This is a genomic window from Pseudomonas sp. (assembly GCF_028293835.1).
Taxonomy (GTDB): domain Bacteria; phylum Pseudomonadota; class Gammaproteobacteria; order Pseudomonadales; family Pseudomonadaceae; genus Aquipseudomonas.
The window spans coordinates 1-42,248 of record NZ_JAQGNX010000163.1 but is presented as its reverse complement, the minus strand read 5'-3'; the positions used below and the strand labels follow the sequence as shown (position 1 = coordinate 42,248).

Below are 42,248 nucleotides of genomic sequence, written 5' to 3'. Positions count from 1 at the left end.
CAGGTCGCCACTTTGTCGAAGAGCAAACCTATGATCTGGTGATCCTCGACGTCATGTTGCCGGGCCTGAACGGCTGGCAACTGCTGCAACTGATCCGTAAGCGGGGCACCACGCCGGTATTGTTCCTAACGGCGCGCGATGCCATTGAAGACCGACTGCGCGGGTTGGAATTGGGCGCAGACGACTACCTGCTCAAGCCGTTCACGTTCGAAGAGTTACTCGTCCGTGTGCGTACGTTATTGCGACGCGGACCGACGGGCACCGCTGACAGTTACGCGATTGCCGATTTGGAAATCGATGTGCAACGCCAACGCATCAGCCGTGGTGGACAGCGTATCTCGTTAAGCGATCAAGAATTCGAATTGCTGCAATTGCTCGTTAGCCGCCAGGGCGACGTCATTTCTCGGTCACTGATCGCCTCGCAAGTGTTCAACAACGACAGCCAGAAAGTTGAAATCGCCATCCACCGCCTGCGCTCGAAAATCGACGAGCGTTATGTGCCGAAGCTGATTCATACCGTGGGCGCCGTGGGGTATCAGTTGGCGGTGCTCAGCGAGTAACCAACAACTCCGACGGTTTCACAGATAAGCTTGGGAATGATCTAAAACCTCCCACCGGAACCCCGGCATGACGCTGGATTTGGGTGGTTCCGATCTCCCAGGCTTTACGGAATATGCGTTTTACCTGCCCAACCTCTCCCGGAACTGGCTTGGCGTCTGTCCAGTCCAGCGTTTAAACGCGCGGCTGAAGCTGCTGGTGTCGCCGAATCCCAATAGATAAGCGATCTCGCTCAGTGAGGTCTTCGGGTCGCGCATGTGCTGGATGGCAAGATTCTGTCGGCACTGGTTCAGCAGTAAGTCATAACGAAAACCCTCGTCGGCCAAATGCCGCTGCAGGCTGCGCAAGCTTAGGTGCAGATTTTGCGCGATGTACTCGGCGGACGGTTCGCCGTCCGGTAATTGCGCCTCTATCGCCGCCCGTACACGACGTTCCCAGGTCATGGGTTTGAGCTGTTCCAGGGTGCGCTTGAGCACCGTTTCGTTGTGCTCGGCAAGCTCCGGGTTACCGTCTTCCAGCCGACTGTCGAAGTCACTGCAAGCAAACGCCAGCAGGTTCTCTTTAGCGCAAAACACAATCGGCGCCCGAAACACGTCATGCCACGGCTGCGGATCGGCCGGCGTAGGCCGTTGTAGATAAACCGCCAGCGGCGCGTAATCACGGCCCAGACGGTTACGGCAGGTGCGCACATAGATCGCGGCGAAGGCATCAATGGCCTCGGCCGCAGGCGCCGGATTGCCTTCGACCGCACTAAAACGAAACTCATAACGTTCCTGGGTTTTGCGCAGGTCCATCGCCAGCACATCGCTGACCACCTCGTGATAACGCACGATGCGCTCGAACACCTCTTGCAGTGTGCCGCTGGCCACCAGGGCGTAGCCCAGCGCATGAAATGTGGTCGGGCTTACAAACCGCGACACTCGCAAACCGATCGCCGGGTCACCGCTGGCTTGGACCGCCAGTTGCCACAGTCGGGTGGTCGCGGTCACCGGATAACGGGCATTTGGGTCGTCCATCAACAGCGGATCAAGTCCAGCGGTTTGACACAAGGCGATGCTGTCCAGGCCTAAGGCGTCGAGTTGCTTGCGCAGGGCACGTGTCCAACTGGCGAGGGTGGTGGGTTCAGTCATGGCGATTGGCGCGTGTGGTTAACAGGTTGGCGTATGCGGTCAGGCGGAGTCGCGCGCATGGGTGCACTGTGTCATCCATCGTTAACCCCTTGTTATCAACGCTAGCTCAATAAACAGAGGATGGAAGCATGCACGGCACTTCTGCAAGTCCCGACAGGCTGAATGCACAACAGCGATCAGCCCATATTCGCGCCACAGTGATGGCACGGGGTGACGAACTGCGTCGACGCTACCCGATCCTTAAGCATCAGAACGCCATCGGCGTCGGTATTTTAACCGTCGCGTTGGGCGGCATGCTGGCCAGTGCGGCGTTGTACATGGGTGGGTACATGGCCTGGTGGGTGTGCCTGCTGCTGAATGCCTTTTTCGCCTCGCTGACACACGAGTTGGAGCATGACCTGATCCACAGCATGTATTTCCGCAAGCAGCGTATCCCGCACAACCTGATGCTGGCGCTGGTATGGATGGCGCGCCCCAGTACCATTAATCCCTGGATTCGGCGGCACCTGCACCTCAATCATCACAAGGTTTCCGGCACCGAAACCGACATGGAAGAGCGCGCCATCACCAATGGCGAGCCCTGGGGTTTTGCCCGGCTGTTAATGGTCGGCGATAACGTGATGTCGGCGCTGATCCGCATGCTGCGAGCAAAAACGTGGTCACATAAAATGTCGATCCTCAAACGTACGCTGCGAGTCTACGCGCCATTGGCGTTGCTCAATTGGGGTTCGTGGTACGTGTTTCTTGGCTTCCATGGGGCCAATGGAATTGCCAGCCTCCTGGGCGCCCCCATCGACTGGTCAGCCAACACCCTGGCGACGATGCACGTGATTGATATTGCGGTGGTAGTGCTGGTGGGTCCCAACGTGCTGCGGACTTTTTGCTTGCACTTCGTCAGTTCCAACATGCATTACTACGGCGACGTGGAGCTAGGCAACGTGATGCAGCAATGCCAAGTGCTAAATCAGAAATGGATGTGGCCGTTGCAGGCGTTCTGTTTCAATTTTGGTAGCACCCACGGCATTCACCATTTCGTAGTCAAGGAACCGTTCTACCTCCGCCAGATGACCGCTCCGGTCGCGCACAAAGTCATGGCTGAAATGGGTGTGCGCTTCAATGATTTCGGTACGTTTAGCCGGGCGAATCGGTTTGTTCGCACCAGCGAAGGGGTCAGTGTCGTGTATCAGGCCCGCTGATTGATTCCCTCAAACAACGCATAACTTAATGGATTACGAAATATAAATTGTAGGAGCGCGCTTGCCCGCGATGGAACGCGAAGCGGTCCCGAGATGCTGAACTCGGTATTCGCTGGAAGATTGATTTTGCGATTTTACGACCGCTTCGCAGCCGATCGCGGGCAAGCGCGCTCTTACATTGACCGTATCTGCTGCGCGACAGCGCGTCCCCGAAGGGGACAACCAGCTGCCTGCGCAGCAACAGTGGTTCAACAAAAAGTCCATTCAACGCTGATTCTCCAGCAGCCAAGACCGCCTGAAAGGCCCATTTCATAACGGTTTATGGGTTGGTACAGCTCTTGCTATCTCCTGTTATCCAGACAATTGCGTGCTTTGATGCCGAGGTCCGCTTCTTCTGGATTCGTTTACTACCAGGAGCTTATCAATGGCCAACGTCCAGACCGCAGCCAATGCCCTAGAGGCGCTGTGGCATCAAGCGCCTAGCGGCGAATTGATTGACCTCGGCCGGGAATTTCGCGTGCCGTTGGGGCAGTCGCGCTTGCAAAGCACGCCCAAGGGTATCTTGAGCCGTCGCGAAGCGATCCTTCTGGGCGTGTTAGCGCTGGTGCTGCACGGCGCAGTGATTTACGGGCTCAACCAGAACCCGCCTGCGCCGTTGCCCGTTGTGCCGCCGGAGGTCCCGCCGATGACCATCGAGTTTTCGCCGCCGACTCCGCCGGTGGTGGAAACGCCTCCGCCGCCCACGCCCCAGCCGGTGGTCGAACCGCCGCCTCCAGTAGAGGACGAATTGGCCGTCAAGCCACCGCCCCCTCCTAAACCGCCCAAGCCCAAACCGATTGTCAAACCAGTGCTTAAACCCGTTGCGAAACCGGTTGAACAGCCGCCTGCGCCTGCACAACCGGTTGCTGCGCCTGCACCTCCAGCGCCGCCCGCGCCCAAACCATTAACGCCGCCATCGGCAGGTGCCGGTTACCTGCACAACCCGGCGCCGGAATACCCATCGCTGGCAATGCGTCGTGGTTGGCAAGGCACAGTGTTGTTGCGGGTTCACGTATTGGCCAGTGGTAAGCCAGGTGAGATCCAGATTCAGAAGTCCAGCGGCCATGAGCAGCTCGACCAGTCAGCAACCGACGCCGTCAAACGTTGGAGCTTCGTCCCGGCCAAGCAGGGCGATGTCGCACAAGACGGCTGGGTCAGCGTCCCTATCGATTTCAACATTAAATAATCACCGACCGCTAGCAGACCTTAATGCCTAAGCAAGAGAGCCTACGCCATGAACTTACTGACATCTCCCTTTGATTCCATCGAACACGCGGTCATCTGGCTGCTGGTACTTTTCTCCGTAGCCACGTGGGGGTTGGCATTGCTCAAGGGCTCACAGTTCACCCGGCTCAAGGCCCAGGATCGAAAGTTTCATAAGCAGTTTTGGGCAGCATCGAGCCTGGACGCAGCGGCTGGGTTGGCCGCTAGCGAACCCGGTGCCGCAGCGCGAGTCGCGCAAGCCGGTTACGCCGCGATTCAGGTGGGGGAGGCGCCGCACGCTGCTGATCTGAGTCAGTCCATCAATCATCAGGACCGCCTTGAGCGCGCCCTGCGCCAGCAAATCGTGCGCGAGCGCCGCTCCCTGGAAACCGGCCTGGCAGTCCTCGCGAGTATCGGCAGCACGTCGCCATTCATTGGTCTGTTCGGCACCGTCTGGGGAATCATGTCCGCCCTTAAAGGCATCAGTGCAGCGGGCTCTGCAAGCCTTGAAACCGTGGCCGGTCCCATCGGTGCGGCACTGGTCGCAACCGGTGTCGGGATCGCCGTCGCGGTGCCCGCAGTGCTGGTTTACAACTACTTTCTGCGTCGCCTGAAACTGACCGCCGCCGACCTCGACGACTTCGCCCACGACTTCTACAGCCTGGCGCAGAAGAGTTCGTTCCGCGTGCTGATCCACCCAACGCTTAACAAAGCGTCGCCGGGTGTTCCTGCGAACAAAGTGAAGGAGGCGTCCTGATATGGCCTTCTCTACCCAAGATTCCGATGAGGTGCTGAGCGAAATCAACGTCACGCCGCTGGTGGACGTGATGTTAGTCCTGCTGGTGGTGTTCATCGTCACTGCGCCGTTGCTAACCAACTCGATCCCCATCAACCTGCCGAAGACCGAAGCGGTAGCGCCTGCAGAAAAGAAAGACCCGCTTGTGGTGAGCATCGACGGGAAGGGCAAGCTGTTCATCAACAAGGATGAAATCCAGCCAGATCTGCTGAAAAGCAGCCTGGAAAGCGCCAAAGCCAAAGACCCCGACGTGCGTGTGCAACTGCAAGCCGACGATGGCGTGAATTATGGCGAAGTGGCGCGGGCCATGGCCTCCATTGAAAAGGCCGGGATTACCAAATTATCAGTGATAACCGCCAAGTAGTTTTTCTGTAACAGAGATTGGCTAGGATTGTTTTGAAAGTTTTGTGGGTCGCCCCTTAGGCAGGGGGCGGCCCTCTTTTTTGTTTGTTCTCATTGTATAAGTCCGGATAGCTTCAAGATCGTAAGCGGAAGGTGTAAAACGGTACTCAGCCATGCCTGTTCAACATTCCTGCTTGAATTCCTCGGTGTCGAGTGGGCGAGGCTCCCCGCTAGATTCACCCTCCGTCAGCGCAACGCGAATATCCTCAAGTTCGGCGCTACGCTCTTGGTCCCGTCGGCTTATCTGAAACTCTAAATTTCCACGTCCCATAAGTTTATATATTCCTTTCAGACCTTAACAAATAGCTTCTTATTCCTTAACGAATATATGCGACGTCCCTATACTTTGCCCTGAACGCAAACGTGCAGGAGACGCACCCCATGCGCAACGAGTCGATCCGCTTTCTGATAGTGCCGGGCTGGCAAGGGTCTTCAGATGACCATTGGCAGACGCATTGGCAGAACAGCTTGCCCAATAGCTCACGTGTGGAACAGGCCGATTGGCTCAAGCCGCGCCGTGAAGACTGGGTAGGTGAATTGCAGCGTGCAATTGCCGCTGACAGCACGCCGGTGATTCTCATTGCTCACAGCTTGGGCTGTATTACCGTTGCGCATTGGGCCGAGCTGGCTCCCAGGCAATCGCTGCACCAAGTGCTGGGTGCGTTGTTGGTGGCGCCTGCTGACGTTGAGCGGCCAAATTGCCCACCGGCCTTACGTAACTTCGCACCAATTCCTACGCATTTGCTGCCGTTTCCTACGCAAGTGGTCAGTTCGGACAACGATTCGGCGGTGGGCACTCAGCGCGCGCTGGAGCTGGCATTGGGTTGGGGCGCAGAAGTGGGGATTGTGAGCGGTGCCGGGCACATCAATGTGAAGTCCGGACATCAGCGTTGGGAACAAGGGTTCGCCTATTTGTATCGTCTGCAAAGCCGCATCGAACAGCACACGCTTCGCCGCGCTTGAGCCAAACTTTCTTGTCGGGCCATTTGGTCCTGCTGTCTATTTTTTAACGCTTGAGCCGTCGCAAGGGCTCAGGCGGGAGTATGCCATGAGCCCTCACGAAACCTTTGGCCAGCCGTTGCTGACATTCCCCGATGCAGAAAAAAGCCCGCTCAGTATTCGCGCTAAAGCGCTGGTATTTGTCGACCCGCGCTCGCGCCAACTGCGCGAGGAACTGGAGCACCTGGCGCCCCGGGCCTTGCCGGTGTTGATTCGCGGCGAGACCGGCAGCGGCAAAGAATTGCTGGCCCGGCATATTCATCGCGCCAGTGACCGGGCTGGACTATTTGTATCGGTTAACTGCGGCGGGATCAGCCCGACCTATGCCGATGCCGAATTGTTCGGTTACACCGCCAGCGCCCATACCGGTTTGGCTGGCAGCCGGGCCGGGTGGTTTGGCTCGGCCAATGGCGGCACCTTATACCTGGACGAAATTGGTGATTTGCCGTTGCCCATTCAGACCAAACTCTTGGCTGCGCTGGAAAATCATGAAGTGACCCGCGTTGGTGCGCAGCAACCGAGCCCGGTAGACGTGCGTCTGGTGGCGGCCACCAGCATTGATTTGACGCAGGCAGTGGCGGCGGGAAAATTCAACGAACGGCTTTTCCATTACCTGAGCGAAGGCAGCCTGGAGTTGCCTGCACTACGCGAAAGGGTGGGGGATATTTTGTCGTTGGCCGAATACTTCTTAGGCATCTACAGCCAGCGATTAAGTCTGCCGGTGCCGTTGATCAGCGAGGCCGCCCAGCGCGTGCTTGAGCGGCACAGCTGGCCAGGCAATACCCGGGAGCTGGAAAATGTCATTCACTTTGCATTGCTGGTAAGCAGCGGCGATGAAATTCTTCCCGAACACCTCAACCTGCCTGACGTTGTCGACCCCCTCGCGCAGATAGCCCGTCAGACCGAGCAATTGCTTAGCCGCGCCGAGCCAGGGCAACTTGCTGAATTGCAACGACTTGTCGTGCAACTAACCCAGCGTCTCGCGCAAACGCCGGGCTAGACGCCTTTAATCGGTCCGGATAATGGCGCATTGCCGGCTTAAGCACTAAAAAGCATAACTAACGCTGTAAAAATTATTGTCATGGAATAACAAATATCGGTAATGTCCGCTCCACGCCGCCGATCCGCAGAAGCTGCAAGATAGGCGGCAAATTACTTCTACGCCGTCACCTGTGATGACCGCGATTTTTGCTAAGGACTTTGCATGAAAAAGACGTTGTTATTGACCGCTCTGGCGGCTGCACTTTCGATTGGCCTGGCTCACGCCGGCGAAAAACTGGTTGTCGGCGCTACGGCGGTTCCCCATGCCGAGATCCTTGAACTGATCAAGCCTGAGCTGGCGAAAGAAGGCGTGGACCTGGAAATCAAAGTCTTCAGCGACTACGTACAGCCAAACGTACAGGTTTTCGAAAAGCGTCTGGACGCTAACTATTTCCAAACCAAACCGTACCTGGACGGCTTCAACACCGGTAAAAAAGCCAACCTGGTGACCGTCATTGGTGTTCACGTTGAACCCTTTGGCGGCTACTCGAAAAAATACAAAAGCCTGGCTGACCTGCCAGACGGCGCCACCGTTGCTATCCCTAACGAAGGCAGCAACGCAGGCCGTGCTCTGCTGCTGTTGCAGAAGGGTGGGCTGATCACTCTGAAGGATCCAACCAACGCGCTGTCAACACCGAAAGACATTGCCTCCAACCCTAAGCATCTGAAATTTCGCGAGCTGGAATCGGCATTGCTGCCACGCGCTCTGGACCAGGTTGATCTGGACTTGATCAATACTAACTACGCTCTGGAAGCCAAGCTCAGCCCGAAAAAAGATGCTTTGATTCTCGAAGGCGCTGATTCGCCTTACGTGAATTTCCTTGTCGCTCGCCCTGACAACCAGAACAGCGCAGCCATTCAGAAATTGGCTAAAGCGTTGACCAGCCCTGAAGTCAAAGCGTTCATCGCCAAGAAATATGACGGCGCGGTATTGCCAGCGTTCTGATACAAATTCAAGCGTCACTGATTTTTACGCCGACGGCTTTCATAGCGTCGGCGTTTTTGTTTTTGCCTGCCGGGAACTCTGTAAGAGACAACCTGTTGGCGAGGCAATGTGTCAGACAAGCCGTATAAGGGCTCTCGCCAACAAGTTGGCTCCTACAGGAATCGAGGATTAGCAGGCAAAGAATCCCGTGAAAAATGCCATTGGATTGGGGCCGCTAGCGTTTCCAGTGCTATCCATATGCACTAACGGTATTTAAACTAAATTTCTTATACCTATAAAGTCCCGATTCTAAATTGCTTAGTCACTTGGAGTCGGAGTTCTCATGCCAGTAGCCTCCCCAGCTTCTTCCGCTGTAAACGTAGCCAGCCAAGTCTTCGACGTTCGCCCCTTCGAAGGGAAAGTCGGAGCCGAAATCATCGGTCTGGATTTGTCCAAGCCGCTTAATGACACTGACTTCGCCCGCGTGCATCAAGCGCATCTGGATTACCACGTTGTGGTTTTCCGCAATCAGCAGATCACGCCGCAGCATCAGATCGATTTCAGCCGACGCTTTGGCGTTCTGCAAATCCATGTGCTCAAGCAGTTTCTGTTGGCCAATCATCCGGAAATCCTGATCGTCTCGAACATCGTCGAGAACGGCCAGCCGGTGGGCCTGGGGGATGCGGGCAAGTATTGGCATTCGGACCTTTCGTACAAAGAACTGCCAAGCCTCGGCTCGATGCTCCATGCGCAAGAGCTGCCCAGCGAAGGCGGCGACACGCTGTTCGCCAATCTGCATCTGGCCTGGGATACATTGCCGCAAGCTCTGCGTGATGCAGTCGAAGGCCGCTCTGCAGTGCATTCCTACACCGCACGCTACAGCGAAGGCAAAAACGCTGCTAGCTGGCGTCCGACGTTGACCGCCGAACAGCTTGCGCAAGTCGCCGAAGTGACCCACCCGATAGTGCGCACGCACCCGGAATCCGGTCGTAAAGCACTGTTCGTCAGCGAAGGCTTCACCACGCGCATCGTTGGCCTGCCGGACGACGAAAGCCGTGAGCTGTTGGATCAGCTGTACGCCCACAGCGTGCGTCCTGAGCATATTTACCGCCACCAATGGCAGCCGCATGACCTGGTGTTCTGGGACAACCGTTCATTGATCCATCTCGCCGCTGGTTGCCCGCCAGAGCTGCGCCGCAAGCTGTTGCGCACCACCATTCAAGGTGATGCGCCGTTCTGATCGGAGGAGCCGTTCCATGAATGCTGTTTTGCAAAGCCACACGGCTAGCGAAAGCTCAATCGTGCCGCAGGTCGATCAGCCCGCCGCTGAAGCCCTGTTGCAAGTCCAAGGCGTAAGCCTGGAATACCGCACCCCTGAACGGGTGGTGCGGGCGACCCATCAAGTGAGTTTTGAAATCGATCCGGCGGACCGCTTCGTCCTGCTCGGCCCATCGGGTTGCGGTAAGTCGACGTTGCTTAAAGCCGTGGCTGGATTTATCCAGCCCAGCGAGGGGCAGATCCGCTTGGCGGGTGCGCAGGTCACAGAACCCGGTCCAGACCGGATTGTGGTGTTTCAGGAATTCGACCAGTTGCCACCCTGGAAAACGGTGATCCAGAACGTCATGTTCCCCTTGCTGGCTTCACGCACGTTGAAGCGCCGTGAGGCAGAAGAACGGGCACGTTACTACCTTGAAAAAGTGGGCCTCAGTGCCTTCGCCGACGCCTACCCGCACACCTTGTCCGGCGGCATGAAAGCGCGGGTGGCGATTGCCCGTGCGCTGGCCATGCAACCGAAAATCCTGCTGATGGACGAGCCCTTTGCCGCGCTCGATGCGTTGACCCGCCGCAAAATGCAGGAAGAGCTGTTGGAACTGTGGGAGGAGGTGCGCTTCACCTTGTTATTCGTGACTCACTCCATCGAAGAAGCTTTGGTGGTGGGCAACCGGATTCTGTTGCTATCACCGCACCCAGGCCGGGTTCGCGCTGAAATCAACAGCCACCAATACGACCTCAACAGCCTCGGCGGGGTGGATTTCCAGCGCACTACCCAGCGCATCCATCGCTTGCTGTTCGATGAAGGTGAGGCCGAGCCGGCCGAACGCGAACTCAGTTTCAAAGATGTCCGCATCGCGTATTGAATCAACCCTCGGTATTAGCAGGGCAGCAACCCCAAGAGAATTCGACACATGACCATTCGACCGGAATACGAAGTCACGCTGGAGCCTTTTACCCAAGAGGACCTGGCGCGTGACATCCCGTTGGCGCAACGCATCTGGCAACAGAGCTGGGTACGTAAAACCGTGATCCTGCTGGCCCTCGCGCTGATATGGGAGTTGGCCGCGCGTTACCAAAACAATGACCTGCTGCTGCCCAGCGTATTGCAAACCGCCAGCGCTTTTTACGATGGCATTGCCAGTGGCGAGCTGCTGAGCAAGGTATGGATATCCTTGGCGGTCCTGATCAAAGGCTACGTAATCGGCATCGTCCTGGCGTTCGCGCTGACCACCCTGGCAGTGTCGACCCAGCTGGGGCGAGATCTTCTAAGCACTCTCACCGCCATGTTCAATCCTTTGCCAGCGATTGCACTCCTGCCGCTGTCATTGCTGTGGTTCGGCCTGGGTCAGGGCAGTCTGATTTTCGTGCTGGTGCATTCGGTGTTATGGGCGTTAGCGCTGAACACCTACTCGGGCTTTCTCGGGGTCTCGGAAACCCAGCGCATGGCCGGGCGCAACTACGGCCTGAAGGGCTTGCGCTTCGTTTGGTACATCCTGATACCCGCTGCGCTGCCGTCGATTCTGTCCGGGCTGAAAATCGGTTGGGCCTTCGCCTGGCGCACCTTGATCGCCGCCGAACTGGTATTCGGCGCGCAGTCCGGCAAAGGCGGCTTGGGCTGGTACATCTACCAGAACCGCAACGAGCTCTACACAGACAAAGTGTTCGCCGGCTTGATCGCGGTGATCCTGATCGGCCTGCTGGTGGAAAACCTGCTGTTCAACAACATTGAGCGGCTAACGGTTAAACGCTGGGGCATGCAGCGTTGATGCTGGCTTTTTAAGACTATCGATATTCCAAAATCCTATTTATTTATAGTGTTTAGGTAACTGTAAGCTATATGCAACGCCGGACCACCGGCCTGTCGTATTCATTATTTTTGGTGAGAATTTCATGGCCACATCGTTCAAGCGTCCGGCGCTTACTACACTCGCAGCAGCGTTGGGTTTGGCCGGAGCACTGCTCGGTAGCGGCGCCCAGGCTGAGGGAAAAATCAGCATTGCCCAGCAGTTTGGCATCGGCTATTTGATCCTCGACGTGGTGCGTGATCAGCATCTGATCGAGAAACACGGCAAAGAACAGGGCCTGGACATCGCGGTGGATTGGAACAGCATTTCTGGCGCCACCGCCATGAACGAAGCCTTGCTCGCTGGCGCCCTCGACGTAGTATCTGCTGGCGTGCCGCCGATGCTCACCGTGTGGGACCGCACCAAAGGCAAACAGAACGTCAAGGCCATCGCCTCGCTCGGTTCGATGCCCAACTATTTGCTCAGCAATAACCCTGACGTGAAGACCCTGAAAGACTTCACTGACAAAGACCGCATCGCTGTGCCGGCTGCGGGCGTGGGCTTCCAGTCACGCACGTTGCAGATCGAAACCGCCAAAGTGTTCGGCGACGCCGAGTTCAAGAAATTCGACAATATCTCCGTCAGCCTGCCGCACCCAGACGCAACTGCCGCGCTGATTGCCGGTGGTTCCGAGCTAAACGCACACTTCTCCAGCCCGCCGTTTCAGTACCAGGAACTGGAGAATCCCAAGGTCCACAAAGTGCTCAGTTCTTACGACGTGCTTGGCGGACAGGCCACGTTCAACGTGCTCTACACCACTCAGAAATTCCACGACCAGAACCCAAAAACCTATAAAGCCTTTTACGATGCGCTGGCTGAAGCCGAACACATCATCAAGGCCAACAAACCTGCCGCCGCTGAGACCTACATCCGTGTAGAACAGTCGAAACTGCCGCTGGCCCTCGTCGAAAAGATTGTCTCCGATCCAGAGATCGACTTCACCATTACCCCGCAGCGCACCTACATCTATGCCAGCAAACTGCAGGAACTGGGCGTGTTGAAGAACAAGGCTGACAGCTGGAAAGACTACTTCTTCGAAGAAGCGCATGGCACGCCGGGTAGCTGAGTTTTCATCGTCTGATACCCCGCTTCGCCAATACATCTTTAACAGGCTGTCCCATGACCCTGGACTACCCCTTTATCCTCAGCACCCTGCCGTCTTTTTTGAAGGCGGTCGGGGTGACGTTACAGGTGGGTTTGATCGCCATTTGCACGTCGCTGCTGGTGGCGTTGATCAACTCCACAATCCTGGTGTTTCGTACACCGTACCTGCATCGATTGGTGGCGCTGTACGTCGAGTTGGCGCGCAACACGCCGTTGTTGATTCAACTGTTTTTCATCTACTTCGCTTTACCCACGCTGGGGATAAAAGTTTCTGGATTCTGCGCCGCGATTATCACCATGACCTTTTTGGGTGGCGCGTATTTGACCGAAGTCTTGCGTGCTGGCGTTGATGCGGTACCCCCGGCGCAGCTGGAGTCCGGGCGTTCCATTGGGCTTTCGCAATGGCAATTACTGCGTTACGTGATTTTGCCCCAGGCGGGCATCCTCAGCCTGCCTGCGCTGTTTGCCAATTTTATTTTTTTGCTCAAAGAGACCACGGTGGTTTCTGCAGTTGCGGTTCCGGAAATTCTTTACACCACCAAAAGCTACATCGCGCTGTATTACAAAACCTACGAAATGCTCACCGTGTTGACGCTGATTTGCGTGCTGTTGTTCTTGCCGTTGTCATTGCTGCTCAGCTACCTGGAACGGAGGCTTCAACATGGCCAGTTCGGGTCTTGAATTGCTGTGGGTATCGTTGCCGCAACTGGGCAAAGGTGCCGCGCAAACACTGTCCATTTCGCTGCTGAGCATTTTAATCAGCACGGTGGGCGGGGTGTTGTATGGCGTCTTGCGCACGTTGAACGCTTATTGGCTCAACATGATTTTGCGGGTTTATCTGGAATTGTTTCGAGCGATTCCAGTGTTGGTCTGGCTGTATCTGTTGTTCTTCGGCTTGCCGATTTTCTTCGGTCTCAGTATCCCGAGCTTTTGGTGCGGCGTGTTGGTGTTGTCGTTATGGGGCAGCACCGAAGTCGGTGAAGTCGTCCGCGGCGCCTTGCATTCTCTGCCACGGGGGCAGCGGGAGGCGGGTTTATCCATCGGTCTTTCCGACCCGCAGCTGTACGGCTATGTACTGATTCCGCAAGCGCTGAAGCGGATGACGCCGCCGACCATCAACATCTACACCCGCATCATCAAGACCAGCTCGTTAGTGGTGCTGATTGGCGTCGTCGACGTGATCAAGGTCGGACAACAAATTATCGAGCGCACCTACGAATCGGTGTTGATTTACGGCGCGTTGTTTTTGTTTTTCTTCTTCATTTGCTACCCGCTTTCTGCCGCCTCCCGCGTGCTGGAGCGACGCTGGACGCAAGCATGAGCGCACTGATCGAGTTCAAAGGCTTCAATAAGTTTTTCGGCAGCCAGCAAGTCCTGAAAGAAATCGACCTGACGGTTGAGAGCGGAGAAGTGATCGTTATTCTTGGTCCCAGCGGTTGCGGCAAAAGCACTTTGCTGCGCTGCCTGAATGGCCTGGAAGTGGCACACAGCGGGAGCTTGCGTTTTAACGGACGCGAGCTGCTGGAGCCTAAAACCGACTGGCGCCAAGTGCGGCAAGACGTCGGCATGGTGTTCCAGAGCTATCACCTTTTTCCGCACATGACCGTCCTCGAAAACGTCTTGCTCGGTCCGCTGAAAGTACAAAAGCGCAAACGCAATGAAGCGTTGGCGCAAGCCGAAGCGTTGCTTGAACGGGTGGGTCTTTCGGACAAGCGCGATGCTTTTCCACGGCAATTGTCGGGCGGCCAGCAACAGCGTATCGCTATCGTCCGTTCGCTGTGTATGAACCCCCAAGTCATGTTGTTCGATGAGGTAACCGCTGCCCTCGATCCGGAGATGGTCAAGGAAGTGCTGGAAGTGATCCTCGACCTGGCGCGCGGCGGTATGACCATGCTGATCGTTACCCACGAGATGGCCTTTGCACGCGCGGTAGCTGACCGCGTCGTGTTCATGGAGGCCGGAAGCATCCTCGAACAGAACACCCCGGAGTCATTTTTCACGAACCCGCAAAGCGCACGGGCGCAGCAGTTTCTGGAGAAATTCTCCTATGTAGAAACCATGCCCAAGAAATCGAAAATCAAGGAGCTGTCATGAGCGCTGTTCACTTAACATCTGCCAAATCACTGCTGTTAGTTCCGCTGCTCGGCCTAGGCCTGCTGGCCGGTTGCGGCAACAATGACGCACCCGCCAAGCCAGCTGCAACCGCCAGTACCGCCGCTGCGCCAGCCCCAGGCTATCTGGCCAAAATCAAGGCCCGCGACAAATTGATCGTGGGCGTATTTACCGATAAACCACCGTTTGGTTTTGTCGATGAAAAAGGCCGGTACGTAGGTTTTGATACCGACATAGCCCGTCAATTCGCCAAAGACTTGTTGGGCGATGAAAATAAAGTCGAGTTCGTCGCGGTTGAACCGGCGAGCCGTATCCCCTTTTTGCAAAGCGACAAAGTCGACCTGATTCTCGCCAACATGACGGTCACGCCAGAGCGTAAAGAAGCGGTAGAGTTCACTAACCCGAACCTCAAGGTTGCGGTCCAGGCCTTGGTACCACAAGGCAGCACCGTGGTTAAACTTGATGACCTGGCTGGTAAAACCACCATCGTCACCACCGGCACCACGGCTGATATTTGGCTGACCAAAACCCACCCGGACTGGAAGCTGTTGAAGTTCGAGAAGAACTCCGAATCGCTGCAAGCGTTGTCCACAGGTCGCGGCGACGCTTACGCTCAGGACAATCTGGTGCTGTTCAGCTGGTCTAAACAAAACCCTGGTTACCGCGTTCTGCCAGAAAAACTCGGCGGTGAAGCACCGATTGCGCCAGCGGTGAAAAAGGGCAACATCGAACTGCGTGACTGGATCAACACTGAATTGGCGAAGCTGGGTGAAGATAAATACCTGCTCAAGCTGTACGACCAATACGTGCGCAAACAGCTGAGTGACGACACCAAGCCTGAAGATGTCATCGTTGAAGGCGGTAAGTGGCAGGGTTAAGACTCATACATCGACAATCTGTAGGAGGTTCCGCCACGTCTCCGACGCCGCGCTGTCGCGCAGCAAACACAAAACCTACAAATTATTTTTAGGTCAATAAGTTATGCGTTGTCTGATAATAGTTAACTTGTTGGCGAGAAGCTTGATGACATATCAATATCAGGCCTACCGCTTCGCCAACAAGTTGGCTCCTACAGACGACCTGCAGCCAGGTCGGACCGACTAGCAACTTATTCCAATATCCCTTGAGTTTAATCAGTGCAGGAACCCTGATCTACGCTCACAGTCGCATACCTCGGGTTTAGATGCGTTTTCTGCGCGAGCCTCACAGGTATCCACCACGGCATTTGCAAAGGAGTCTGCATGCCTGTTCATCAATCATTTTTTGCTGCCGTTAGTCTGGGCTTGGTGTTCGGGTTGCTGGTGGGTTGCGGTGACAAACCGGCTGAAGAACCCCAGCGCCCTCGCGTTTATGTGCAGCAGGTGAAAACCGCCGACTTCGCCGCCGCCGTGTCGCTGACCGGCGATGTACAGGCGCGGGTGCAGACTCAGCTGTCTTTTCGCGTCGGCGGCAAAATTATTCAGCGCATGGTCGATGTCGGTGATCGGGTGTCGGCCAAGCAAGTGCTGGCCAAGCTTGACCCCAAGGACCTACAGACCAGCGTCGATTCGGCGGTCGCTGCGGTGGCGGCTGAACAGGCGCGCGTGACCCAAACCAGCGCGGCGTTTGTTCGCCAGGAAAAACTCCTGCCCAAAGGCTATACCAGTCGCAGCGAATACGATTCAGCCCAGGCGGCGTTGCGAAGCAGCCAAAGCGCATTGAAGGCTGCTCAGGCGCAACTGGCCAACGCCCGTGAGCAGTTGGGGTACACCGCATTGGTGGCGGATGCGCCGGGAATTATCACCGCGCGCCAGGCAGAGGTCGGGCAAGTGGTACAGGCCACTGTGCCAATTTTTGGCCTGGCACGGGATGGCGACCGAGACGCCGTGTTCAACGTTTACGAATCACTGTTCGTCAACCCGCCCACCAATCAGGCGGTACAAGTGACTTTGCTCGATAACCCCCAAATCGTCGCCACCGGCAAAGTGCGCGAAGTGACCCCGGCGGTCTCCGCGCAGACGGGCACGTTACAAGTCAAAATAACCCTTAGCCAGCTACCCGCGGGTATGGAGCTGGGCTCGGTGGTCAGTGTCGCCTTGAGCATACCCGCCAAAGCCAGCGTCCAGCTGCCATGGGCGGCATTGACCAAAGGCCTCGGTGACCAATTGGGTCAGCCCGCGGTCTGGGTGATCGACGATCAAGGCAAAGCCAATTTGCATGCGGTCCATGTCGGGCGTTATCTCACCGGCAGCGTGGTGATCAGCGATGGGTTGAACGCGGGTGAACAGGTGGTGGTTGCCGGTGGCCAGTTGTTGCATCCGGACATGCTGGTTGAAATCGCTGAGACACCGCAGCCGACAGTAACGGCGAAGGTACAGCCATGAAGCGTTTGTCATTGATGTTGCTAGGCAGTGTGATGATAAGCGCCTGCAGCAAACCCGAGCCGCCGCCGGAACCCGTACGGCCGGTACTGTTCATCGAGGTTCAACCCGAGTCCGTGGAAAACCTTGGACGCTTTGCTGGCAATATCCAGGCGCGCTACGAAAGCACCTTGGGCTTTCGCGTGCCGGGCAGAATTGCCCAGCGCAGCGTCGACGTTGGCAGTGAGGTTGAGAAGGGCCAACTGTTGGCGACCCTGGATCCTACCGATCAGCAAAACAACCTGCGCGCTCGCCAAGGCGATCTGGCACGAATCGAAGCGCAATGGATCAACACCCAGGCCAACGCTCGCCGTCAGCAAGAATTGTTTGATCGAGGCGTCGGTGCCCAGGCACAACTGGATGTCGCCCAGACGGATTTGCGCACCACCCGGGCCTCGCTGGAGCAAGCGCGTGCGGCCATGAGCCAGGCTCAGGATCAGCTTAATTACAGTGAGCTGCGCACCGACCACGCCGCAGTCGTGACGGACTGGAAAGTCGAGGCCGGGCAAGTGGTGAGCGCTGGTCAGGAAGTGGTCACACTGGCTCGCCCCGACATCAAGGAAGCGGTAATCGACCTGCCTGCGTCGCTGGCCGATGAGCTGCACGAAGGTGTTGAATTCAAGGTCGCCGGGCAGCTCAATCCCGACATCAACACCACAGCGACTCTGCGGGAAATAGAACCCCAGGCCGAACGCTCGACACGCACCCGCCGTGCGCGTCTGACGCTGGCCGAGACGCCTGCCGCGTTTCGTCTGGGTACGGCGATCAGCGTCACCCTGACCACCGCCATCGAAACACGCACGCAACTGCCGGCCACCGCCGTGCAAAACGTCGACGGCAAAACTCAGGTTTGGATCGTCGACATGCAAAATCAGACGGTGGCCCCGCGAGAGGTCAATGTCGTTAGCCAAGGGAACGATAACGTGCTGCTGGTGGCGGGTGTGAAGGCTGGCGAACGGGTGGTCAGTGCCGGCGTAAACAGCCTCAAGCCAGGTCAGAAAGTCAAAGTCGATAAGGACGCGCCACGATGAAAGGGAAGTTCAACCTGTCCGATTGGGCCATCAAACACCAGTCGTTCGTCTGGTATTTGATGTTCGTTGCGCTGTTGATGGGGGTATTTTCATACCTGAACCTGGGCCGCGAGGAAGACCCTTCGTTCACCATCAAAACCATGGTGATCCAGACCCGTTGGCCCGGCGCCACCGTGGATGAAACCCTGGAACAAGTCACCGACCGTATCGAGAAAAAGCTCGAGGAACTGGACTCCCTTGACTACGTGAAAAGCTACACCCGACCCGGCGAATCCACTGTGTTCGTGTACCTGCGTGACACCACCAACGCCAAAGCCATTCCGGAAATCTGGTATCAGGTCCGCAAGAAAATCAACGACATTCGTGGCAGCTTTCCCCAGGGCATCCAGGGTCCGGCGTTCAACGATGAGTTCGGTGATGTTTACGGATCGATCTATGCATTTACTGCAGACGGCCTGTCCATGCGCCAACTGCGTGACTACGTAGAGCAGGTGCGGGCAGGTATTCGTGCCGTACCGGGTCTGGGCAAAGTCGAGATGATCGGCCAGCAGGACGAAGTGCTGTACTTGAACTTTTCCACGCGCAAACTGGCTGCGCTGGGGCTGGATCAGCGGCAAGTGGTGCAAAGCCTGCAATCGCAAAATACCGTCACGCCAGCGGGGGTAATCGAGGCCGGGCCGGAGCGGATTACCGTACGCACATCGGGTCAATTCGCCTCGGAGAAAGACCTTGAGGCGGTCAACCTACGCCTCAACGACCGCTTCTACCGGCTAAGCGATATCGCTGACATCAGCCGCGGCTACACCGACCCACCCACGCCCCTGTTCCGCTTCAATGGCAAGCCCGCCATCGGCCTGGCCATTGCCATGAAGAAGGGCGGCAATATTCAGGAGTTCGGCAAAGCCCTGCATTCTCAGATGGACAACGCCACCGCCGACCTACCTATCGGGGTCGGTGTACACAACGTGTCGGATCAGGCGCAAGTAGTGGAGAAGGCTGTGGGTGGCTTCACCAGCGCGCTGTTCGAAGCGGTGGTGATCGTATTGATCGTCAGCTTCATCAGTCTCGGCGTGCGTGCCGGGCTGGTGGTGGCGTGTTCGATCCCGCTGGTGTTGGCGATGGTGTTCGTCTTCATGGAATACAGCGGCATCACCATGCAGCGGATTTCCCTCGGCGCGTTGATCATTGCCCTTGGTCTGTTGGTGGACGACGCCATGATCACGGTGGAGATGATGGTCACGCGGCTGGAACTCGGCGAGACCAGACAACAGGCAGCGACGTTCGCCTATACCTCCACAGCGTTTCCAATGTTGACCGGCACCTTGGTCACCGTGGCCGGCTTCGTACCGATTGGCCTCAACGCCAGTTCTGCGGGGGAATACACCTTCACCCTGTTCGCAGTGATTGCGGTCGCCATGCTGGTGTCATGGGTGGTGGCGGTACTGTTCGCGCCGGTGATTGGCGTGCACATTCTCAGCGAGAACATTAAAAAGAAATCCGAAAAACCGGGACGCCTCCCACGGGTATTCAATGGCGGCATGCTGTGGGCGATGCGCAACCGTTGGTGGACGATCATCATCACGGTGTTGCTGTTTCTGGCAGCGGTGTTCTCCATGGGCTTCGTGCAGAACCAATTCTTTCCATCGTCAGACCGGCCCGAAATTCTGGTGGACCTGAATCTGCCGCAAAACGCCTCGATCAACGAAACCCGCAAAGTCGTCGACCGGCTCGAAGCGACGCTAAAGGACGATCCGGACATTGCGCGCTGGAGCACATACATCGGCCAGGGCGCGGTACGCTTTTACTTACCGTTGGATCAGCAACTGGAAAACCCGTACTACGCGCAATTGGTCATCGTCAGCAAAGGCCTTGAGCAGCGCGGTGCCTTGACCGAACGCTTGAAAAAGCGCCTGCGCGATGATTTCGTGGGCATCGGCAGTTACGTACAACCACTGGAAATGGGGCCGCCGGTTGGGCGCCCGATTCAATACCGGGTCAGCGGTAAGGACATCGACCAAGTCCGGCAACATGCCATCGAACTGGCGACATTACTGGGTCAAAATTCGCACATTGGCGAAATCATTTACGACTGGAACGAGCCGGGCAAAGTCCTGCGCATCGACATTGCACAAGACAAGGCGCGACAGTTAGGGCTGTCGTCCGAAGACGTAGCGCAACTGATGAACAGCATCGTCACCGGATCGCCAGTGACCCAAGTGCGCGACGATATCTACCTGATCAACGTGGTAGGGCGCGCCGAAGACGCCGAACGTGGCACTCCGGAAACGCTGCAAAACCTGCAAATCGTCACGCCCAGTGGCACATCGATTCCGCTGCTGGCGTTTGCTACCGTGCGCTATGAGATGGAGCAGCCGCTGGTGTGGCGTCGAGACCGTAAACCCACCATCACCGTCAAGGCAGCGGTGCGCGACTCGATACAGCCTACGGACCTGGTCAAACAGCTTAAACCGGTTATCGACAAGTTTGCCGGTGGATTGCCACTGGGCTTTAAAGTCGCCACCGGCGGTACGGTGGAGGAGAGCGGCAAGGCCCAAGGGCCCATTGCCAAAGTGGTGCCACTGATGATTTTCCTCATGGCCACGTTCTTGATGATCCAGTTGCACAGCGTGCAAAAGATGTTTCTTGTTGCCAGCGTCGCGCCACTGGGTTTGATCGGCGTGGTGTTGGCGCTGATTCCCACGGGCACGCCCATGGGTTTCGTGGCGATCCTCGGGATCCTTGCATTGATCGGTATTATCATCCGCAACTCGGTGATTCTGGTGACGCAAATCGATGCATACGAGCGCGACGATTATCTGCCCTGGGACGCGGTGGTCGAGGCTACCCAACACCGCCGTCGCCCGATCCTGCTGACGGCTGCGGCGGCCAGCCTCGGCATGATCCCCATCGCCCGGGAAGTGTTCTGGGGCCCCATGGCCTACGCCATGATTGGCGGGATCATCATCGCGACGCTGCTGACCTTGCTGTTCCTGCCGGCGTTGTATGTGGCCTGGTACAGGATTAAAGAGCCGAGCAAAGAGCAGCGGGAGGAAGCTGCCTCAAAAAACCGCGAACCAGGCCATCATCTGTAGGAGCCAACTTGTTGGCGAGACATATTCTGCGGCGATTCGGTTCTGGCCCCTCGCCAACAAGTTGGCTCTTACAGGGGTTTTTTTCATCAATGGCCTGTAGGTGCTGAAGGCTTCGAGCAATGCATTTGATTTCAAACCTTACGCCACACACTGGCCAACCAGGGTTGTTGCGCCAAGGGCAGTCCCTCAGGCCGGTAGTAATGTTCAAGCTCAAGAAAGCCCGCCGCATCGAGCAGTTCACGCCAGTTCTCCAGGTCATGGTATGAGCCATATCGGCTGCCGTTCCAGCCTTCTTTATTCTCACCCCGAGGGTTGGAGCTGAACAGAACGCCCCGTGGTTTCAACGCGCCGTGGAGTTCACGCAACACCCGTGGCAGTTCCTGACGCGGCACGTGGAACAACACCGCGTTGGCGAAGATGCCGTCGAAGCGCTCAGCGGGCAGATGCAGTTCGAGGAAGTTCTGTTGCAGCACTTCGCACCCGGTTTCTTCACGGGCCATCTCGGCGAAACGTTCGGAACCGTCCAACCCCACCGCTATATGCCCCATGGCGGTAAACGTTTTCAGGTCCCGGCCTGGTCCGCAGCCAAAATCCAATATCTGCAACGGCGCGTTACCCTCGATATGCCGCAGCAACGCGGCAATGTTCTGGCTGACGTCGTGGTCCCAAGTCCCTTCGCGAAAGTCCTCGGCCACAGAGTTGTAGTGGTCCACGGTAGTGGCGGTGATGTGTGCGAGGTCTTGCGGGTCGAGTTTCATGGCACATCTGTCTGGGCATGGATAAGCCGTGAATATACCCCTGCTCAGCGTTTGTTCAAGGTGTGCGCCAGTCGGTCGCCACCGAGTTGAATCACCGCGACCAATACCACCAGCAACACGATCACGGTCAGCATCACTTGGCTGTCGAAGCGCTGGTAGCCATAACGATAAGCAATGTCGCCCAGGCCACCGGCGCCAATCGCACCGGCCATGGCCGATGAATTGATCATCGTCACCAACGTGATAGTGAACCCACCGACAATGCCCGGCAGCGACTCAGGCAACAAAACATGCCAAACGATGTGCCAGCGGCGGCAGCCCATGGCTTGTGCCGCCTCGATCAAACCGTGGTCGACTTCACGCAGACTCACTTCGGCGATACGCGCAAAGAACGGCGTGGCGGCGATGGTCAAGGGCACCACGGCGGCCCACACGCCATAGGTGGTGCCGACGATCAACCGGGTAAAGGGAATCAGCGCGACCATCAAAATCAAAAACGGAATCGAGCGGAACAGGTTAACAATCACTCCCAACACCCGGTTCAGGTTAGGCGCTTGGTAAATCCCGCCTTTGCTACTGGTGACCAGAAACACCGCCAACGGAACACCCACCAGCAACGCGATTAACGACGACACGCCGACCATCAAAAAGGTGTCGAGAGTGCCTTGCAGCAATCGATCAAACCACATAACCCAGTACCTCCGCGCGTTGCGCCAATGTCCGAGCGCGGGTCAGCAGTTCTTCACGGCCATGGGGCGACTGCGCGACCGATAAGATCAGGTGCCCGAGCGCGCGGCCCTGAATGCGCTCGACGCCGCCCTGCAACAGGCTGATTCGCCCACCCAGAATGTTAAACAGCGCCGCCAAATCCGGCTCTTCGCCACTGACGCCGGTGAAATGCAAATCCAACACCACAGCGGCATTGGCTTGCTGCGGCTGCGGTTTTATCCGCGCCTGCAGGTCTTCAGGCAGCCCGTGTTGCAGGGGTGCCAACAGGGTTTTGCTGACTTCATGTTGCGGATTGCCGAACACTTGCCAGACCGGACCTTGCTCAACTATCTGGCCTTGTTCCAGCACCACAACCCGGTCGCAAATATCACGAATCACTGCCATTTCGTGGGTGATTAAAATGATCGTCAGGCCCAAGCGTTGATTGATCTCACGCAGCAGCCCGAGGATCGATTGCGTGGTCTCGGGATCCAGCGCCGAAGTGGCTTCGTCGCAGAGCAAAATTGCCGGGTCATGGACCAGCGCACGGGCAATCCCTACACGCTGTTTTTGCCCGCCCGACAGCTGCGCCGGGTAGACCTTGTGTTTGTCTTGCAGACCAACCAGCTCCAGCAGCTCGGTGACTTTACGTTGCCGTTGTTCGCGCGGAACACCGGCCACCTTCAATGGCAGTTCGACGTTCTGCCACACCGTTTTGGCCGACATCAGGTTGAAGTGCTGAAAGATCATGCCGATGCGCCGACGCAGCTGCACCAGATGGTCTTCATCGAACTCGGCGATGTCCACCTGATCAATTAGTACCCGCCCGCTGCTCGGGTGTTCCAGTCGGTTGATGGTGCGAATCAGCGATGACTTACCCGCGCCGCTGCGGCCGATGATGCCGAATACTTCGCCGCGCTGAATCGCCAGATCGATGTTCTGCAGCGCGTCGACCGGCCCCTGTTTGCTGTCGTAGGTTTTTCCCAGGTTGATAAAGCGAACGTGGGCACGGTTCAAGTCCGGGTGCAGCGCTGTCGTCGCTGTAGCCTCGGACGGTTCAAGGGTCAGTCGACGTTGGGCGGTTGCATTCATGTTTAGCTTTCCCAGCCAGCTTGATAAAGCTTGCCGTGGGCTTTATCCAGCGCGGCGCGAACCACTGGCGAATGCTGGTAAATGTCGACGAATTTGGCAATCCTCGGGTCGGATTTGCTCTCCGGTTTGATCACAAACTGGATCACGTATTCCTTGTGATCCAAACCGTCAAACAGCAACGCGGAAGCGGCATCGAAGGTCTTCGCCAGGCGAATATAGGCCGGGTAGCCCTGCACCAGATCGGCATCGTCGTAGGCACGAACCAGTTGCACGGCCTCGACCTGAATCAGTTTGATTTTCTTCGGGTTGGCAATGATGTCTTCTTCGGTGGCTTTGTAACCGACGCCAGGTGTCAGGGTAATCAGCCCGGCCTTGGCCAGTAGTTGCAGACCGCGCCCGCTGTTGATCGGATCGTTGGCGATGGCCACGGTCGCGCCAACGGGAAGCTCATCGAAGCTTTTGTACTTCTTCGAATACAACCCGACGTTATTGATAATCCCTGGCGCGAAGGGCACCAGCTTGAAGCCTGCGGCGGCGTTGGCGTTTTCCAGGAAGGGGATGTGTTGGAAGTAATTCACGTCAATATCGCCAGCAGCGAGGCTGACGTTAGGGGCGATCCAGTCGGTAAATTCTATCAACTCGACTTTCAAGCCTTGTTTCGCGGCCTCGGCGACGGCGGCTTCCAGCGGAATCGAAAACGCCGCAGTGGTGCCCACTTTCAGCGGTTTATCGTCGGCCTGGGCAGTCAGTGCGAGTACGCTCAGGGCGAGGGCTATCAGGGTTTTTGTCATGGTGCTTTCCTAGAAAAATTGATGTTTTCAACTACAGCACAGTCCCCTGCAGGCGCTGCCGAAGGCTGCGATAGGCGGGGTCGCGGACGATCTTACGGCCGCTTCGCGCTCCATCGCAGCGTCCGGCGGCGCCTACAGAGGACGACGGTAACTTGCGCCAATGTGTTGTATCGGTAGCCGCGCGCCACCCTCATGAAACAACTTTTCCCTCAAGCTGCCGGTGTCATAAGCCGTCTTGTAAGAACCGCGGCGTTGCAGCTCCGGGATGACTAAATCGATGAAATCGACATAGCTTTCCGGGGTCACAATGCGCGTCAGGTTGAAGCCATCGAGGCCGGTTTCGGCGATCCAGGATTCCAGCTCATCCGCCACCTGCTCAGGCGAGCCGATGAGCGTGATATAGCGCCCGCCCAAGGCGTGTTGATCGAGCAATCGACGGCGCGTCCAATCATTGGTTTTCAGGTTTTTGGTGGCGGACTGAATCGCGTTGCTCTTTACGTACTGAATAGGCTGATCCAATTCGTACTCAGCAAAATCGATCCCGGTCGAAGCGGCAAAATGGGCAACCCCGGCTTCGGCACTGGCGTGTTCCTGATATTCGCGGTGCTTGGCGCGGGCCAGTTCCTCAGTGGCAGCGACGATCACGTTCAGCCCCATGAAAATCCGCACATCGTCCGGCTTACGACCCGCAGCCACAGCGCTTGCACGAACTTTGTCGACTTGCTCCCGGGTCGCGGTTTTATTCTGGCCGCTGATGAACACGCACTCGGCGTGCCGCCCGCCAAATTGCAGACCGCGATCAGAGGTCCCTGCCTGAAACAACACCGGCGTGCGCTGAATCGACGGCTCGCACAGGTGATAACCCTCCACCTGATAGAAGTCGCCCTTGTGCTCGACTTTATGTACTTTGCCCGGCTGCGCGTAGACCCGTTGCTGGCGATCATTGATCACCGCATCGTCTTCCCAGCTGCCTTCCCACAGCTTGTAAAGCACCTCCAGGTACTCGTCGGCCTGATCGTAACGGCGGTCATGTTCGATCTGCTCAGTAAGCCCCATGGCCTTGGCTGCACTGTCGAGATAGCCGGTGACGATGTTCCAGCCGACTCGACCACGGCTCAGGTGATCGAGGGTCGACATGCGTCGGGCGAACAAATACGGCGCCTCGTAGGTCAGGTTGGCGGTCAGGCCAAAGCCAAGGTTTTTCGTGACGGCTGCCATGGCCGAGACCAGCAACAACGGGTCATTCACCGGCAACTGGATCGACTCTTTCAGCGGCACGTCGATGGAGTGTTGGTAAACGTCGTACACGCCGACGATATCGGCAATAAACAATCCATCGAACAAACCGCGCTCCAGCAATTGCGCCAACTCGGTCCAATATTCGAGGGTCTTGTATTCGGTAGAGTTATCCCGTGGATGGGTCCACAGGCCGTGGTTGATATGGCCAATGCAGTTCATGTTGAACGCGTTCAGCAGAATTTTTTTCTTCGCCATCAGATTGTCCCCCGCAGTGGCGGATTTTCTTGATTGAGGTAGTAATTGCCGATGGCGTGGTATTTCCAGCGCACGGGGTCGTGCAGCGTATGCACCCGGGCGTTGCGCCAATGACGGTCGAGACCGTGCTCGGCCAACGTCGCTTGGCTGCCAGCCAATTCGAACAAGGTGCTGCCCGCAGCGAGAGCAATTTCTGTGCTGATGGCCCGCGCTTCGGCCACCGCAATGGAAGCGGCGGCAACATTTGCGGCGCTGCTATCCGCCTGAGCGCGGTCGAGGAACTCACCCGAGCGCTCCAGCAATGCTTCAGCCGCATGCAGGCGAATCCCGAGCTTGCCGAAACTGTGCAGGGTCAATGGATCATCCACAGCCTTGTCGATACCGGAGTCAATCCACGCTCGAGTACGCGTGCGCACGAAGTGCAGCGCATCTTCATACGCCGCACGGGCGATGCCGGTGTCGATAGCCGCGTGGAGTATCTGCGCCAGGGGGCCGACGGTGGTTGGACGTTCGAAAGCCGTTTGAAACGGCACCACGTCGTCGGCGCTGACGAACACGTTTTCAAACACTACAGAGCCGCTGCCGGTGGTGCGCTGGCCAAAGCCACTCCAGTCGTCGATTACGGTTAATCCGGCGCTGTCACGGGCGACAAACGCCAGTTGCTGTACACCTTGCTCATCGATTACCGAGGTTGGGATACGCTGCGCATACAACGCGCCGGTTGAGTAAAACTTGCGGCCGTTGATGCGGTAACCGTCGGCGTCGCGGCTCAAGCGCGTCGTACGGTCATGGGCCGTTTTAGTGCCCAGCTCGGCCAGCGCATTGCCGAATCGCGCGCCGGCCAGGGCTTCTGCGTAAAGCCGCCCTTGCTGCTCGGGGCTGCCGTTCACGCGCAGTACTTCAAGGGCATAAAAATGGTTTTGTGGGATTTGCCCGAGGGAGGCGTCGGCTTGAGAAATTATCTGAGTGACCTTGGCCAGCGTGACGTTGGACACTCCGCCACCGCCAAAGGCTGCCGGCACGCTGATACCCCATAAACCTGAGTTGGAAAACAGATCGAGTTCGGCAAGGGGCAAGCGTCGCTCGCGGTCACGTAGGGCGCTGTCGCGTTTAAACTGTTTGGCCAGCTCGCCGGCCACGTGCAGGGCTTGGGCGTCGCTGTTGATCACTGGCACCGGAGTGCGCCGGGAGGAAAAAGAAGTCATGTGTGTCTCCAGTGGTCTGGTCAGATCCAGGAATGCCGAGCGGGCAATGCGCCATTGAGGTGGTAATTGCCCACGGCGTGGTACTTCCAGCGCACCGGATCGTGCAGGGTATGCACCCGGGCGTTACGCCAATGGCGGTCGAGGTTGAACTCAGCCAACGTGGCGCGGCTGCCGGCCAGTTCGAAGAGCTTTTCACTGGCAAGGAGGGCGATTTCGGTGGTCAGCACTTTGGCTTCCGCGACCACGATTGAGGCGCGGGCGGCCGATTGTTCGTCGATGGGCACGGCGCTGATTTCATCCAGTACTTGCCCGGCCTTGCGCAGCAGCGCTTCGGCGGCGTGGAGTTCGAGTTTCAATTTTCCAATCTCGGCGATCACGTACAGGTCATCGCTGGCGCGTTCGACATTGGCCTCGATCCACGGCCGCGAGCGCTCGCGGACAAAGGCGATGCTGTCGTCGATGGCTTCGCGAGCGATGCCTGCATCAATAGCCGCCTGAATCAACTGGGATACCGCGCCCTGGATATTCGGAATCAAGGCCAGGCGCCAGTTGTCGATGACGTGTTCGGCTTCTACGCGTACGTTTTGCAGCAGCACCGTACCGCTGGCGGTGGTGCGCTGACCAAAGCCTGACCAATCATCAACGATGCTGAGTCCCGGCGCGCCGCGTTGGACGAAGGCCAGCACCTGTTGGCCTTGTTCGTTCAATGCTTTAACTGCCACCCAATGGGCGAACAGCGCCCCGGTGGAGTAAAACTTCTGGCCATTGAGCACAAAGCCGTCGCCATCGGCAACAATCCGGGCTTTGAGGTCCAGGGTATTTTTGGTACCGCGCTCGGGTCCTGCGTTGCCGATGCGCCAGCCATCCAGCACGCTTTGAAACAGCTCTTTTTTCTGCTCCTCGCTGGCGCTGCCAATCAATGAATTGAGGATGCCGAACTGGTTCTGCGGAATTTGTCCCAGTGCAGGGTCGGCGGCGGAAATGATCTTGAACACTTCGGCCACGGTAACGAACGAAACCTGAGGGCCGCCATAACTCCTTGGCACTGAAATACTGCCCAGACCATTGCGCGTAAAGTGTTCGATTTCCGCCCACGGCAGCTTGCGCTGACGATCACGTTGCGCCGCGTGGTGGCGAGCGAGCTCGGCCAGATCATGGGCAGCAGCGATAGCCTCGGCGTCGCTACTCAACACTTTCGCCGGCAGCAGCAGCGGGGCAGTGTCCAATGGGTGATTGAGGGGTGCAGTCGCCAGATCGGACATCAGCGCAACTCCAAGGCTGCGCGCAATGTTTCGGCGTTGTACACGGGGGTGATGGTGAAGATGACCATTCCAAACCTCGACATTAACCGCTGCCCCAAACGGGAAGCGGCGAAAAAAACTGGCGGTGGTCCGGTGGTCCGGTCTATATACCCTAAGCGTGTATAAAAATTTAATAAACGTTCTTTTTGGAATAACAATAGAAGCGACCGTGGTCAGGCGGTCGACGGAACGCTCAGTGCTCGGATAGGCGCCCAACGTGAGTTATTGCCGACCCGGTCGATAACGCAATAAGTGATCTCCAAAGATGAATCTTCACCGGCTTCCCTAATCACCTCCGCCGGCACTTTCAAGGTAATGGGCTTGCCGACATCCCGTGCATTGATTGGCGGCAGGTCCATCCGTACATCACCCCAGCGCAAGGTGATTTCATCTTTGGCGGCCATGTTTTCATAGGCCTCAATGGTCAGAGCGACGCCCGCCTTCAGCTGTTTGGCAGTCAAGCGCTGGTGCGACGGCATGTCGGGCAGTGCGAGGGGCGCCAGTCGTTGATTTTCGTCCGTCGCCGTGGGGGCTAAACCGCCTCCAGGGCAATCGAGCTTGATCAGCACTTTTCTTCTGGGCGACGTCGCTGGCCTGCTGCCGACTTTCTGCACCTGATACCACGTCCTGATGGTTCCACTTTGCACAAAACTTTCCGGTACACGCAACGTCAGCGGTTGGCCGATGTCATCCAGTGTCAGCTGCTTCGAAGCGACGTAGCAGTTGTCCCAGAACAACGTAATCAAGTCACCTTCGTCCATCGCTGCGTAGGGCGTGATAGTGACCATCAAATGCGTCGCGGCGTTGGCGCCGATGCCAAACCTATTGGCTTGCGGTAACGAAGGCGCAAGCAGCGTGAGGTTATTGGAGGTTGGGGTCGCACTGTCCATGTTCGAACTCCTTGTTATCCGCGGTCGATGAAGTACGCCACGCGATAGTCCTTGTAAACGAAGGGTTGGTAGGTCGCTGGGGCTAGCTAAGAGGGAATGCAAAGGGGTGTCAAGAAGGGGGATGCCCAACAAGCAGAGGGGGCGGAGGAATCAGAATGGTCCTACGTTGAAGAGGTTAGACGGCCACTTGAAAGTACGCGCGGGGTCCTACTTGGGGCGTTTGGTCTGGCGTTGAATCTGTGGTGATCGAAGATCCCGGTGGGAGATTTCGGTGGGAGCGAACTTGTTCGCGAAGGAGTCAACGCGATGTCACAGACACAGCCCTTTGTCGCTCTAAACCAGGGGCAGCATCATCGTAATCGGAGAAATGGCGGGGCAAGGAAGGAATCCTGCGTATTTGCCCAGCCCCGTTAGATAACGTGTAGAAACCCACCTTTTCCGTACCTTTGCGCAGGACGACATAGACGACGGCCTGTTTTGCAGTTTGAACCTTTAACGCTTGCTGGGTCAGATAATCGTTGCTCGACTTCTCACCACAATCAAATTCGCTAAGAAACTAACCCCCAAGCCACCCTTAATTCCGACTCCGCTCCAAAAATTGCTTCGTCCTCTCCTCCCGAGGGTTGGCAAACAATGCCTTGGCTTCACCCTGTTCAACAATCACGCCCTTGTCGATGAAGATCACCCGGTTGGCCACGTCCCTGGCAAAACTCATTTCGTGAGTGACGATGACCATGGTGCGTTTTTCTTCGGCCAGGGCGCGTATGGTGGCCAGTACTTCGCCGACTAATTCCGGGTCCAGCGCAGACGTGGGTTCATCGAACAGGATGACTTCAGGTTCCATGGCCAGCGCGCGGGCAATGGCCACCCGTTGCTGTTGCCCTCCGGACAACCGCCGTGGGTACGAATCTTCCTTGCCAGCAAGCCCGACCTTGGCGAGTAGAGCCAGACCGAGTTTGATGGCTTGTTCCTTTGGCATCTTCTTGACCACCAACGGCCCTTCGATGACGTTCTCCAGCGCGGTGCGGTGGGGGAACAGGTTGAAATTTTGAAACACAAAACCCACATGCTGCCGCAGCTGCCGAATCAGCCCCGCTTGCTGAGTCAACGGTTTGCTGCCGTCGATCTTGATGTCGCCTACCTCAATGCTGCCGCTGCTGGGCTCTTCCAGGAAATTCAGGCAACGCAACAGGGTGGTTTTGCCCGATCCGCTGGGACCAATAATGGCCACAACTTCACCGGCATTAATGCGCAGGTCGATGCCCTTGAGCACCATTTGCCCCTTGAATTGCTTGGTCAGTTTTTCAACCACGATCATGCTTCAAGACTCCTGATCATGTCGGTTGACCCTCGCTTCCAGTCGGTTTTGCAGGTGCGCAAGCATGCTGGCGAGAATCCAGTAGATCAGTGCGGCGGCCAAGTACATGGTGAAAATTTCGAAGGTACGCGCCGTAATCAATTGTGCCTGCCGAAACAGCTCAGGCACTTGGATGGTCGCAGCCAGCGCGGTGTCTTTAACCAGCGAAATGAAGCTGTTGCCCAGCGGTGGCAGCGCTGTGCGCGCGGCTTGTGGCAGGATCGCCCGGCGCATGGCTTGCGCACGGGTCATGCCAATACTCGCTGCCGCCTCCCACTGCCCACGATCCACTGCGCCGATGGCGGCACGTAGGATCTCGCATGCATAGGCGGCCATGTTCAGTGAAAAACCAATCAGCGCGGCGGGCAGCGGATCCAGTTCGAGACCCATTTGCGGCAAGCCGTAATAAATTACGAACAACTGAACGAGTAATGGCGTACCACGAAAAAACGACACGTATACCCGCGCAATACCGCTGACCACCTGGAGGCGCGACAAACGCATCAGTGCCAGGCCGAAACCCAGCAGCAAGCCAAAGAACATGCCACCCAAGCTGAGAATGACGGTGTAATACGCGCCCTTCAGCAAGAAGGGCGCGGAGTCCAGCGCTAGCTTTAGACTCTCTTCAATCATTTGGTCACGTCAGAGCCAAAATACTTCTGTGACAACTTGGCCAGCGTGCCGTCGGCGCGCAGTTTGTCGATGGCGGTGTTGATGGCCGCCACCAGCTCAGGCTCGCCCTTGCGGATCGCGATACCGGATTCCTGACGCGAGAATGCCGTGCCGGAAGCAGCGAGCTTGTCATTGGTTTTCTTGACCATTTCCAGCGCGGCAAGACGGTCGACGAGAATTGCATCGGTACGACCGGCCATCAAGTCCTGGAATTTGGTTGGGTCATCGTCGTAGGTTTTGACCACGGCGCCAGGTACGTTTTCTTTCAGCCACTGCTCGTAATTCGTACCCAGGCCAACGCCGACCTTGTGGCCCGACAACGACTCAGGTGTCAGGTACTTACCTGCGTCTTTCTTCTGAGTCAGCGCCTGAATCCCGGAAATGGTGTAGGGCTCGGAAAAATCGTACTTCTTCTTACGCTCTTCGGAGATGGTCACTTGGTTGATCACCACGTCGAGACGCTTGGATTCCAGCGCGGCGAGGATACCGTCCCACTTGGTCGGTTGCAGCTTGGCGGTCACGCCCAATTCTTTGGCCAGTGCTTCGGAGAATTCAACTTCGAAGCCGGCGAGCTTGCCGTCTTCGGCGACAAAGCTGAACGGTGGGTAAGTGCCTTCCAGGCCGACGTTGATCGTGCCGCTGCTTTTGATTTTTTGCAGTTGGTCGCCAGCGACGGCTTGCCCGATCAAACTGGAGCCGAGTACGAGACCCAGTGTGGAGAGAAGAAATGTGCGGCGGATGGCAGCAATGTTCATGAACAGCCCCTTATTGTGATTTGAATGTCAGGCAAGAATCAGACCCAACGAAAGCTACTGCGGCCGTGAAACTTTATCCAGCGATTTCAGGCGGCCTTATTTTCCTTTACGCGAGGCGACTATAAGCCAGTCGCTATATCAGCTTAAATACTTAAAAACGCTTTTCATATTCAGTAATGGAATAACTGGCCTCCCCCGGTTATGCCTCTAAAAAAACGTCGGGATAAGCGAACAACGCAGGCGCACCACCCGTATGCAAAAAGATGATCGGGCCTTCATCGAAACGCTGGCGGCCGATGCCATCAAGCAAGCCAGCCATGGCTTTGCCGGTGTATACCGGATCAAGCAACAGGCCTTCCTGACTGGCGACCAGTTTGATGGCGGCTAAGGTTCCGGCGTTAGGCGCGCCGTAACCTGGAGCAAAGTACTCGTCCCATAACACAACCTTGAAGCTGTCTGGAACATCTACGCCCAACAGTTCCGCAGTGCTTTGCGCCAGCCCTTCAACCTTCGGTCGCTGTGCTTCGTCGCTGCGGGAAACGGTGACGCCCACTACTGGCAGATTCGGCAGATCGTCACTTAGGCCCAACGCCAGGCCGCTGTGGGTGCCAGCGCTGCCCGAAGCGAGGACGACTGCGGCGAAATCCAGCCCGGTGGTTCTGATCTGTTCGGCTAGCTCCAGTCCGGCCCGTACATAACCCAAGGCGCCTAACGCGTTCGAGCCACCGATGGGAATGCAGTACGGTTTTTTGCCGCTGGCCCGCAGTCGGGAGGCCAAGGCGTGTAATTGGTCGTCGGCGTTGTCCAGGTTGTCCACTAACTCAACCTTGGCGTCGAACAGGCTTAGCAGCAGCCGATTGCCGTTGCCCAGGTAGTTGGGGTCAAGGGTGGCCAGGGGATTTTCCAGCAACACCACGCACCCCAAACCCAAACGAGCAGCCAAAGCGGCGGTTTGCCGAGCGTGGTTGGATTGCAGGCCGCCGGCCGTGATCAAGGTGTCGGCGCCCTGTGCCAGCGCATCGGCGGCCAGGTATTCAAGCTTGCGCACCTTATTGCCACCCAGTGCCAGCGTTGTGGTGTCGTCTCGCTTTACATAAATGTCCCGGCCTGCCCATGTGGACAGCCGCTCCAGCTTCTCCAGAGAGGTGGGGGCGCCCAGTAATTCCAGACGATTAAAACGAGCGAGCTGTTGTTTGATCATGGTGGTTTGGGTGGCCGGCAAGTAAGTCGATGGACTATAGGCAGTCACGTCGGTTGGCTGCAACATTTGTGCGTTTCTGCTTTTTCTAATACCTCTAATCAAACACAAAGATAACCGTAGGAGGTTCCGCCACATCTCCGATGCCGCGCTGTCGAGCAGCAAACACAAAAACCTGTAGGAAATATCCATGTCATGCCGAGAATCGGTAGGAGCGAACGTGTTCGCGGGGCGCCGTGTCGGGCTGAACGTTAGCTAGCTTTTGGTGCGGCATGTCGTACAAAACGCCCGACAAACAAAAGGCCCTACAGAAATTGTTATTTTTTCGTGTCGAAAGTTTGCCGTAAAGTGGGCGCATCCTGGCTTCAGGCCTAAAAAGGAGTGATGAGCGTGAGCGATATTTCAGACGCATCCGCCGACAACCGTGCTGGTAACTGGCAGTTGCAGCAAATCGTTAGCCAATTGCGCGAAGCGCGCGATGAGTGGCGTCAGCGTAACGGCCGAGTCAGCGGCGAGCAGGGCGGCCGAGAACTGCCGTCCCGCGCTGCCATGCGCGACATACTCGAAGCCCTGTGCGGGGCGTTGTTTCCCATGCGTTTGGGCCCCGTTGATTTGCGCGAGGAAAGCGAAGATTTCTACGTCGGCCACACCCTGGACGTCGCGCTTAACGCATTGTTGGCCCAGGCACGTCTGGAGTTGCGCTACGTCGCGCGGCAACATGGCGAAGACACCATTGCGGTCGAGAGTAAGGCAACCCGGTTGATTCAGGATTTCGCCGCAGCGCTCCCGGCAATGCGTATCTTGCTCGACACGGATGTGTTGGCGGCTTATCACGGCGACCCGGCTGCGCGGAGCGTCGACGAAGTGTTGTTGTGCTATCCGGGGATCCTGGCGGTTATTCACCACCGTTTGGCTCACCACATGTACCGCGCTGGTCTGCCGTTATTGGCACGGATCAGTTCCGAACTTGCCCACTCGGCTACCGGTATCGACATACATCCGGGCGCGCAGATCGGCGGCAGTTTCTTCATCGATCACGGGACAGGTGTAGTGATCGGCGAAACCGCGATCATTGGCGAACGCGTACGGATTTACCAGGCGGTGACGTTGGGCGCGAAACGCTTCCCCGCAGACGAAGACGGTCAGTTGCAAAAAGGGCACGCCCGGCACCCGATTGTCGAAGATGACGTGGTGATCTATGCCGGGGCGACCATTTTGGGGCGTATCACCATCGGTAAAGGTTCGACGGTGGGCGGTAACGTCTGGCTGACTCGTAGTGTTCCAGCGGGATGCAATGTGTCCCAGGCGAACTTGCTGCAAAAGGATGATTGTTTGAAATAACACCGCTACTCCCCTGTGCAGGCTGTGGGGAGCCAGCTTGTTGGCGAGAGATTTGATGGGGTGTATCAGGTATGCCGCCTCGCCAACAAGTTGGCTCCTACAGATTTTGCGCTACGAGCAAACCTCTCTTGTATTAGTCGGACTATTGAAAGCCAACCCGGTGCGAGTATGCTCGTTCAGCTCGTCTGATACTGCTCAAGTGGATCAGCCAATAAAAAAGCGGGAACCGCAGCTCCGAAACACGAGTCGCACCCCCATGCACCTTTACGAGAGAGGATTCGATGACTTACATCGCTGCCGAAAACCGTTATGAAGCCATTCCGTACCGCCGAGTGGGCCGTAGTGGACTGGTTCTGCCAGCCTTATCGCTGGGCCTTTGGCACAACTTTGGCGACAGCACGCCAATGGATACTCAGCGTGCATTGCTGCGTACGGCCTTTGACTTGGGCATCAACCACTTCGACCTGGCCAACAACTATGGCCCCCCGTACGGCAGCGCCGAGATCAACTTCGGTCGCCTGCTGCGCGAAGATTTCAAGCATTACCGCGATGAACTGATTATCTCCAGCAAAGCGGGCTGGGATATGTGGCCTGGCCCTTACGGCCAAGGCGGTGGGTCACGTAAATACGTGCTTGCCAGTCTCGATCAGAGCTTGCAACGCATGGGCCTGGACTACGTCGATATTTTTTATTCACACCGATTCGATCCGCTGACCCCGCTGGAAGAAACCGCCAGCGCTTTAGCCACGGCCGTGCAGCAGGGCAAGGCGTTGTACATCGGTATTTCATCATATTCCGGGGCCAAAACCCGGGAGATGGCTGCTTTGCTCAAAGAGTGGAAAGTGCCGTTGTTGATTCACCAACCGGCCTACAACCTGCTTAACCGTTGGGTAGAGCGCGACCTGTTGGACGCTACCGATGACCTTGGCGCGGGGGTTATTGCGTTTACTCCCTTGGCTCAAGGCTTGTTGACCGACAAATACCTTAACGGCATTCCCAAGGATGCGCGCGTCAACAAGCCCGGCGGCGGTTCATTGCAGGCTTCGCACTTGTCCGAGAGCAACATTGCTCACGTTCGGGCGCTCAATGAAATTGCCAAACGCCGGGGCCAAAGCCTCGCGCAACTGGCCTTGGCCTGGACCCTGCGTGACCCGCGTATCACTTCAGCATTGATCGGTGCCAGCCGTCCTGAGCAGATCATTGAAAACGTTGGCGCACTGAAAAACCTGAATTTTACCGCCGAAGAGCTGGCCGAAATCGACAGTTTTGCGGTAGAAGGCGGGATTAACCTGTGGGAAAAGCCATCGACTGATCAGTGACTGGGGCTTTTACGAACGGCAAGTGAATCTGTAGGAGCCAACTTGTTGGCGAGACATTAAATGCCTCGCCAACAATTAACCCCTACAGACCATTGTGGCGCGCATGATCATTGACTCAGGCGTCGTCACCATCGTCTTCGTCACCATCGATTTTCATGCCCAACTCCTTGATTTTGCGAGTCAAGGTATTGCGGCCCCAGCCCAACAACACGGCGGCATCGCGGCGGCGACCGGCGGTGTGCTTGAGGGCGGTTTCAATCATGATTCGTTCGAACGTCGGCACGGCACTGTCCAGCAGGCTCGATTGTCCGCGTGCCAGTGCCTGATCAGCCCATTGGCGCAGCGCGTGTTCCCAGTTGGTCACCGGCGCGGCATCGTGGGGCAGGCTCAACAACTCTGGCGGCAAGTCGCTCACGTGAACTTCACGCCCGGACGCCATAACGGTGATCCAGCGGCAGGTGTTTTCCAGCTGACGCACGTTGCCAGGCCATGGCAGGTGCTTGAGGTATTCCTCGGTTTCAGCTTTAAGCAGTTTCGGTTCAACCGCCAATTCTTGCGCGGCCCGGGCGAGAAAGTGCTTGGCCAGTGTCGGAATATCTTCGCGGCGGTCAGACATCCGTGGGATGTGAATCCGAATCACATTGAGACGGTGGAACAGGTCCTCACGGAATTTGCCCGCTTGCACCAGTATTTCCAGGTTCTGGTGGGTTGCGGCGATGATTCGTACATCAACCTTGACCGGCGTGTGCCCGCCAACGCGGTAGAACTCCCCGTCCGCCAGTACGCGCAGCAGGCGGGTCTGGGTATCCGCTGGCATGTCGCCAATTTCATCGAGAAACAATGTGCCGCCATCGGCCTGTTCGAAGCGGCCGCGACGCAGGTTGGCCGCACCGGTGAACGCGCCTTTTTCATGGCCGAACAACTCGGACTCCATCAAATCCTTGGGAATGGCCGCCATGTTCAACGCAATGAACGGCGACGACGCACGAGGACTGTGACGGTGCAGCGCGTGGGCGACCAGCTCTTTACCGGTACCTGATTCGCCGTTGATCAACACGGTAATGTTGGAGTGGCTCAGGCGGCCGATAGCGCGAAACACTTCCTGCATCGCTGGCGCTTCGCCGATGATTTCCGGGGTGCGGGTCAGGGCGGGCGCTACTTCCATGCCTTGCTGTTCTTGAGCGTGCTGATTAGCGCGCTTGACCAGCGACACAGCCTCATCGACGTCGAACGGCTTGGGCAGATACTCAAACGCCCCGCCTTGATACGATGCAACCGCACTGTCCAGATCTGAATGGGCAGTCATGATGATCACTGGCAAGCGCGGGTGCTGTTCGCGAATCCGTGCGAGCAATTCCAGGCCGCTGGCGCCCGGCATGCGGATGTCGGAAATGATCACGTCGGGTTGCTGACGGGCCAGGCGGCTCATGACGCCGTCGGCGCTGTCGAAGCTTTGGGTGGTCATGCCTTCTTGTTGCAGCGCTTTTTCCAAAACCCAACGGATGGAACGGTCGTCATCGACGATCCAGACAGTTTCACTACGGCTCATGACGACGCTGCTCCTTGTTCCAGCGGCAGGAAGATCGAGAACGTGGTATGGCCAGGATGGCTATCACACTCGATCAGCCCCTGGTGCTGACTAATGATGTTCTGGGTGATCGCCAAGCCAAGCCCTGTGCCACCTGGCCGGCCGCTGACCATCGGAAAGAAAATGGTTTCTTGCAGATCGGCTGGGATACCTGGGCCGTTGTCGATGATTTCGATCTTGCTCACCAGGCGGTGACGAACATGGCCGATGGTGAATTGACGCATGGCCCGGGTACGCAGGCTGATTCGGCCCAGACGCAACTCGTTCTGGCCGCTGATGGCTTGCATGGCGTTGCGCACGATATTGAGCACGGCCTGAATCATCTGTTCACGGTCGATCAATACGTCAGGAATACTTGGATCATAGTCACGAACCAAGGTAATGCAGCCCTGGCTTTCGGCTTCCACCAGGCTGCACACACGCTCAAGCACTTCGTGCACGTTGGTCATGGCCAGCGAAGGCAGCTTGTTCGAACCCAGCATGCGGTCGACCAGATTGCGCAGGCGATCGGCCTCTTCGATGATGACGTTGGTGTAATCCTTGAGGCTCTCCTCTGGGAGTTCCCGTGCCAGCAGTTGTGCGGCGCCGCGAATTCCGCCGAGGGGATTCTTGATTTCATGGGCCAGGCCGCGAACCAGCATTTTCGTGGTTTCTTGCTTGGACAGCTGGGCTTCTTCCTTGGTGATACGCAACAAGCGATCACGGGGATGAACCTCCAGCAGCAGCATGGTGTGGCCTTGGCTGAGGATTGGCGTGACGGCGTAATCGACGGTCAGGGTCTGGCCGGTCAGCGCCGTAAGCATTGCTTCACGCTTGGTGAACGGATGGGCTTGCTCAACGGCCTGACGCAGGGAGTGCAACGCTTCTACGGATTCGGTGAACAATTCGCTGATGAATTGACCATGGCTGCGCTGACCGCTGATTGCGAGCAGCATTTCAGCTGCTGGATTCATGTACTCAAGACGCAAGTCAGCATTGAGCAGAATGGTTGCAGTCGTAAGGTTATCGAGTAACAGCCGGTGCAGCGCATCACTGATAGTCATAAACTTTCGTTGACCTCTTTTGGCACATTTCAACCACTGACGGGGGCGGGCCGAGCCTCGCCAGAGGTTAAACAGCTTGCCGATACGGTGCGGGAATGGCGCTTAGTTACTTGGAAGTTGCAAAAACCAAACCAAGGCTCCGAAAAGAAGCGTTAAACCTGCAAAATCGAGCTTTTTTCGGACAGTGGGTCCGTCAGCCAAAGGATTTGAACCTATTTGCGAACCAAAATGGGTAAAGCGGCGCAACAGTGTGTCCAGTGTTGCACCAATGCGGAGCGTCGCCAGTTTTGCTGCTCACAGGAACGGCAACCAGCTGCTTTTCTCCGGCGGCTTGTCCGCAATGGGGCATTCCGGGCGCACGCCGTAATCTTCCACGGTGCAGGGTTGGGCCTGACGCTTCTGCGCCAGGCTGATACGCAACATATGAAATTCCTGGCTGGCCGTGCGCTCCACGATCCGACCCAGCTCGTCGAGAATCTCGACGGACAATTGGTGGGTGCCACGGTCAATATTGGTCAGCGGGAAAACCGGACTGCGGCCCGCTTCAGCGAAGGGCTTACCGTCAACCAGCAAACGATACGTGTGACGCTCTTGCAGCGCTGGGTCGTTGTTGACGCTGACGATCAACTCCCCTGTCATGCTGCGGATAGTCGCGTCGGGTTCCGGCACTAGAATGCGCAGCACTTGGTAATGGAATAGCGGACTGGGCTTCACAGCGGCGGGTTTTTTCTTTGCCACTGATTTGGGCGGAGTCGCGGTCATGTTATTGCTGGGCGGGATGTCTACACGCTGAGCGCCTTTATGGGGCTGGTCGGTAAATACCCGATTGCCTTGCGCGTCGGTGTATGTGAACACGTCAGCCGCTGCGGGGAAGGCGATCAGTAATAGCCACAGCCACAGCAGCATGCTGCGCATCGAGACTCGTCGCGCCAATGCTTCACGATTTAGCAAATCAACGTTTACCGACATGGACTCGCTGCACCGTGGTCGTCAATGTTGGGCTTTGCTGCAGAACCTGATCGCCGCTCATTACGCGCACGGCCAGGCTGTGCTCGCCGCGCTCCAAATTCACCACCTGTAGCCGTGGGACGTTAGTGGCCTGGCCGTAAGGCGAACCATCGACTATTAATTGCAACAGATGCCCCGGTTGTAAGTGCGGCTGTATCGCAACGCCCACGGTGAACGTGCCGTTATTGGCTCGCAGGGCTTCTTCAGTGGGCAGGTCGTTCAATTCAAGCACGCTGTAGGCGCCCGTCGCCTGATTCTGCGGAGGCGGCGACATGGGCGCGGTGTTCTGCACCGCGGGCTGTTTAGGGCTGACGCTGTTCAGCGGTGGCAAATCCACCGTTTCACTGGGCGTTCCGTTGGGCGGTTGACTGCTGTAGGCGGGGTTGCCATTGGCATCGGTGTATTTATAAATCTGCGCGACAGCAGGCATGGTAATCAACAGCAGTAGATAGACAAGGCTTCGACGCATGCAGTCTCCGATGACAATGGCATGACCTTACGGGGCAGCGTCTATCGAGATCGGCATGCCGGGGGTGCCAGCATAGAACACTATGAGTTCGGTAGGGCGATCGCCGCTGCTGCCACGGTGAACAATATTGTTCATTTCAGGCAAAACCTGGCCCGCAGTGAGTGTCACTTTTTTCCCACCCTCCCGGCCTTCAACGATCAATTCGCCAGAAACCACGTAACCGGCGGCAGGCATTGGGTGCTTATGCCAGTCGAAACTGCTATTGGGCGGCATGTTGACTTTGCGTACCGTCAACTCAGGTTGGCCGGTTGGATAGGCGGTGTACGGCGTACCGTCCCAGGAAGATGAACTCTGCAGCAGGATTTTCGATTCTATCGATGGTTTCATTTCGGCGTGGGCGGTGCCGACGATTGTCAGCAGGCCGAGAACGGGCAGGAGTCGCTTGAACATAATGATTTCCATATCTAGCAGGGCGAAATGCCGTGGCCGCGTCGAGTAAACGACAAAAACCAGAGCGTGATCCAGCCTGGTTGATTTGCAGGAAATGTCGGAAATAGATGGCCACAAAAAAGGCCTCCCGAAGGAGGCCTCTTGTTACGTCATGCAACTGACGTGACTGGATTAGCAGCTGTAGTACAGCTCGTATTCCAGTGGGTGTACGAAAGTACGTACTTTGATTTCTTCTTCGCTTTTCAGGCCGATGTAAGCGTCGATGAAGTCATCGCTGAATACGCCGCCTTTGGTCAGGAACGCACGACCTTTGTCCAACTCTTCCAGAGCTTCTTTCAAGCTACCGCAAACCTGTGGGATCTCTTTCGCTTCTTCAGGCGGCAGGTCATACAGGTTTTTGTCAGCAGCGTCGCCAGGGTGGATCTTGTTCTGGATGCCGTCCAGGCCAGCCATCAACAGGGCAGCGAACGCCAAATACGGGTTAGCTGCTGGATCCGGGAAGCGTGCTTCGATACGGCGAGCTTTAGGGCTGGACACGTAAGGAATACGGATCGAAGCGGAGCGGTTACGTGCCGAGTAGGCCAACATGACCGGTGCTTCGAAACCCGGGACCAGACGCTTGTAAGAGTTGGTCGAAGGGTTGGTGAAGCCGTTCAGTGCTTTACCGTGCTTGATGATGCCGCCGATGAAGAACAGAGCGGTGTCGGACAGGCCGGCATAACCTTCGCCAGCGAAGGTGTTCTTGCCATCTTTGGAGATGGACAAGTGCACGTGCATGCCTGAACCGTTGTCGCCATAAAGAGGCTTAGGCATGAAGGTAGCGGTACGGCCGTAAGCATCAGCGACGTTGTGTACGCAGTACTTCAGGGTCTGAACTTCGTCAGCCTTTTTCACCAGCGTGTTGAATTTAACGCCGATTTCGTTCTGACCAGCAGTCGCCACTTCGTGGTGGTGAACTTCGATGACCAGGCCCATTTCTTCCATTGCATTACACATGGAGGTACGGATTTCGTGGTCGTGGTCGAACGGAGGTACTGGGAAGTAGCCGCCTTTTACGCCTGGACGGTGGCCTTTGTTGCCGCCTTCGATGTCTTGGTCGGACATCCATGAACCTTGTTCAGAGTAAATCTTGAACATGGAGCCGGAAATGTCGGATTTGAATTTTACAGAATCGAAGATGAAGAATTCTGGCTCAGGACCGACGAAAACGGTGTCGCCAATGCCAGTGGACTTCAGGTATTCCTCGGCACGGTGAGCGATGGCGCGTGGGTCGCGGTCATAGCCTTGCATGGTCGAAGGTTCGATGATGTCGCAAACCAGGATGATGGTTGGGTCTTCGGTGAACGGGTCGAGCACGGCGGTGCTGTCGTCCGGCATCAGGATCATGTCCGACGCTTCGATGCCTTTCCAGCCAGCAATGGAGGAGCCGTCGAACATTTTGCCGATTTCAAAGAAATCTTCATCCAGTGCGTCGCGAGCCGGCATGGTCACGTGGTGCTGAATGCCTTTGGTGTCCGTGAAGCGCAGATCAATCCATTTGACGTCATGATCTTTGATGAGTTGAACCGACTTCGACATAGTGTCCTCCGGGTGGCTTCGGGCCAGGGTAATGGTTTGGCCCTTTGAATTTGGGTGATGCCGGGCGCGAATATCTGCCAAGGCA

General features: G+C 57.0%; 40 protein-coding genes. 21 read left to right on the top strand and 19 right to left on the bottom strand.

Annotation, left to right across the window (positions count from 1 at the left end):
* A partial coding sequence (locus JWR17_RS22005) for a response regulator (protein WP_299834788.1) occupies positions 1 to 560 on the top strand: 560 nt, incomplete at its 5' end.
* A gap of 120 nt (positions 561 to 680) precedes the next feature.
* Here the strand turns inward: JWR17_RS22005 and JWR17_RS22000 are convergent.
* Positions 681 to 1,688, bottom strand: a complete 1,008-nt coding sequence (locus tag JWR17_RS22000; protein WP_299834786.1) for an AraC family transcriptional regulator — start codon at positions 1,686 to 1,688, stop codon at positions 681 to 683.
* A 128-nt stretch (positions 1,689 to 1,816) separates the two neighbouring features.
* Between JWR17_RS22000 and JWR17_RS21995 the strand changes: the two genes are divergently transcribed.
* The 18 genes from JWR17_RS21995 (at position 1,817) to JWR17_RS21905 (ending at position 21,146) form a co-directional block, all read left to right on the top strand.
* On the top strand, positions 1,817 to 2,884 hold the full coding sequence (locus JWR17_RS21995; protein WP_299834784.1) for a fatty acid desaturase: 1,068 nt from the start codon (positions 1,817 to 1,819) through the stop codon (positions 2,882 to 2,884).
* Positions 2,885 to 3,308: 424 nt separating this feature from the next.
* Complete coding sequence (locus JWR17_RS21990) at positions 3,309 to 4,109, top strand: energy transducer TonB (RefSeq protein ID WP_299834782.1); 801 nt, start codon at positions 3,309 to 3,311, stop codon at positions 4,107 to 4,109.
* 48 nt (positions 4,110 to 4,157) lie between these two features.
* The gene (locus JWR17_RS21985; RefSeq protein ID WP_299834780.1) at positions 4,158 to 4,883 is read left to right on the top strand and encodes a MotA/TolQ/ExbB proton channel family protein; all 726 of its coding nucleotides are present in this window, start codon (positions 4,158 to 4,160) and stop codon (positions 4,881 to 4,883) included.
* A 1-nt stretch (position 4,884) separates the two neighbouring features.
* The gene (locus JWR17_RS21980) at positions 4,885 to 5,286 is read left to right on the top strand and encodes a biopolymer transporter ExbD (protein ID WP_299834779.1); all 402 of its coding nucleotides are present in this window, start codon (positions 4,885 to 4,887) and stop codon (positions 5,284 to 5,286) included.
* Between the two features lie 419 nt (positions 5,287 to 5,705).
* Positions 5,706 to 6,287, top strand: coding sequence for an alpha/beta hydrolase (locus JWR17_RS21970; protein ID WP_299834777.1), 582 nt, complete (start codon positions 5,706 to 5,708; stop codon positions 6,285 to 6,287).
* A gap of 85 nt (positions 6,288 to 6,372) precedes the next feature.
* On the top strand, positions 6,373 to 7,323 hold the full coding sequence (locus JWR17_RS21965; protein ID WP_299834775.1) for a sigma 54-interacting transcriptional regulator: 951 nt from the start codon (positions 6,373 to 6,375) through the stop codon (positions 7,321 to 7,323).
* 204 nt (positions 7,324 to 7,527) lie between these two features.
* On the top strand, positions 7,528 to 8,310 hold the full coding sequence (locus JWR17_RS21960; RefSeq protein WP_299834773.1) for a MetQ/NlpA family ABC transporter substrate-binding protein: 783 nt from the start codon (positions 7,528 to 7,530) through the stop codon (positions 8,308 to 8,310).
* A gap of 322 nt (positions 8,311 to 8,632) precedes the next feature.
* The gene (locus JWR17_RS21955) at positions 8,633 to 9,529 is read left to right on the top strand and encodes a TauD/TfdA family dioxygenase (RefSeq protein WP_299834772.1); all 897 of its coding nucleotides are present in this window, start codon (positions 8,633 to 8,635) and stop codon (positions 9,527 to 9,529) included.
* 16 nt (positions 9,530 to 9,545) lie between these two features.
* Positions 9,546 to 10,427, top strand: a complete 882-nt coding sequence (locus JWR17_RS21950) for an ABC transporter ATP-binding protein (RefSeq protein ID WP_299834770.1) — start codon at positions 9,546 to 9,548, stop codon at positions 10,425 to 10,427.
* Positions 10,428 to 10,475: 48 nt separating this feature from the next.
* Complete coding sequence (locus JWR17_RS21945; RefSeq protein ID WP_299834768.1) at positions 10,476 to 11,330, top strand: ABC transporter permease; 855 nt, start codon at positions 10,476 to 10,478, stop codon at positions 11,328 to 11,330.
* A gap of 124 nt (positions 11,331 to 11,454) precedes the next feature.
* Positions 11,455 to 12,474, top strand: coding sequence for an ABC transporter substrate-binding protein (locus JWR17_RS21940; protein WP_299834766.1), 1,020 nt, complete (start codon positions 11,455 to 11,457; stop codon positions 12,472 to 12,474).
* A 53-nt stretch (positions 12,475 to 12,527) separates the two neighbouring features.
* Positions 12,528 to 13,193, top strand: a complete 666-nt coding sequence (locus tag JWR17_RS21935) for an amino acid ABC transporter permease (RefSeq protein WP_299834764.1) — start codon at positions 12,528 to 12,530, stop codon at positions 13,191 to 13,193.
* On the top strand, positions 13,174 to 13,833 hold the full coding sequence (locus JWR17_RS21930; protein WP_299834762.1) for an amino acid ABC transporter permease: 660 nt from the start codon (positions 13,174 to 13,176) through the stop codon (positions 13,831 to 13,833). Before JWR17_RS21935 ends, JWR17_RS21930 begins: the two co-directional genes overlap by 20 nt.
* Positions 13,830 to 14,606 (top strand): amino acid ABC transporter ATP-binding protein, encoded by a 777-nt coding sequence (locus tag JWR17_RS21925; RefSeq protein ID WP_299834760.1) that lies wholly within the window; start codon positions 13,830 to 13,832, stop codon positions 14,604 to 14,606. Before JWR17_RS21930 ends, JWR17_RS21925 begins: the two co-directional genes overlap by 4 nt.
* Positions 14,603 to 15,502, top strand: a complete 900-nt coding sequence (locus JWR17_RS21920; protein WP_299834758.1) for a transporter substrate-binding domain-containing protein — start codon at positions 14,603 to 14,605, stop codon at positions 15,500 to 15,502. The genes JWR17_RS21925 and JWR17_RS21920 overlap by 4 nt, the downstream gene beginning before the upstream one ends.
* Before the next feature lie 363 nt (positions 15,503 to 15,865).
* A complete protein-coding gene (locus JWR17_RS21915; RefSeq protein WP_299834756.1) occupies positions 15,866 to 16,987 on the top strand; it encodes an efflux RND transporter periplasmic adaptor subunit in 1,122 nt (373 codons plus the stop codon).
* Complete coding sequence (locus JWR17_RS21910) at positions 16,984 to 18,054, top strand: efflux RND transporter periplasmic adaptor subunit (RefSeq protein ID WP_299834754.1); 1,071 nt, start codon at positions 16,984 to 16,986, stop codon at positions 18,052 to 18,054. The genes JWR17_RS21915 and JWR17_RS21910 overlap by 4 nt, the downstream gene beginning before the upstream one ends.
* Entirely contained in the window at positions 18,051 to 21,146 is a 3,096-nt protein-coding gene (locus JWR17_RS21905) for an efflux RND transporter permease subunit (RefSeq protein ID WP_299834753.1), read from the top strand. Before JWR17_RS21910 ends, JWR17_RS21905 begins: the two co-directional genes overlap by 4 nt.
* Before the next feature lie 131 nt (positions 21,147 to 21,277).
* Here the strand turns inward: JWR17_RS21905 and JWR17_RS21900 are convergent, their stop codons facing one another.
* The 12 genes from JWR17_RS21900 to JWR17_RS21845 all read right to left on the bottom strand — a co-directional run bounded on the left by JWR17_RS21900 (position 21,278) and on the right by JWR17_RS21845 (position 33,370).
* Entirely contained in the window at positions 21,278 to 21,904 is a 627-nt protein-coding gene (locus JWR17_RS21900; RefSeq protein WP_299834751.1) for a bifunctional 2-polyprenyl-6-hydroxyphenol methylase/3-demethylubiquinol 3-O-methyltransferase UbiG, read from the bottom strand.
* A gap of 44 nt (positions 21,905 to 21,948) precedes the next feature.
* On the bottom strand, positions 21,949 to 22,593 hold the full coding sequence (locus JWR17_RS21895) for a methionine ABC transporter permease (protein WP_299834749.1): 645 nt from the start codon (positions 22,591 to 22,593) through the stop codon (positions 21,949 to 21,951).
* Positions 22,583 to 23,704 carry an ATP-binding cassette domain-containing protein gene (locus JWR17_RS21890; protein ID WP_299834747.1) on the bottom strand — a complete coding sequence of 374 codons (1,122 nt, stop codon included), beginning with the start codon at positions 23,702 to 23,704 and terminating at the stop codon, positions 22,583 to 22,585. Before JWR17_RS21890 ends, JWR17_RS21895 begins: the two co-directional genes overlap by 11 nt.
* Before the next feature lie 2 nt (positions 23,705 to 23,706).
* Positions 23,707 to 24,495: a MetQ/NlpA family ABC transporter substrate-binding protein gene (locus JWR17_RS21885; RefSeq protein WP_299834745.1), complete on the bottom strand. Its 789-nt coding sequence runs from the start codon at positions 24,493 to 24,495 to the stop codon at positions 23,707 to 23,709.
* A 132-nt stretch (positions 24,496 to 24,627) separates the two neighbouring features.
* Complete coding sequence (locus JWR17_RS21880; RefSeq protein WP_299834744.1) at positions 24,628 to 25,989, bottom strand: LLM class flavin-dependent oxidoreductase; 1,362 nt, start codon at positions 25,987 to 25,989, stop codon at positions 24,628 to 24,630.
* Positions 25,989 to 27,194 (bottom strand): SfnB family sulfur acquisition oxidoreductase, encoded by a 1,206-nt coding sequence (locus tag JWR17_RS21875; RefSeq protein WP_299834742.1) that lies wholly within the window; start codon positions 27,192 to 27,194, stop codon positions 25,989 to 25,991. The genes JWR17_RS21880 and JWR17_RS21875 overlap by 1 nt, the downstream gene beginning before the upstream one ends.
* 20 nt (positions 27,195 to 27,214) lie before the next feature.
* Complete coding sequence (locus JWR17_RS21870) at positions 27,215 to 28,456, bottom strand: SfnB family sulfur acquisition oxidoreductase (protein WP_299834740.1); 1,242 nt, start codon at positions 28,454 to 28,456, stop codon at positions 27,215 to 27,217.
* A gap of 212 nt (positions 28,457 to 28,668) precedes the next feature.
* Positions 28,669 to 29,385, bottom strand: a complete 717-nt coding sequence (locus JWR17_RS21865; RefSeq protein ID WP_299834738.1) for a hypothetical protein — start codon at positions 29,383 to 29,385, stop codon at positions 28,669 to 28,671.
* Positions 29,386 to 29,959: 574 nt separating this feature from the next.
* On the bottom strand, positions 29,960 to 30,703 hold the full coding sequence (gene tcyN, locus JWR17_RS21860) for an L-cystine ABC transporter ATP-binding protein TcyN (protein WP_299834737.1): 744 nt from the start codon (positions 30,701 to 30,703) through the stop codon (positions 29,960 to 29,962).
* Positions 30,704 to 30,706: 3 nt separating this feature from the next.
* Entirely contained in the window at positions 30,707 to 31,372 is a 666-nt protein-coding gene (tcyL, locus tag JWR17_RS21855; protein ID WP_299834794.1) for a cystine ABC transporter permease, read from the bottom strand.
* A complete protein-coding gene (gene tcyJ / locus JWR17_RS21850; RefSeq protein ID WP_299834735.1) occupies positions 31,372 to 32,169 on the bottom strand; it encodes a cystine ABC transporter substrate-binding protein in 798 nt (265 codons plus the stop codon). Before tcyJ ends, tcyL begins: the two co-directional genes overlap by 1 nt.
* Positions 32,170 to 32,368: 199 nt before the next feature.
* The gene (locus JWR17_RS21845) at positions 32,369 to 33,370 is read right to left on the bottom strand and encodes a D-cysteine desulfhydrase (RefSeq protein ID WP_299834793.1); all 1,002 of its coding nucleotides are present in this window, start codon (positions 33,368 to 33,370) and stop codon (positions 32,369 to 32,371) included.
* 387 nt (positions 33,371 to 33,757) lie between these two features.
* Between JWR17_RS21845 and epsC the strand changes: the two genes are divergently transcribed.
* Positions 33,758 to 34,708 carry a serine O-acetyltransferase EpsC gene (gene epsC, locus JWR17_RS21840; protein WP_299834733.1) on the top strand — a complete coding sequence of 317 codons (951 nt, stop codon included), beginning with the start codon at positions 33,758 to 33,760 and terminating at the stop codon, positions 34,706 to 34,708.
* Positions 34,709 to 34,989: 281 nt separating this feature from the next.
* On the top strand, positions 34,990 to 36,027 hold the full coding sequence (gene mgrA / locus JWR17_RS21835) for an L-glyceraldehyde 3-phosphate reductase (RefSeq protein ID WP_299834731.1): 1,038 nt from the start codon (positions 34,990 to 34,992) through the stop codon (positions 36,025 to 36,027).
* Between the two features lie 115 nt (positions 36,028 to 36,142).
* Here the strand turns inward: mgrA and ntrC are convergent, their stop codons facing one another.
* The 6 genes from ntrC to glnA all read right to left on the bottom strand — a co-directional run bounded on the left by ntrC (position 36,143) and on the right by glnA (position 42,163).
* A complete protein-coding gene (ntrC, locus tag JWR17_RS21830; protein ID WP_299834730.1) occupies positions 36,143 to 37,576 on the bottom strand; it encodes a nitrogen regulation protein NR(I) in 1,434 nt (477 codons plus the stop codon).
* The gene (glnL, locus tag JWR17_RS21825; protein ID WP_299834728.1) at positions 37,573 to 38,658 is read right to left on the bottom strand and encodes a nitrogen regulation protein NR(II); all 1,086 of its coding nucleotides are present in this window, start codon (positions 38,656 to 38,658) and stop codon (positions 37,573 to 37,575) included. Before glnL ends, ntrC begins: the two co-directional genes overlap by 4 nt.
* Positions 38,659 to 38,952: 294 nt before the next feature.
* On the bottom strand, positions 38,953 to 39,573 hold the full coding sequence (locus JWR17_RS21820; protein WP_299834791.1) for a DUF4124 domain-containing protein: 621 nt from the start codon (positions 39,571 to 39,573) through the stop codon (positions 38,953 to 38,955).
* Positions 39,574 to 39,610: 37 nt separating this feature from the next.
* Positions 39,611 to 40,135 carry a DUF4124 domain-containing protein gene (locus JWR17_RS21815; protein WP_299834726.1) on the bottom strand — a complete coding sequence of 175 codons (525 nt, stop codon included), beginning with the start codon at positions 40,133 to 40,135 and terminating at the stop codon, positions 39,611 to 39,613.
* 27 nt (positions 40,136 to 40,162) lie between these two features.
* Entirely contained in the window at positions 40,163 to 40,585 is a 423-nt protein-coding gene (locus tag JWR17_RS21810; protein WP_299834724.1) for a cupin domain-containing protein, read from the bottom strand.
* 171 nt (positions 40,586 to 40,756) lie between these two features.
* Positions 40,757 to 42,163, bottom strand: a complete 1,407-nt coding sequence (gene glnA / locus JWR17_RS21805) for a glutamate--ammonia ligase (protein ID WP_299834790.1) — start codon at positions 42,161 to 42,163, stop codon at positions 40,757 to 40,759.
* Positions 42,164 to 42,248: the final 85 nt, after the last annotated feature.

Coding starts and splice junctions, on each gene's coding strand:
- JWR17_RS22000 (WP_299834786.1), bottom strand. CDS start 1,688: ATGACTGAACCCACCACCCTCGCCAGTTGGACACGTGCCCTGCGCAAG.
- JWR17_RS21995 (WP_299834784.1), top strand. CDS start 1,817: ATGCACGGCACTTCTGCAAGTCCCGACAGGCTGAATGCACAACAGCGA.
- JWR17_RS21990 (WP_299834782.1), top strand. CDS start 3,309: ATGGCCAACGTCCAGACCGCAGCCAATGCCCTAGAGGCGCTGTGGCAT.
- JWR17_RS21985 (WP_299834780.1), top strand. CDS start 4,158: ATGAACTTACTGACATCTCCCTTTGATTCCATCGAACACGCGGTCATC.
- JWR17_RS21980 (WP_299834779.1), top strand. CDS start 4,885: ATGGCCTTCTCTACCCAAGATTCCGATGAGGTGCTGAGCGAAATCAAC.
- JWR17_RS21970 (WP_299834777.1), top strand. CDS start 5,706: ATGCGCAACGAGTCGATCCGCTTTCTGATAGTGCCGGGCTGGCAAGGG.
- JWR17_RS21965 (WP_299834775.1), top strand. CDS start 6,373: ATGAGCCCTCACGAAACCTTTGGCCAGCCGTTGCTGACATTCCCCGAT.
- JWR17_RS21960 (WP_299834773.1), top strand. CDS start 7,528: ATGAAAAAGACGTTGTTATTGACCGCTCTGGCGGCTGCACTTTCGATT.
- JWR17_RS21955 (WP_299834772.1), top strand. CDS start 8,633: ATGCCAGTAGCCTCCCCAGCTTCTTCCGCTGTAAACGTAGCCAGCCAA.
- JWR17_RS21950 (WP_299834770.1), top strand. CDS start 9,546: ATGAATGCTGTTTTGCAAAGCCACACGGCTAGCGAAAGCTCAATCGTG.
- JWR17_RS21945 (WP_299834768.1), top strand. CDS start 10,476: ATGACCATTCGACCGGAATACGAAGTCACGCTGGAGCCTTTTACCCAA.
- JWR17_RS21940 (WP_299834766.1), top strand. CDS start 11,455: ATGGCCACATCGTTCAAGCGTCCGGCGCTTACTACACTCGCAGCAGCG.
- JWR17_RS21935 (WP_299834764.1), top strand. CDS start 12,528: ATGACCCTGGACTACCCCTTTATCCTCAGCACCCTGCCGTCTTTTTTG.
- JWR17_RS21930 (WP_299834762.1), top strand. CDS start 13,174: ATGGCCAGTTCGGGTCTTGAATTGCTGTGGGTATCGTTGCCGCAACTG.
- JWR17_RS21925 (WP_299834760.1), top strand. CDS start 13,830: ATGAGCGCACTGATCGAGTTCAAAGGCTTCAATAAGTTTTTCGGCAGC.
- JWR17_RS21920 (WP_299834758.1), top strand. CDS start 14,603: ATGAGCGCTGTTCACTTAACATCTGCCAAATCACTGCTGTTAGTTCCG.
- JWR17_RS21915 (WP_299834756.1), top strand. CDS start 15,866: ATGCCTGTTCATCAATCATTTTTTGCTGCCGTTAGTCTGGGCTTGGTG.
- JWR17_RS21910 (WP_299834754.1), top strand. CDS start 16,984: ATGAAGCGTTTGTCATTGATGTTGCTAGGCAGTGTGATGATAAGCGCC.
- JWR17_RS21905 (WP_299834753.1), top strand. CDS start 18,051: ATGAAAGGGAAGTTCAACCTGTCCGATTGGGCCATCAAACACCAGTCG.
- JWR17_RS21900 (WP_299834751.1), bottom strand. CDS start 21,904: ATGAAACTCGACCCGCAAGACCTCGCACACATCACCGCCACTACCGTG.
- JWR17_RS21895 (WP_299834749.1), bottom strand. CDS start 22,593: ATGTGGTTTGATCGATTGCTGCAAGGCACTCTCGACACCTTTTTGATG.
- JWR17_RS21890 (WP_299834747.1), bottom strand. CDS start 23,704: ATGAATGCAACCGCCCAACGTCGACTGACCCTTGAACCGTCCGAGGCT.
- JWR17_RS21885 (WP_299834745.1), bottom strand. CDS start 24,495: ATGACAAAAACCCTGATAGCCCTCGCCCTGAGCGTACTCGCACTGACT.
- JWR17_RS21880 (WP_299834744.1), bottom strand. CDS start 25,989: ATGGCGAAGAAAAAAATTCTGCTGAACGCGTTCAACATGAACTGCATT.
- JWR17_RS21875 (WP_299834742.1), bottom strand. CDS start 27,194: ATGACTTCTTTTTCCTCCCGGCGCACTCCGGTGCCAGTGATCAACAGC.
- JWR17_RS21870 (WP_299834740.1), bottom strand. CDS start 28,456: ATGTCCGATCTGGCGACTGCACCCCTCAATCACCCATTGGACACTGCC.
- JWR17_RS21865 (WP_299834738.1), bottom strand. CDS start 29,385: ATGGACAGTGCGACCCCAACCTCCAATAACCTCACGCTGCTTGCGCCT.
- tcyN (WP_299834737.1), bottom strand. CDS start 30,703: ATGATCGTGGTTGAAAAACTGACCAAGCAATTCAAGGGGCAAATGGTG.
- tcyJ (WP_299834735.1), bottom strand. CDS start 32,169: ATGAACATTGCTGCCATCCGCCGCACATTTCTTCTCTCCACACTGGGT.
- JWR17_RS21845 (WP_299834793.1), bottom strand. CDS start 33,370: ATGATCAAACAACAGCTCGCTCGTTTTAATCGTCTGGAATTACTGGGC.
- mgrA (WP_299834731.1), top strand. CDS start 34,990: ATGACTTACATCGCTGCCGAAAACCGTTATGAAGCCATTCCGTACCGC.
- ntrC (WP_299834730.1), bottom strand. CDS start 37,576: ATGAGCCGTAGTGAAACTGTCTGGATCGTCGATGACGACCGTTCCATC.
- glnL (WP_299834728.1), bottom strand. CDS start 38,658: ATGACTATCAGTGATGCGCTGCACCGGCTGTTACTCGATAACCTTACG.
- JWR17_RS21820 (WP_299834791.1), bottom strand. CDS start 39,573: ATGCGCAGCATGCTGCTGTGGCTGTGGCTATTACTGATCGCCTTCCCC.
- JWR17_RS21815 (WP_299834726.1), bottom strand. CDS start 40,135: ATGCGTCGAAGCCTTGTCTATCTACTGCTGTTGATTACCATGCCTGCT.
- JWR17_RS21810 (WP_299834724.1), bottom strand. CDS start 40,585: ATGTTCAAGCGACTCCTGCCCGTTCTCGGCCTGCTGACAATCGTCGGC.
- glnA (WP_299834790.1), bottom strand. CDS start 42,163: ATGTCGAAGTCGGTTCAACTCATCAAAGATCATGACGTCAAATGGATT.